This window comes from Cohnella sp. GbtcB17, assembly GCF_019091135.1.
Taxonomy (GTDB): domain Bacteria; phylum Bacillota; class Bacilli; order Paenibacillales; family Paenibacillaceae; genus Cohnella.
Genome location: NZ_JAGXJW010000004.1, coordinates 57,672 through 115,342 on the forward strand (window position 1 = coordinate 57,672; position 57,671 = coordinate 115,342).

The 57,671-nt window shown below is 57.4% G+C and carries 41 protein-coding genes (2 of these 41 cut by a window edge); 32 read left to right on the top strand and 9 right to left on the bottom strand.

The window, feature by feature from the left end:
* Positions 1 to 590 carry the 3' end of a sensor domain-containing diguanylate cyclase gene (locus KVT38_RS02845; protein ID WP_217592180.1) on the top strand. It extends 958 nt beyond the left edge of the window, so the window shows 590 of its 1,548 coding nt (coding positions 959-1,548); its start codon lies off the left edge, out of view; its stop codon occupies positions 588 to 590.
* Positions 591 to 700: 110 nt separating this feature from the next.
* Here KVT38_RS02845 and KVT38_RS02850 read toward each other — a convergent pair whose 3' ends face one another.
* The gene (locus tag KVT38_RS02850) at positions 701 to 2,014 is read right to left on the bottom strand and encodes an aminotransferase class I/II-fold pyridoxal phosphate-dependent enzyme (protein WP_217592181.1); all 1,314 of its coding nucleotides are present in this window, start codon (positions 2,012 to 2,014) and stop codon (positions 701 to 703) included.
* Positions 2,015 to 2,164: 150 nt separating this feature from the next.
* Complete coding sequence (locus KVT38_RS02855) at positions 2,165 to 2,779, bottom strand: pyridoxamine 5'-phosphate oxidase family protein (RefSeq protein ID WP_217592182.1); 615 nt, start codon at positions 2,777 to 2,779, stop codon at positions 2,165 to 2,167.
* 114 nt (positions 2,780 to 2,893) lie between these two features.
* Here KVT38_RS02855 and KVT38_RS02860 point away from each other — a divergent pair, with 114 nt between their 5' ends.
* From KVT38_RS02860 to KVT38_RS02870, 3 genes are all read left to right on the top strand, one after another.
* A complete protein-coding gene (locus KVT38_RS02860; RefSeq protein ID WP_217592183.1) occupies positions 2,894 to 4,534 on the top strand; it encodes an aminotransferase-like domain-containing protein in 1,641 nt (546 codons plus the stop codon).
* Positions 4,527 to 5,312: a helix-turn-helix domain-containing protein gene (locus KVT38_RS02865; RefSeq protein ID WP_217592184.1), complete on the top strand. Its 786-nt coding sequence runs from the start codon at positions 4,527 to 4,529 to the stop codon at positions 5,310 to 5,312. The genes KVT38_RS02860 and KVT38_RS02865 overlap by 8 nt, the downstream gene beginning before the upstream one ends.
* Before the next feature lie 519 nt (positions 5,313 to 5,831).
* Entirely contained in the window at positions 5,832 to 6,770 is a 939-nt protein-coding gene (locus KVT38_RS02870) for a transposase (RefSeq protein ID WP_217592185.1), read from the top strand.
* A gap of 274 nt (positions 6,771 to 7,044) precedes the next feature.
* Here KVT38_RS02870 and asd read toward each other — a convergent pair whose 3' ends face one another.
* Entirely contained in the window at positions 7,045 to 7,845 is an 801-nt protein-coding gene (gene asd / locus KVT38_RS02875; protein ID WP_217592186.1) for an archaetidylserine decarboxylase, read from the bottom strand.
* A gap of 240 nt (positions 7,846 to 8,085) precedes the next feature.
* On the opposite strand from asd, the gene KVT38_RS02880 reads away from it, so the two are divergent.
* On the top strand, positions 8,086 to 9,261 hold the full coding sequence (locus KVT38_RS02880; protein ID WP_217592187.1) for a glycosyltransferase family 4 protein: 1,176 nt from the start codon (positions 8,086 to 8,088) through the stop codon (positions 9,259 to 9,261).
* A gap of 62 nt (positions 9,262 to 9,323) precedes the next feature.
* On the opposite strand, the gene KVT38_RS02885 is transcribed toward KVT38_RS02880, so the two are convergent.
* On the bottom strand, positions 9,324 to 10,676 hold the full coding sequence (locus KVT38_RS02885) for an Nramp family divalent metal transporter (protein WP_217592188.1): 1,353 nt from the start codon (positions 10,674 to 10,676) through the stop codon (positions 9,324 to 9,326).
* Positions 10,677 to 10,896: 220 nt separating this feature from the next.
* On the opposite strand from KVT38_RS02885, the gene KVT38_RS02890 reads away from it, so the two are divergent.
* The 19 genes from KVT38_RS02890 (at position 10,897) to KVT38_RS02985 (ending at position 40,530) form a co-directional block, all read left to right on the top strand.
* Entirely contained in the window at positions 10,897 to 16,896 is a 6,000-nt protein-coding gene (locus tag KVT38_RS02890; RefSeq protein ID WP_217592189.1) for a WIAG-tail domain, read from the top strand.
* Positions 16,897 to 17,082: 186 nt separating this feature from the next.
* On the top strand, positions 17,083 to 18,009 hold the full coding sequence (locus tag KVT38_RS02895; RefSeq protein WP_217592190.1) for a glycosyltransferase family 2 protein: 927 nt from the start codon (positions 17,083 to 17,085) through the stop codon (positions 18,007 to 18,009).
* Between the two features lie 161 nt (positions 18,010 to 18,170).
* The gene (locus KVT38_RS02900) at positions 18,171 to 19,100 is read left to right on the top strand and encodes a hypothetical protein (protein WP_217592191.1); all 930 of its coding nucleotides are present in this window, start codon (positions 18,171 to 18,173) and stop codon (positions 19,098 to 19,100) included.
* Positions 19,101 to 19,255: 155 nt separating this feature from the next.
* Positions 19,256 to 19,981: a sugar phosphate nucleotidyltransferase gene (locus tag KVT38_RS02905; RefSeq protein ID WP_217592192.1), complete on the top strand. Its 726-nt coding sequence runs from the start codon at positions 19,256 to 19,258 to the stop codon at positions 19,979 to 19,981.
* Between the two features lie 32 nt (positions 19,982 to 20,013).
* Positions 20,014 to 20,982: a GT-D fold domain-containing protein gene (locus KVT38_RS02910; protein ID WP_217592193.1), complete on the top strand. Its 969-nt coding sequence runs from the start codon at positions 20,014 to 20,016 to the stop codon at positions 20,980 to 20,982.
* A gap of 36 nt (positions 20,983 to 21,018) precedes the next feature.
* The gene (locus KVT38_RS02915; RefSeq protein ID WP_217592194.1) at positions 21,019 to 22,383 is read left to right on the top strand and encodes a glycosyltransferase family 2 protein; all 1,365 of its coding nucleotides are present in this window, start codon (positions 21,019 to 21,021) and stop codon (positions 22,381 to 22,383) included.
* Between the two features lie 222 nt (positions 22,384 to 22,605).
* Entirely contained in the window at positions 22,606 to 22,893 is a 288-nt protein-coding gene (locus tag KVT38_RS02920) for a nucleoside-diphosphate sugar epimerase (protein ID WP_217592195.1), read from the top strand.
* A gap of 30 nt (positions 22,894 to 22,923) precedes the next feature.
* Positions 22,924 to 23,268 carry an alpha-helical endospore appendage domain-containing protein gene (locus tag KVT38_RS02925; RefSeq protein ID WP_217592196.1) on the top strand — a complete coding sequence of 115 codons (345 nt, stop codon included), beginning with the start codon at positions 22,924 to 22,926 and terminating at the stop codon, positions 23,266 to 23,268.
* Positions 23,265 to 23,570 (top strand): hypothetical protein, encoded by a 306-nt coding sequence (locus KVT38_RS02930; protein WP_217592197.1) that lies wholly within the window; start codon positions 23,265 to 23,267, stop codon positions 23,568 to 23,570. Before KVT38_RS02925 ends, KVT38_RS02930 begins: the two co-directional genes overlap by 4 nt.
* Before the next feature lie 892 nt (positions 23,571 to 24,462).
* A complete protein-coding gene (locus KVT38_RS02940) occupies positions 24,463 to 25,650 on the top strand; it encodes an S-layer homology domain-containing protein (protein WP_217592199.1) in 1,188 nt (395 codons plus the stop codon).
* A gap of 1,278 nt (positions 25,651 to 26,928) precedes the next feature.
* Positions 26,929 to 31,698, top strand: a complete 4,770-nt coding sequence (locus tag KVT38_RS02945; protein WP_217592200.1) for a glycoside hydrolase family 78 protein — start codon at positions 26,929 to 26,931, stop codon at positions 31,696 to 31,698.
* Positions 31,699 to 31,884: 186 nt separating this feature from the next.
* Complete coding sequence (locus KVT38_RS02950) at positions 31,885 to 33,048, top strand: CgeB family protein (RefSeq protein ID WP_217592201.1); 1,164 nt, start codon at positions 31,885 to 31,887, stop codon at positions 33,046 to 33,048.
* The gene (locus KVT38_RS02955; protein ID WP_254638932.1) at positions 33,041 to 34,186 is read left to right on the top strand and encodes a CgeB family protein; all 1,146 of its coding nucleotides are present in this window, start codon (positions 33,041 to 33,043) and stop codon (positions 34,184 to 34,186) included. Before KVT38_RS02950 ends, KVT38_RS02955 begins: the two co-directional genes overlap by 8 nt.
* 26 nt (positions 34,187 to 34,212) lie before the next feature.
* On the top strand, positions 34,213 to 35,802 hold the full coding sequence (locus KVT38_RS02960; protein ID WP_217592202.1) for a glycosyltransferase family 4 protein: 1,590 nt from the start codon (positions 34,213 to 34,215) through the stop codon (positions 35,800 to 35,802).
* Positions 35,803 to 35,806: 4 nt separating this feature from the next.
* On the top strand, positions 35,807 to 36,898 hold the full coding sequence (gene wecB / locus KVT38_RS02965) for a non-hydrolyzing UDP-N-acetylglucosamine 2-epimerase (protein ID WP_217592203.1): 1,092 nt from the start codon (positions 35,807 to 35,809) through the stop codon (positions 36,896 to 36,898).
* On the top strand, positions 36,891 to 37,874 hold the full coding sequence (locus KVT38_RS02970; protein ID WP_217592204.1) for an SDR family NAD(P)-dependent oxidoreductase: 984 nt from the start codon (positions 36,891 to 36,893) through the stop codon (positions 37,872 to 37,874). The genes wecB and KVT38_RS02970 overlap by 8 nt, the downstream gene beginning before the upstream one ends.
* A complete protein-coding gene (locus KVT38_RS02975) occupies positions 37,871 to 38,782 on the top strand; it encodes a dTDP-4-dehydrorhamnose reductase family protein (protein ID WP_217592205.1) in 912 nt (303 codons plus the stop codon). The genes KVT38_RS02970 and KVT38_RS02975 overlap by 4 nt, the downstream gene beginning before the upstream one ends.
* Positions 38,782 to 39,708 carry an NAD-dependent epimerase/dehydratase family protein gene (locus KVT38_RS02980; RefSeq protein WP_254638946.1) on the top strand — a complete coding sequence of 309 codons (927 nt, stop codon included), beginning with the start codon at positions 38,782 to 38,784 and terminating at the stop codon, positions 39,706 to 39,708. Before KVT38_RS02975 ends, KVT38_RS02980 begins: the two co-directional genes overlap by 1 nt.
* Positions 39,709 to 39,741: 33 nt before the next feature.
* A complete protein-coding gene (locus tag KVT38_RS02985; RefSeq protein WP_217592207.1) occupies positions 39,742 to 40,530 on the top strand; it encodes a glycosyltransferase family 2 protein in 789 nt (262 codons plus the stop codon).
* Positions 40,531 to 40,628: 98 nt separating this feature from the next.
* Here KVT38_RS02985 and KVT38_RS02990 read toward each other — a convergent pair whose 3' ends face one another.
* From KVT38_RS02990 to KVT38_RS03000, 3 genes are all read right to left on the bottom strand, one after another.
* On the bottom strand, positions 40,629 to 41,633 hold the full coding sequence (locus KVT38_RS02990) for a ketoacyl-ACP synthase III (protein ID WP_217592208.1): 1,005 nt from the start codon (positions 41,631 to 41,633) through the stop codon (positions 40,629 to 40,631).
* Positions 41,634 to 41,792: 159 nt separating this feature from the next.
* A complete protein-coding gene (locus KVT38_RS02995) occupies positions 41,793 to 42,992 on the bottom strand; it encodes an enolase C-terminal domain-like protein (RefSeq protein ID WP_217592209.1) in 1,200 nt (399 codons plus the stop codon).
* Positions 42,989 to 43,705, bottom strand: a complete 717-nt coding sequence (locus KVT38_RS03000; protein WP_217592286.1) for an SDR family NAD(P)-dependent oxidoreductase — start codon at positions 43,703 to 43,705, stop codon at positions 42,989 to 42,991. The genes KVT38_RS02995 and KVT38_RS03000 overlap by 4 nt, the downstream gene beginning before the upstream one ends.
* On the opposite strand from KVT38_RS03000, the gene KVT38_RS35510 reads away from it, so the two are divergent.
* Positions 43,671 to 43,892, top strand: a complete 222-nt coding sequence (locus KVT38_RS35510) for an RICIN domain-containing protein (protein WP_368859047.1) — start codon at positions 43,671 to 43,673, stop codon at positions 43,890 to 43,892. The genes KVT38_RS03000 and KVT38_RS35510 overlap by 35 nt on opposite strands.
* Positions 43,893 to 43,999: 107 nt before the next feature.
* Here KVT38_RS35510 and KVT38_RS03010 read toward each other — a convergent pair whose 3' ends face one another.
* Both KVT38_RS03010 and KVT38_RS03015 read right to left on the bottom strand, forming a co-directional pair.
* Positions 44,000 to 45,589 carry a response regulator gene (locus tag KVT38_RS03010; protein ID WP_217592211.1) on the bottom strand — a complete coding sequence of 530 codons (1,590 nt, stop codon included), beginning with the start codon at positions 45,587 to 45,589 and terminating at the stop codon, positions 44,000 to 44,002.
* Positions 45,567 to 47,396 carry a sensor histidine kinase gene (locus KVT38_RS03015; protein ID WP_217592212.1) on the bottom strand — a complete coding sequence of 610 codons (1,830 nt, stop codon included), beginning with the start codon at positions 47,394 to 47,396 and terminating at the stop codon, positions 45,567 to 45,569. The genes KVT38_RS03010 and KVT38_RS03015 overlap by 23 nt, the downstream gene beginning before the upstream one ends.
* 144 nt (positions 47,397 to 47,540) lie before the next feature.
* Here KVT38_RS03015 and KVT38_RS03020 point away from each other — a divergent pair, with 144 nt between their 5' ends.
* From KVT38_RS03020 to ald, 7 genes are all read left to right on the top strand, one after another.
* The gene (locus tag KVT38_RS03020; protein WP_254638933.1) at positions 47,541 to 48,494 is read left to right on the top strand and encodes an ABC transporter permease subunit; all 954 of its coding nucleotides are present in this window, start codon (positions 47,541 to 47,543) and stop codon (positions 48,492 to 48,494) included.
* Positions 48,495 to 48,514: 20 nt separating this feature from the next.
* On the top strand, positions 48,515 to 49,405 hold the full coding sequence (locus tag KVT38_RS03025) for a carbohydrate ABC transporter permease (protein ID WP_217592213.1): 891 nt from the start codon (positions 48,515 to 48,517) through the stop codon (positions 49,403 to 49,405).
* A 77-nt stretch (positions 49,406 to 49,482) separates the two neighbouring features.
* Positions 49,483 to 51,231 (top strand): type 2 periplasmic-binding domain-containing protein, encoded by a 1,749-nt coding sequence (locus KVT38_RS03030; RefSeq protein ID WP_217592214.1) that lies wholly within the window; start codon positions 49,483 to 49,485, stop codon positions 51,229 to 51,231.
* A gap of 52 nt (positions 51,232 to 51,283) precedes the next feature.
* Positions 51,284 to 53,008: a hypothetical protein gene (locus tag KVT38_RS03035; RefSeq protein WP_217592215.1), complete on the top strand. Its 1,725-nt coding sequence runs from the start codon at positions 51,284 to 51,286 to the stop codon at positions 53,006 to 53,008.
* A gap of 44 nt (positions 53,009 to 53,052) precedes the next feature.
* Positions 53,053 to 55,470, top strand: coding sequence for an alpha-L-rhamnosidase-related protein (locus KVT38_RS03040; protein WP_217592216.1), 2,418 nt, complete (start codon positions 53,053 to 53,055; stop codon positions 55,468 to 55,470).
* A 92-nt stretch (positions 55,471 to 55,562) separates the two neighbouring features.
* Complete coding sequence (locus KVT38_RS03045; protein WP_254638934.1) at positions 55,563 to 57,065, top strand: aminotransferase class III-fold pyridoxal phosphate-dependent enzyme; 1,503 nt, start codon at positions 55,563 to 55,565, stop codon at positions 57,063 to 57,065.
* Between the two features lie 54 nt (positions 57,066 to 57,119).
* A protein-coding gene (ald, locus tag KVT38_RS03050; protein ID WP_217592218.1) for an alanine dehydrogenase crosses the window boundary here: on the top strand, positions 57,120 to 57,671 show its 5' portion. Its footprint extends 585 nt past the window's final position; only the first 552 of its 1,137 coding nucleotides appear in the window; its start codon is at positions 57,120 to 57,122; the stop codon falls past the right edge of the window.

A 57,671-nucleotide genomic window follows, 5' to 3' on the forward strand; every position in this document is an offset into this window, starting at 1 on the left:
TGACGGCGGAGGGAGAGCGAATGTACTGCGTCGTGCTTCAAGATGAGACGGGGCGCAAAAAAGCGGAAGAGGAAATCTGGTATCTGGCCTATCACGATGCGTTGACGGGCGTCGGCAATCGGCTTTATTTCCAGGAGACCTTGTCCTCGCTGCTCCAGAACGGATCGGAAGGCGCGCTGCTACTGCTCGATCTGGATCGCTTCAAGGCCGTGAACGACCGTCATGGCCATCAAGCGGGAGACAAGCTGTTGCGCGAGATTGCGTCTAAATTAAGGGAGTGCACGCCAAGCAACGGGATGCTGTTCAGGTTGGGCGGCGACGAATTTGCCGTGGTCCTTCCCGATGTCGGCGACACTAGGCAGCCTGCGGCGACGGCGGAACAATTGCTGGCCGGATTGACGGGGCATCGCGGGGCGATCTCTCCCGACTCCCCCGTGACGGTGAGCATCGGCATCGCGCACTGGCCGGCTCACGGAAGCGATACGACCGCGCTGCTCCACGCGGCGGACGTCGCCATGTACAAGTCCAAGGACCAGGGGCGCAACCGATACAGCGTTTATGTGCAGGCGTTTGCCGGCACCGGCGCCTAAAACAGCGACAAAGGCAAAGGCCTTGCCGCCGTCATCCAATGATGAACGGAAGCAAGGCCTTTCCATTTCTTCGGGAAGCATTTGCGAGGATTGCGCGGGAAAACAACCGGCTACGCTTGACCGGCCGCCTCGGCTTTGATCTCGGACACGGCGGCGTAGATGCGGTCGAACAGATCCTCCAGGTAAGGCTCTTCGATGCAGGAAAACGCGACGCGCAGGTCATGCTGGCCGAGCGCGATCGTGCCGACTTCGTAACGGTCGAGCAAGCGCTGGCGGACCTCCTCCGCACTGATGCCGTCGAGCTTCAGGCACATGAAGTAACCGGAATTGAACGGGTAATAGCCCCACACGCCTTCGTACTTGCCGCTGTCGAGCAGGCTCTTCACCTTGTTGGCGCGGCCTTTCATGATGGCGTATTTTTCGGCTTTTTGAGCTTCGAATTCAGGCGACTTGAGCGCGTCCAGCACGAAGGTCTGCGAAGGGTGCGGCCCGCTCGAGATCGTCGCGCGGATGATGCCGAGCGTCTTCTGCTCCAGGGCAGCGAGCGCCGACTCCGACGTTCCGCCGAACGTAATGAAGCCTACACGGAAGCCCCAAACGTATTCTTCCTTGGTGGCGCCGTCGATCTTGACCGGCAGCACGCGTTCGTGCAGGCCGCACAAAGCGCCGAAGAGCGATTCGTGCATCGAGTCTTCGAAGAAAAGCGCGAAGTACGCGTCGTCGGTCACCGCGACGACATTGATGCCGGCTTCTGCGGCGTCTTTAATCGCGGCGACTATCGAGGCGCCTTCCTCGCGGCTCGGCGTATAGCCGGTCGGGTTGTTCGGGAAGTTGAGCAGCACGATCGCTTTGCCCTGTTCCTTGCGGGAGAACAGCGCCTCGCGCAGGCCTTGGGCGTTGAACAGACCGTCTGCGCCATAAAGCGGGTATTCCACGATCTCCGCGCCACGGCGAATGCCAAAGGTTAACTCATAGTTTTCCCAGTTCTTGTCAGGTATAATAACGGCGTCACCGACATCGGCGAACAGATCGGCGACGATGCTGAGGCCGTGGGTCAGCGCGTTCGTGACGACTGGCATGCTGAACGTCTTGCCTTCGAGCGAAGGGTTCTCCTTCAGCATCTTTTCGCGCCAAGCGGTGCGCAGCTCAGGCTTGCCGGCCGGGGGCGCATATTCGTAAATATCTTTCGGATTATAGGCGGACAATTTGTCTTGGATCATTTTCAGGTGCATCGGCTGCCCGTTCTCCGTCGCGATACCGATCGTCGCGTTATACGTTTTCGCTTTTTGCTTCGCTTCGGCGGATTGGCTCAGGATGCCGATCTTGGGAAAATAAATGGCCTTGCCGAGTCCGGATAACATCTCCGCGAATCGAGGCTGTTCCTTGGCGATGGTGTCGTTGAGCTGTTGGGCGAGGGGGTTCATTGCCGTCATCCTTCCACATGATCGAGTTCCCTTGTGAGAAATTTTCTCAAGCAGGGCATCAGTTGCTATTATACACGATCGTTCCATACGCGTCACCCGCGCATCGGTTCGGAAGGTGAACAATCCATGAGCGTTTTCGTTATAGCTGGTTTAATCGCGCTTCGGCGCCCATTCCTTCATGAACGAGACGGTTTGCGGATCTCCGTGTCGGCCCCTGCCGTCTAATCCGTTGATCACCTCGTCACGTTTTTTGTCGGACAGATTTTGCCCGAATTTGAATTTGCCCGTCATTTCCTCCACGCCAAGACGCAGCACGGCCACGCCTTTGAGCTGGGCGGCATACTTCGGATGCGCAGCATCAATAGGCAGATGACCGCCCTCAGGCTGAAGCTTGGCCATGAGCGCCGTGAGCGCGATCGCCTTTTCCTCGGCGTCTTCCACCTGTTCGACCCGGCCGCGGATCCGCACGGAGCGGAAGTAGAGCGTCGCCGGACAGGCCATCAGCGGATCGCTATAATAGGAAGGGATAAACGCATGCGCTTCATAGACGACGAATTCCGCCCGGTCGTCTTTCGCGAGACCGTTCATTTTTTCTCCCTTTTTGCTTCCGTGAAAATAGACGTTCCCCGTCGCGTATGCGTAATTCAGCGGCACCGCCTTCGGCCAGCCGTCGCTGCTGATAAAAGTCAGCACGCCGTCGTCCCGTTCGTTCAGAAACGCTTCGCAAACTTCCCGATCTTCCACTTCAAACTCTTTTCTGCGCATTGCAGCCGCCTCCCTTGTTTGCTGTGGTCTTATTCTAAGCCTGACATTGACAAGTCAAAAGATCCAATTTACATTAAAAACATTGGTCCATTGCAAGAAGAAAGCGGGGCGGCGATGAGCATTCAAGTACCCTATGACAGGCGATTGTCGGCCTGCGGCGTCAAACATCTCGCCTTGTATCAGGCTATTCGCGACAGCATCGTCGCAGGCAAGCTCCCGCCCGGCGCCAAGCTGCCCTCGACGCGGACATTGGCCGACGCTTACGGCTTGTCCCGAGGCAGCGTCAGCATCGCATACGAGATGCTCGCCGCGGAAGGCTACGTACGCGCATCGGTCGGACGAGGCACTTATGTCGCAGGAGCGGAAGCGCGATTCTTAGATTCCCGCCAGAGGCAGAGCAGCAGCGGTGAAGGAGCGGAGCTGTCCTCGAACGCTGAAGCGCTTGGCGGGGACAATGGGCTGCCTGCGACTCGCTTCCCGACCTCGCCGGCGGCATTGGGACTGTCGGGATGGGGTTTGAGACTGATTGGCGAGGCACGCCTGGGCGAGTCTGCATGTGATAAAACGCAAGGTGAACGACCACCGCTTCAACAATCGATCTCCTTCAAACCGCGCGGCATGGGCGAGCAGTGGTTCCCATGGATGTCCTGGAAAGCCGCGGTATCGGCGGAATGGAGGCGGCGCGGTCCCGCTCCGGCGGAGGACGGTACAGCCGCGGCGGGCAGCGAGGAGCTGCGTCGGGCGATCGCGGGAAGGCTGCGACGCGAACGCGGCATCCTATGCGAGGCGGAAGACATCGTCGTGACGGGCGGCTCGATGCAAGCGATCGCGCTGCTGGCGCAGCTGCTGCTTGAGCCGGGCAAGTCGGCCGTCTCGGAGGATCCCTGCTACAGCGGCATACAACGGGCGATTCGGGCGAGCGGCGCAGCGTTGATTCCGGCGCCGGTCGACCGCCAAGGCATCGTGCCGGACGATTGGCCGGCCGAGCTGCTGTTCGTTACGCCCACCCGTCAGTTCCCCACCGGCGCCGTGCTCACCTACGAACGTCGGATGGCGTTGCTGGATTGGGCTGTCAAACGGAGCGCTTGGATCGTCGAAGACGACTACGACAGCGAATTCCGTTGGTCGGGAAGACCGCTCGAGCCGCTCAAGGCGCTCGATCGCCAGGAGCGGGTCGTATACGTCGGCTCGTTTTCGCGAGCGATGCGTCAGGAAGTGCGGATCGGTTACGCGGTGCTGCCGTCCGCGCTTCGCGAACCGTTTTTGCTGGCCAAACAGCTTTACGATCCCTATCCCGCAGGCTTGACCGAACAGCGCGCTTTGGCGGACTGGATGAACCAGGGGGAATACGACCGCCATTTAAGACGCAGCCGCCGCATCTTTAATCGGCTGCAGGGGCTGCTCCGGGAGGAGCTGTCGAAGCTCGAGCCTCTGTTCGACGTACATCCTGCGGACGCCGGATTGCTGTTGTTCGCGACTTGGAAGGATTCGCCGGAACGTTACGACCAATTCGCTTCGGCATGCAGGGAAGCGGGTGTAAGCTGGGGCGACGGCTCGATTTACGTTGCCGAGCGGCGGCCGGATGAGCGTACCGCCTTATTCGGTTTTGCGCACCTGGACGAAGAAGGCATTGCCGCGGGAATGCACCGGATTCGCGAGACGGCCGTACGGCTGGGGCGCTTGAACGCACGTGCGGAAGTCGCGAACGCAGCGCAAAAGTACGCAGCAAGAAATGGAGGAGCGGAAGATGCTTGATGCATCGCCGGATGCCTACGAGCTCAAGCTGTACCTCGCCAAGATCGTATGCGAGCCCGGCTGGAAGTGGCAAAAGCGAGAAAAACCGCTCGCGAACTACGACTTGTTTTACGTATGGAGCGGAGAGGGCGAGGTCGTCCTGAATGGCCGGGCTTACCCCGTAGAAAAAGGCAGTTGCTTCCTTTTCAGGCCGGGAGACCATACGAGCGCGACGCACAATCCGCAGAAGCCGCTCGTATTAACCTACATTCACTTCGACGTGAACGTGCCGGTGAAGCTCGTGCCGGAGCCTTACCGGATTTTGCGGGATACATTCGAATTCGAGCATCTGCTGGCGCGGTATGTTCGGCTCTTCCTCGTCAAGACATTCGCGGCGGAGGAAGAAGCGAGGCTCGTGCTCAAGCAGCTCATCATTCATCTGTTGCGAAACGACCTGGAGGAGCCCGTCGAGCGCAAGGCTAGCAATCAGCTGACAGAGAGCATCCACGAGATCGCCAACTATATCCGGCAGCATCCGGGGGAGTCCCACAGGGTGGACGATCTGGCTGCGCGAGCTGGTTTGTCGCCCCGATATTTTTCAGTCAAGTTCAAAGAGCTGATCGGATCCTCGGTGCAAACATACATGATACGCACCAGGATCGAGCGGGCGCAGCATCTGCTGCTGCACGCGGGCATGAACGTGACCGAAGTCGCCGACGCGCTCGGTTACCGTGACATCTTCTTTTTCAGCCGTCAGTTCAAACAATATACAGGCAAGAGCCCATCGGAGATCCGATAGGGCTCCTTTTTTTGGAAACGGCTGCGGCGATTTTGATCAGTGGACCTATTTTCGCCATGGCAACGGTATCCCCTTCGCACAGGGGGAGCTTCGTCTAATAGCCATGGCAACGGTATCCCCTTCGCACAGGGGGAGCTTCGCCATGGCAACGGTATCCCCTTCGCACAGGAATCTTCGTCTCATTGCCATTGTAACGGTATCCCCTTCGCGCAGGGAGTCCTGGCAATTCGTCATTGCGACGATATCCCCCTCAAGCAGGGCGTATGCAGAGGACAGCTAAATAGATAATAGCAGGATAATTCTGGGACAAAAAGTTTCCCGGGCTCATAGGAGACTCATCGGCACTTACATAAGGCACTGAGATAGACGATGGATTACGCTTATTTCCGTGGGTTTGAAGAGCAGAGATGCGCCTTTTTTACTTGCTATCCCGCTCGTACAGGGAGATATTTGTCCTTGCTTTAAATGGGATAAATAGGTACAATGAGAACAGAAGTTCTTATTTTTGGAGGGGATGTCATGAGTGCTTCGAACCGGATGTACGAACAGGCGCCGACTTTTTGCGAAGAAGATTGTGAGATCGCCCTTTTTCGTGCGAAGTGGCCTGACGGCTTTCGTTGTCCGCGATGCGGGGGACCCGACTTTTATCGAATCGGTTCCCGCGGTCGGCGGCTGTTCGAGTGCCGCTCGTGCGCTCGCCAGACTTCGCTCACGGCCGGTACGATTCTAGAGGGCACCCGTACGCCGCTTGTGAAGTGGTTTCACGCGCTGCACCTGATGCAGACCGGCATAACGGCCAAGCTGTTGGCAGAGCTTATTCAGGTGACGTACAAGACGGCCTGGCTTATCAATCACAAGCTTCGCTATGCGATCCAGGTGCACGACGAGGGCCAGCCGCTCGTCGGCGATTTGCAGTTGTTAGGGGACTTCTATGCGCGCCCGGCGACGAACCGTCCCTCGGACCCGTTGACGTTCCGGGAGGAGCCCGCCGTAGCCGGTGCGTCGATCGATCCGGAGAGCGGAGAGCTGGCAGTGGTTAAAATTAAACGCATGTCCGCCGCTTCGTTCAGCCGCCGTACGTTTGCCGCCGATTCGTTCGGCGGATTTTTGTGGCGGCATGCGGCAGAGGACCGGACAGGCGGTCGGCGCATCGAGGTCGTCAAGGCGTCGGAGCGCGAAGGCGTGACGGCGTTGGGCGCCGTGTGGCGCGGCGCGATCGGTTGGCTGGCGCGGACGTTCGGCGGTATCGGACCTAAGCATTTGCAGGCTTACCTGGACGAATACTGCTTCCGCCTGAACGCGCGTTTGAACGTGTTAGGAACGCTACTATCGTTATGCGGCCGTATTCGCACGATTACGCAGCCCGAGCTCGTATGCAAGCGCTACGGCGTCCGCTCGATTCGTTGGACCGGTCAAACGAATCTGGCGAAGCTTTCCCGCTCGATATACGTTTCTTGAGCATGCTGTGGCCAGCACAGTTGCAAGCGAATGCTTGCGTTATATGCTATCTGTAAACTTTTTATAGCGGTTGCTGTTTGAAGATTTGTCGATTTGATCCCATGGGACTGCTACCTGTGCGAAGGGGATATCGTGTCAATGAGTAAAATGATGCTTCTGGTACAGGCGAGGGAGGAGGATTTGCGCGCAATGGCGACAAGATGTGACCCATGCAGGCGTTCTGACGGCGAATAATAATTCGCCGCCTTTAGCGCAGCCGGCATTGGCACTGAATTTAGCGTATCGCTGGGTCAGCGACCAATGTGCCAAGCAGTTGTCCTACGCGGACCTGATCGCCGGCCTGGAATCCGGGCAACGGCAGGAAGGTGTCGTCTTCCGTCAACAGCACGACTGTGGAGCCGAATTCGAAGTAGGCGAGCTCCTGGCCGCGTTCGAGCGCACGAGGGAGCTTTTCTACATATTTAATGCTGCTGACGTTAAGCGCGCCGACCTTGACGACTGCCAGCTCGCCGCTGCCGTGACGCATATAAGTGATGAGCCTTTCGTTGCGGGAGAGCACGCGTCGCATCAATGTCAATCCTCGTTCATTGACGGGATAAACCCGGCCGGGGATGTGCTCGGTCTCGACGATCTCGCCTGCACAGGGAGCGTGAATCCGGTGATAATCGGTTGGGCTTAGGTAGAGCACCCAGTAATAGCCGCTGCGGTATTGACCGGTGCGAGGAGAGCGATTCAGCAGCTCTTCCAGCGAATAATCCTGACCTTTGACCCGCATGAGCAGTCCGTTTTCGATCGGCCCGCAGGCAGCGATTCGTGCATCCACCGGACTTACTAGCGCATCGGGCGAAGCATCGATATTTCGGCTGCCCGGCGCGAGCCGGCGGGTGAAAAATTCGTTCAGCGTCGCGTATTCGGCAAGCGGCTTTTCCGCTTCGCCGACCGGGATCCTGTATAGTGCGGCGAATTTGGGGATCAGGCGCCGACTTAGCGGCGATTTGGCGAAGCTCCCGGTCAGTCGGGATATGAATTTGCGCGAAGACAGCTCCGTCATGGCGCGCAGCAGCCAACGGTTCATCGTGCGGCCACTCCTTTGCCTCATAAATAGAATTCGGGACCGCGAGCGCGAATCGCGCGCAGTCGTCCCTTAGTGTGACATATCGCTGCCCAAACTTCAACCTGCGCGAAACGGAGCCTTCCAACAGGCAGCCGCAAGCACCTATTTGCATATCGTTCGCTAAACTGCGGGTACCTGCCGTGTCCGACAAATGCCTCCGAGTGTATGCTGTCTGAAGTAGAGGACGAGGGGTGTGATCCCATGAGAGCCGCATTCATAACGCCGGGCGCATATCCGGTCCCCGCGCCGCGCGGGGGCTCCGTGGAACGCGTCGTGGAAAATTTCGTTCCATTGCTCGCGGATCGTCTGGAGGTGTGCATTTACGGGAGAACCGCAAAAGGGCTGCCCCGAAGAGGAATGCTTCACGGTGCCCGCTGTGAACGTTTGCGCGCGCCGGGTAAACGCGCCTACCTGTCCGGCGTGCTCGCGGGACTGCGCGCATACCGGCCGCAGCTCATCGAAGTGGAGAACCGGCCGCGGCTGGTGCCGCTGCTGAAACGGAGGTTTCCGGGAGCGCGCGTGTGGCTTCATTTGCATTCGAATACGTTCATATCGAGTAAAGCGATCTCGCCTAAAGAGCTTCGGACATGTCTGGGGGCGGCCGATCGGATACTTGTGAACAGCAGCTTCTTGAAGGCGGACGTGGAGAGAAGATCGCCTCGTCTCGCTTCCAAGCTCGGCGTCGTCTATCCGGGCGTCGACCCGGTTTGGTTCGGCGCTCCGGAATTGCGCGAGAACCTGCGAATCGCTCATGGTTGGCAGCACCGTCGAATCGTGTTGTTCGCGGGGCGGCTTATTCCACTAAAAGGGGTGCACCACCTGCTTGCAGCGCTGCCCGCGCTCGTTCGCCGCCACCCGGACGTGCTGCTTGTTATCGTAGGCTCTCCTTTTTACGGTTCAAACCGCACTTCCGCCTATTCGCGCAAGCTGCTGCGCATGGCCAGGCCATGGCGCCGTCACGTGCATTTCGAACCTTATGTATCGCACGAGCGAATGCCTGCCTGGTTCGGCATGGCCGACGTGGCCGTCGTTCCTTCGGTGCGCCGGGAGGCCTTCGGACTCGTTAACGTGGAGGCGATGGCTTCCGGATTGCCCGTCGTGGCCTGTCGGGTCGGCGGCATCGCGGAGATCGTCGAGGACGGCGTTACCGGCTTTCTGGTAGACCCGCGCCGCTTGACTGCGGAGCTGCCCGATCGGATCTCGCTGCTGCTTGAAAATGAAGCGCTCCGCTCGACGATGGGAGAGATGGGACGACAGCGAGTCCTCGAACGGTTTACTTGGCGACACACGGCGGATCGATGGCTTTCAGAGCTTGAGCGGGACTTCGAGAGGCAAAGGCAGCAAGCGATACAGGGGCAGGCGATACAGGTTAGGTAAGACACGGCATGCAATAAGAAACCCGCTCGGCCTAGCCGAGCGGGTTTCTTGCTTAACGGGAATTAACCGAAAAACGTGCGGAACAACAAGTAGGCGTTGAGTACCATAATGACGGCTGCGATCGTCCAAGCGAGCCATTTCAGCCAGGCTTTGTTGACGAATTCGCCCATCTTGGCGCGGTCGGACGTGAACTTGACGAGCGGAACGACGGCGAAGGATAACTGCAAGGAGAGGATAACCTGACTTAGGATAAGCAGGTCCATCGTTCCTTTTTCTCCATACATAGCTGTTACGATGACCGCCGGCACAATCGCGATAAGCCTCGTAATAAGGCGTCTAAGCCATGGCTTCATTCGAATGTTTAGGAAGCCCTCCATGACGATCTGGCCCGCGAGGGTGCCGGTCAGCGTGGAGTTCTGACCTGAAGCGAGCAGCGCGACGCCGAAAAGAACGGATGCTGCGGCCGTGCCAAGCAGCGGCGCGAGCAGATGGTACGCTTCGTCGATGTCCGCCACTTCGGAATGGCCGCTTGTGTGGAATGCCGCAGCCGCGATGATCAGAATCGCAGCGTTGATGAACAGTGCGAAAAACAGGGCGATCGAGGAATCCCAGGTCGCATACTTGATCGCTTGGCGCTTGCCGGAGGCCGTGCGGTCGTAATCGCGCGTCTGAACGATCGACGAGTGCAGGTACAAATTGTGCGGCATGACCGTCGCGCCGAGAATGCCGATTCCGATGTAGAGCATGGTCGGATTAGAAATGATCTCCGCGCTCGGCACGAAGCCTTTGGCGATGCCGGCGATGGACGGCTGCGACAGGAACAGCTCGATACCGAAGCATACGCCGATGAGCACGATCAGCGCGATGACGAATGCTTCAATGTAACGAAACCCTTTATTTTGAAGGAACAAAATGATAAGGACGTCAAAGGCGGTTAAAATAACGCCGTATAGCAGCGGGATGCCGAACAGCAAATTCAGCGCGATCGCGGCCCCGATCACCTCCGCCAAATCGCAGGCCGCAATGGCAAGCTCGCAGAGCGCCCATAGTCCGACCGCTACCGGCTTGCTGTAGTGATCGCGGCACGCCTGGGCGAGATCTCTGCCTGTAACGATGCCGAGCTTGCCTGACAAAGCCTGAAGTACCATCGCCATCAGGTTGGACAGCAGGATCACCGAGAGCAGCGCGTAGCCAAATTGGGAGCCGCCGGCCAAGTCGGTTGCCCAGTTGCCCGGATCCATGTAGCCGACGGCGACAAGATAACCGGGACCGGCAAAGGCCAAAAATTTGCGGATTAGTGAGCCCTTGTGGGGCACTTTCAGACTCCTGTGAGCTTCGGGCAGCGACGGCATGTCTTCCTTGCGGCGCCAGCCGCCGGACGACGGCGGCGTGCTGAGTGCGGCTTCTTCTTTCATGTCGGATCACCTCTTGTTGAGATCAATATAATCTGCATAAGGCAATAATTTTGGCATATGGGACATAAAGTTGCGCTGGGGCAAAACCTCTGATAGGTTTTAATATACGCCCGAACGTTGAAAAAGTAAACTGCATTTTTGCAGCGGCTCGAAGCTGTCGTGACACCCGCCCGGATGCCTGCATAGTATGAGGCAGATCATAATCGGGAAGGAGCCTCACATGAAGACATCAAAATCCGGGAAAAAGAAGCGGCCGGCACGAAAACCGCTTTACTTTGTAGATAATCCCAATCAACAGGAATTGACTTGGGTCGAGGAGCTGCGCTTGGAGGAAAAAAATAAGGTGGGACTTCACAGCGCGGCGGTGGCGGAGGCGCCCCAGCCCCCCGCTGCGGCGGAGGAGCAGCCGACGGTAGAAAAGGATTCGGGTATGACGGCTGCGGCACCTTTCATTTCGAAAGAAGCCGCACAATCTTTTTTAAAGAAAAGTATCGATGAAAGCCAGGCAAGGCGCAACGTTAAACATCGGCCGAGAGTCGACGGCGTTCACGCCGACTTTTTGACGACCGACGGGGTTAACGATTTCGTGGCGGCCGACGATCTGGAAGGTGCAGACAAGGCCGGCGTTGATGGCGACAACAAGGTACACGCCGACGAATTCGTGTCTGTGACCGAAGTGGCGCCTTCCCTTACCGGCGGCTCGAAAAAGGAAAACGTCGAACCTGTCGCGGTATCGTCAGAAAACGTCGCTTCTCCAATTGAAGACACCCGTACGAACGATGCGCCGTCCGCCTATTTCGACCGGGAGGCCCGCTACGACAGGCTGCTTGAGCAGCGGCTGCCGGGTAAACCGAAGCCACTCGTATACACGGACGACTTGGCGGACGCTTCGGTCGCCGAGAGCAAGCTCGCTCCTCGCGCGGTGCGTACGTCGCATATCGACAGCGAAGCAGTGACGACCGCGCAATTGGCCGACTATGCCGTCTCTCAGATCAAACTGGCCGATCGATCGGTCAGCGGGCAGAAGATTGCGCAGGAGACGATCACAGGCGAGCATTTGGCTAAAAACGCCGTATCGGGGCAAAAGCTGCGCGACAAGTCCGTCACGGGCGACAAGCTGAAGGACGGCAGCATCACATCCGAGAAGCTGGCGGATCGGATCATCAGCGGCGACAAGCTGGCCGAGCGCTCGATCGAAGCGAAGCATCTGTCGCTGTCGATCATCACGTCCGAGCTGCTGCAGGAACAGTCGATCACGTCCGATAAGATCAAGCGCGGCTCGGTAACGACCGAAAATTTGGCGCATGAAAGCGTGGATACCGCCAAGCTGGCCGACGGCGCCGTGACAGGCACGAAAATTCGCGACGGGGCGGTAGGATCGGCGAAAATTGCTGCAGGCGCCATCAATCCGGAGCATCTGACGCCGGGTCTCATTTTGGCAGATCATGTCGCGAACGGAACGCTGCAGGGCAAGCATATCGCAGCCGGCGCGATCGGCGGCGACCGTCTGGCGCTTGGCTCCGTAGGCGCCGATCAATTGGCGGACGGTGCCGTGAACGGCGCCAAACTCGCCGCGCAAGCCGTCGGACCGGCTCATCTCGCGGCAGGCTCCGTATTGGCCGACCAACTCGCAGACGGGGCTGTAGGCACGACACACCTTGCCGATGGGGCGATCCGGGCTTCCAAGATCGCAGACGCTGCCATACGCGGTTCGCATATTGCGTCAGGCACGATCGAAGCGGGGCACCTCGTTAAAAGGAGTATAGGAAGCGAACAGTTGGCGCCGGGCGCCGTCGACACGGCGGCGATTCAATCGAATGCGGTGACAGCGGATCAGCTGGCGGAAGGCGTTGTCGGCGGTCGGCAGCTGGCGATTCGTTCGGTATCCGCCCACCATTTGAACGATCATGTCGTCACTTCGTTGAAGCTGGCGCCGGAGTCGGTCACGACAGAAAAGCTCGCCGATCTATCCGTCGCGGGCGCGAAGCTTGCGGATGGAAGCGTGACGGCGGCGAAGCTCGGGCCGGGCGCCGTAGGCAGATCGGCCGTTGCCAAAGGCGCGATTGGCGGAAACGAGCTTGCGGAATACGCGGTACGAGACGTGCATCTGACGGCTAATAGCGTGCGCAGGGATGCGATCCAGTCTGGCGCTGTCGGTCCGGAGCAGTTGGCGGAAGGCGCCGTTGGGCATTCGAAGCTGGCGCAAGATGCCGTCGGTTCCGAGCAACTGCGTTATGGCGCGGTCACCGGCGACGCGATCGCCGAAGGAGCGGTGTTGGGTCACCATCTGACGACCGACAGCGTGAGCGCGGATGCGATCGCGGCCGGATCGGTCTCGACGGAAAAGCTCGCCGAATTGAGCGTGACGGCCGGCAAGCTGGCGAACGGCGCCGTGGAAGCCCGCCATTTGACTGTAGGCAGCGTGAACGAAAGCGCGATTGCTTCAGGCGCCGTTACGTCCGATAAATTGAGCGAAGGCAGCGTAACGCGCGAAGCGTTGGCCGAGCGCGCAGTAGGCTGGGCGCAGCTGGACGTGATGAGCGTGGGCGAAGCCCAACTGCAGACTGAAGCCGTGAAGGGCATTCATCTCGGCCGAGGCGCGGTGTCTCTGCGTCATTTATCGTCCGACATGCTTAAGATCGCCGCGCTTGCGGAAAGTCGGATCGACGCGGAAAGAATAGAGGAAGCGGCGGTTACGGCCTATCATCTTCGTTCCAATGCCGTGACGGCTGAGAAGCTGGCTGCAGGCTCGGTTACGTCCGAGAAGCTTGCCGATGGCATCGTGAACGAGGATAAACTGGCGGACGGCGCGGTTACGAGCGATAAGCTGGCTGACGCGAGCGTCACGTCGTCGAGCATCGCGGACAATGCAGTCGGCCGCGGTCATCTGGCGTCCGGCGCCGTCGGTCCGAGTCAGCTGGACCCGGTCTTGCTGGCCGCAATCGCGGAAGCCGGCGCTCCGATCGGTACGGACAGATTGCAGACGAACGCGGTCGGGACTGCGCAATTGCAAGAAGGCTCGGTCACATCGAGCAAGCTCGCGAATGGCAGCGTGGGAACGTCGGCGTTGGCCGAGGGCAGCGTGACGGCCGACAAGCTGGCCGTTGGCAGCATCGAATCGACGGCATTGGCCGAGAACAGCGTAACTTCCGTCAAGCTGGCACCCGGGAGTGTCGGGTCTTCTGCGATCGCCAAGGGAAGCGTAACGTTCGGCAAGCTGGCAGCGGACAGCGTGGATTCGGTGGCATTGGCAGACGGAAGCGTCACTGCAAGCAAACTTGCTGCAGGCAGCGTGAGCGAATCCGCACTGGCCGAAGGCAGCGTCACTTCGGGAAAACTCGCCGCGGGCAGCGTAAGCGCCGGAAATCTGGCGGCGGGCAGCGTCACCGCGGGTAAGCTGGCTGCTTGGAGCGTGGATTCCGCTTCCTTGGCGGACGGCAGCGTAATCGGCAGCAAACTGGCAGCAGGCAGCGTAAATGCTGCGAAGCTGCTCGACGGCAGCGTAAGCGAGGCGAAGCTGGCGGATGGAAGTGTGAGCGAAGGGAAGCTGGCAGAGGGCAGTGTAAGTGAGACGAAGCTGGCAGACGGCAGTGTAAGCGAGGAGAAGCTGACCGATGGCGCGGTGACGACGAGAAAGCTTGCCAAAGGCAGTGTGGACTCGGAGATCCTGGCGGATGGCAGCGTAAGCGAGACGAAGCTGGTGGACGGCAGTGTATGCGAGGCGAAGCTCGCCGAAGGCAGCGTGACGACGAGCAAGCTGGCTGAAGGCAGCGTGGACTCGGAGATCCTGGCGGATGGTAGCGTAAGCCGGTCGAAGCTGGCGGACGGTAGCGTAAGCGAGAAGAAGCTGGCGGACGGAAGTGTAAGCGAGGCGAAGCTCGCCGAAGGCAGCGTGACGACGAGCAAACTGGCTGAAGGCAGTGTGGACTCGGAGATCCTGGCGGATGGTAGCGTAAGCGAGAAGAAGCTGGCGGATGGAAGTGTAAGCGAGGCGAAGCTGGCCGACGGCGCGGTGACGACGAGCAAGCTGGCTAAAGGCAGCGTGACGATGAGCAAGTTGGCTGAAGGCAGCGTGGACTCGGAGAAGCTGGCCGATGGAAGTGTAAGCGAGGCGAAGCTGGCTGACGGCAGTGTGACGACGAGCAAACTGGCGGATGGCAGCGTAATTGAGGAGAAGCTGGCCGACGGCGCGGTGACGACGAGCAAGCTGGCCAAAGGCAGCGTGGACTCGGAGATCCTGGCGGATGGCAGTGTATGCGAGGCGAAGCTCGCCGAAGGCAGCGTGACGACGAGCAAACTGGCTAAAGGCAGCGTAGATGCTGCGATTCTGGCGGATGGCAGCGTAATTGAGGAGAAGCTGGCCGACGGCGTGGTGACGACAAGCAAGCTGGCTAAAGGCAGCGTAGACTCGGCGATTCTGGCGGATGGCAGCGTAAGCGAGAAGAAGCTGGCAGATGGCAGTGTAAGCGAGGCGAAGCTCACCGAAGGCAGCGTGACGACGAGCAAGCTGGCTAAAGGCAGCGTGGATGCTGCGATCCTGGCGGATGGCAGCGTAATTGAGGCGAAGCTGGCCGACGGCGCGGTGACGACAAGCAAGCTGGCTGAAGGCAGCGTGGAGTCGGCGATTCTGGCGGATGGCAGCGTAAGCGAGAAGAAGCTGGCAGATGGCAGTGTAAGCGAGGCGAAGCTCGCCGAAGGCAGCGTGACGACGAGCAAACTGGCTGAAGGTAGCGTAGACTCGGAGATCCTGGCGGATGGCAGTGTAAGCGAGACGAAGCTCGCCGAAGGCAGCGTGACGACGAGCAAACTGGCTAAAGGCAGCGTAGATGCTGCGATCCTGGCGGATGGCAGCGTAATAGAGGCGAAGCTGGCGGACGGCGCGGTGACGACAAGCAAGCTGGCTGAAGGCAGCGTGGAGTCGGCGATTCTGGCGGATGGCAGCGTAAGCGATGCGAAGCTCGCCGAAGGCAGCGTGACGACGAGCAAACTGGCTGAAGGTAGCGTGGATGCTGCGAAGCTGGCAGACGGCGCGGTGACGACAAGCAAGCTGGCTGAAGGAAGCGTAGGCACCGTCGCTTTAGCCGACGGCAGCATCACGCCGACGAAACTTGCCGTAGGATGTTTGGATGCATTTGCGTTGGCCGAAGGCGGAGTAACGGCCGACAAGCTGGCCGAAGGCAGTGTAACGGCCAACAAGCTTGCCGACGGCAGCGTAACAGCCGACAAGCTTGCCGAAGGCAGCGTAACAGCCGACAAGCTTGCCGAAGGCAGCGTAACAGCCGACAAGCTGGCGAACGGCAGCGTAACGGCCGACAAGTTGGCCGAAGGCAGCGTAACAGCCGACAAGTTGGCCGAAGGCAGCGTAACAGCCGACAAGCTGGCGAACGGCAGCGTAACGGCCGACAAGTTGGCCGAAGGCAGCGTAACAGCCGACAAGTTGGCCGAAGGCAGCGTCAAGACGTCTGCGCTTGCGTTTTTCGCGGTCGGTACGAATCAATTGGAAAACAGCGCCGTCACCTTCGACAAGCTGGCAGCCGCGAGCGTCGGGTCGATTCATATCGAGGAGCGGTCCGTAGACGGCGGCAAACTGGCCGAAGGCAGCGTTGATGCGGGACACATCTGTCAAGGTGCGATTTTGGCATACCACCTCGGCGAAGGAAGCGTCGAACGGGAGGCGCTGGGCGAATGGAGCGTGACCGCTAGCAAGCTGGAGCCGGGAGCGGTCGGCTACGAGCATCTGGCCGACGCCGCTGTCGGCGCACAAAAATTGCAAAGCGAGAGCGTGCAAAACGCTCATCTCGCGGCAGGCGCTGTTACGTTCGACAAGCTCTCGCCAGAGGTGGGCGGCCTGCTGACGGATTTGAACGGCGTGCTTCAGGCTCAGAAGCTTCAGCTCTCGCAACCGGAGAATCGGGTAGAGCAGCCTGCGCTGCCCATGCTTGCAGTTGCGGCATCGGTTCCCGGTGTATCGCTTGCATTTGGTCATGTCGACTATTCGTTCGCAGGCCTCGAGGACCGGGTTGAGGTGTCTGTCTCGTTTGACGCTCCGTATGCGGACGATGCTTATGTCGTCTTTGCGATGGCCGACCACCCGGGCTGCATCTGTTCCCTGAAGGAGAAGTCGGCAGCGAAGTCGACGTTCGACGTCTGCCGCACGCGGCTTTCGCCGGTCTCGAAGGGCCGAATTCAATGGATGGCGGTCGGCAACAAGCAGAACTAATGCGAAAAGGTTGTAAAGCCCTCGTCCCGCTTCCGGGCGGCGAGGGCTTTTTCGGCGTTATTCCCGTTCTCTCTTTTTGCAGAAACGCGGTGCTCAGGCTACTGTCTCTCGTACAAGTGCCGTTGCGTAGGGACACGTTGCACATATGATGTCCTGTACACTGCTGCCTGACAGGGGGGGGATTCGATGAAACGCCGAACCGGCAGCGACAGATTCGCAAGTGTCAAGCGCGTCAAGCCGCCCGTCCGCCGAAAGCGGGCTCGATCCGCTCGCCGGGGTTGGGCGCCAGGCAGGGTTGAAGGAGACGCGGCGAAGCGTCCTCCGACGGTTGTTCGCGAGCATCCGAGCCGGACAGGCGCGGACGGAGAAGGCGCTCGGTGCTCGCCCGCAGTGTCGGTGATCATCCCGGTGATGAATGAGAGGCGGACGCTCGGGCGCGTCATTCGCGAGGCGTCTCGGGTTCATCCGAACACCGAAGTCATTTGCGTGCTGAACGGCTCCACCGACGGCTCTCTGGCCATCGCCAAGGCAAGCGGAGCGCGCGTTCTTGTGTACGACCGCCCCCTCGGTCATGACGTCGGCCGGGCTGTCGGCGCGCGGGAGGCGTCGGGCGATACGCTATTGTTCATTGACGCCGATATGGTCATCCCGGCTGTCCTGTTGAGAGAATTCACGAGCGCGATCGAGCGGGGCACGGATATTGCCTTAAACGACTATTCGGGTCCGCGCATGCGGCCGGTCGTCCACAATGTCATTCTGGCGAAGCATGCGCTGAACGCGCTGCTGGGCAGGCCGGATCTTGAAGGTGCGTCGATGACCGCGGTGCCGCACGCGATCAGCCGGCGCGCATTGGCAGCCATTGGTGCGGAAGCGCTGGCGGTGCCGCCGCTCGCGATGACGAAGGCGCTGCATGCAGGATTGAGTGTCCGGCGGGTGCGTCATATCGATGTGGGTACGCTTAATCGGCCGAGGACGAAGCGCGAGCGATCAGGCTCGCTGGAGCCGCTCATCATCGGCGATCATCTTGAGGCGATCGGCTGGTGGCTGAAGCGGGACGGCGCCGCCGGGCAGCCTCCGCAAGGCAACGACGGGCGCGAGGGTGACGGCCTATGAAAAGGAAAACGGCCCGGAGGGGCATTCATTCCGTTCGCAATGGTGTACCGCGTCGGCGTCATGCCGCACGCGGAAGAAGGAATCGAAAAGTCGTCGGAAAAGCAGCAGCCTCTGTACGAACGGAGGGCAATGCCGCCGCGCGCTGGCGGCGCGAAGGCGAGATGGACGGCGCAGCGTGGCGTTCGGCGCATCCGACAGGAACGGTCGAGGCGCTAGGAAGCTATGCGCAGCGTGCCTGGACGGAAAAGACAAGTCGGCAAGCGGCGGCAAGCGTCGCGGCTGCTCAGCGGCTGTACCGTTACGGGGCGGACTATGCGGAAGGAATTCGACGGGGCAGCGGCCTGGAGATGCACGATGAGCTGCTCCCGCTTCGCGGCTCAACTGCGGCCGTTCTGTACGCGGAAGGGCGCGCATCGCTGCTCCCGGCGGTGCTGTCCGAGCTCGAGCGTCTGCCGCTTCAGGAGATCGTCGTCGTGCTTGGCGCAGGCACTGAACGGGCGCTCGAGACGCTGCTGTCTCATCCCCGAGTCGTGGCGGTCCATCATCCAGCGGGGTACGAGAATCCGCACGAGGCGCGCGCCGCAGGCGCCAGACTGACCGGCGCGGACACGGTGCTGTTCGTCGACGGCGCCAAGCCTTGCTCCGCAAGGCTGCTCGGCGAGCTGCTCATACTGGCGGATGCCGGTACGGATGTCGTGCTGAGCGACAGAACGACGCATGAGGGGGCGTTCGTTCGCAGAGGGTCCGCCTCCTGGCTGCGTGAGTTTCTCAACGTCTCCCTCGGCAGGCCCGATCTGCGCGCCGATGCGATCGGCGGCGTGCCCTTCGCCTTGTCGCGCCGGGCGATCCACGCAATCGGCGTCGAAGCGCTCGGGACGCCTGCAAGGGCGCAGGCTGCCGCGCTCGCAATGGGTTTGCGAATAAAGGTTTGCGACGCCGTACCCTTCTCGGGCGAGCGGGATGTGCCGGGATCGGCAGGAAGCGGCCATATCGCGGCTTGGCGGGATTGCTTGTCGGCGCGCGGGGAGAGACTGGACTTCCCGGACAGCAAGCGCAATCGTCAGGCGATCGGAGGAGGGGGCTACGCATAGGACGGCGGTCGTCATGCTCGGCTTTTAACGGTCCGGCAAGGCTAGGCGCTCGCGTTTAAGCGGTCAGTAGGGCTGGGCCGCTTCTCACGGCGTGTCGAAGGCGGTCTTCAACCGGACGAGCGCTCACATGGCGATATTTTAAAGGAGGGGTGGCCTTGAAAGCCGTAATATTGGCAGGCGGCTCGGGAACGCGGCTGAAGCCGCTCACGTACTGGACGAACAAGCATTTGCTGCCCGTCGGCAGGTATCCGATGATCTGCTACGGTATCGCGAGGCTTCGCGAGGCAGGTGTCAGAGATATCGTGCTCGTGACGGGACGCGGCTCGGTCGGAGACTTCGTCGAAGTGCTGGGCAGCGGTCGGGATTGGGGCGTATCGATCGTATACCGGGTCCAGGAGGAAGCGGGCGGCATCGCGCAAGCGCTGGAGCTGGCACGCCCGATCTTGCACCCCGGCGAGAAGTTCGCGGTGCTGCTTGGAGACAATTTGTTTTCGGAGTCGGTTGCAGCTTACTTCGATGATTTTCAGCGTCAGCCGGACGGCGCGATGGTGCTTCTTTACCCGGTGGACGATCCGCGCAGGTTCGGCGTTCCCGAGATGGATGTGGCCGGGGGTAAAATCCTGCACATCGAAGAGAAGCCTGAGCACCCCGCTTCTTCATACTGCGTAACGGGCCTTTACATGTATCATACCGATGTGTTCGATATCATCGACGGGATCAAGCCCTCGCAGCGTGGCGAGCTGGAGATCACCGACGTGAACAATGCATACGCCCACGCGGGCAAGCTGACGTTCCGCGAGCTGTCGGGCTGGTGGAACGACGCGGGAACCTTTGAGTCGCTCGAGGAAGCGAGCGGGAAGCTGAAGGGCGTCTTGCCGTGAAAAGCCTCGTCCGCGGGCGAGGCGGAACGGCCTTGAAGCGGTCCAGGACGGTTGCCCGCAGAGTCAGGCGGGGCGGCAAGCGCGGCGTCGGCACGCCCGGGAGCAAGGAACGGATGCGGCGAAAAAAGCCAAGGAAAGCGGCCCGCCTCGCAAACCCTGCTCCGCAACGGGATGATCAGGGTTACGCCCAAGGCTATCACGAGGGTCTGTACGACGGCGGCGAGCGCTTGCTTGAAGCCGCGCTGCCCGGTGATCGGATCGTGCCGGACATCTCGGTGGCCGAAGCGATCGCAGCCGGAATACCTCACGTGCTGACGCGAAGCATCCGGTTGATGGGGCCGGATGAGCTATGCGCGGAGATGGAGGCCGCGCTGGCGGCAGGCCGTCCCTGCAGCATCGTTCGCCTGGGCGACGGCGAGCTTCTTACGCTCGCTCAGGATACGCTGAAGCCGGCCGGGGAGATCGCTCGGGACAGCCCGTTTCTGTCCTACGCAGGCGTCGACGCGCCAGACGGCGAGGCCAGGGATACGCTCGCGGCCGCCGTCCGCAAGGCGACGATCGTCGGCGTGCCGCTGTCGCGCAGGCCGAACTACCAGCCGCTGTTGTTCGAAGGGCTCAGGCGCAACGGCGTATCTCTAGCGTCGCTGCGCCTCACGAGCTCGACGATCAATTACGCGCTGTACGAGTCGGGGCAACTGATGCGGATCGCCGCCGGCAAACGAATCGCGGTCGTGGGCAACAGCGCCGAGGCGCTGGCTCGTGCGCTGCTTGCGGCCGGTCTCGATGTCGTTCATATCGTCGCGCCGGTGAACGGCATCGGAGATGCTGCGGGCGCCGTGGAGAGGGCGGCGGCAGTGCCATTTGATCTCGCGCTCGTATCCGCGGGCGTCGCGGCGGTTCCGATCTGCGTCTGGCTTGCCGAGCGGACGGGCAAGGTCGCGTTCGACTTCGGCCATATGGCAGACCGGCTGGGCGGGACGTCAACGCCGGCGAACGCGTAGCGTGCGGATGGCTCTCTTAGGAAGGAGTAGACGCGGATGGTTAAAAATCGAGCATCCCGCGGGGGCAGGCGGGTCGTCCAGCAGCGACCCAGGCGGCGCATTGCGGTCGCCAGGGCGGGCCCGGGCTTTCAGGACGGCTACGACAACGGATATCGCGAAGGCGTACAGGCTGGACTTGCGAGCTACGACACGATTTTCGACGGCACAAGCATCATCATCCCTACCTACAACCAGCGGGTGCTGCTCGCCAAGTGCATCGACAGCATCGTCAGGCATACGGAGCCTGCCTACGAGATTATCGTCATCGACAACGGCTCGACCGACGGAACTGCCGAATACTTGGCAAGTCTCGGGGCGACCGTGAGGCATCGGGTGCTTGAACGGAATCTGGGTTTTGCGGGAGCCTGCAATACCGGGCTCATGATGGCGAAAGGCCGGACGTTGATGCTGCTGAACAACGATACGCTCGTCACCGACAATTGGCTGGAGAACCTGCTTGCCTGTCTGAATAGCGATCCGGACATCGGAATGGTAGGACCGGTGACGAACTTTATCAGCGGAGAACAGCAGATCCCCGTACCTTACACCGACATTCACGACATGCAGTCGTTTGCTTCGCAATTTAACCGGCACGACCCCAGTCGCTGGCGGAATACCGATCGTCTCGTCGGCTTTTGCGTGCTGATGCAGCGCGACACCTTTCTCCGAATAGGCTATCTGGACGAAGGTTTCGAGCTCGGCAACTTCGAGGACGACGACTGGAACATTCGCGTACGGCTGCTCGGCAAGCGTCTTGCGATTGCGGGCGACACGTTTATCCATCACTTCGGAAGCGTCAGCATTCGGGCGCTCGGCGACGGCTTCCAGCGCGTGCATTCGGCAAACGAACGGTACTATCTGGATAAATGGCGGGGCTGGCAGCGGTGGACCGGCATCGTCGCTTCTGCTTCAGGCAAGGACGGGAATGCCGGTTCGCTGGGACTAAGCGAGCTGTTCCCGAGCGGGGTAGCTGTGCAGGTAGGCGAGCCCGACGTCTATTGGGTGGAAGGCGGCAAGCGCAGGCTCGTGACCGGCGTTCTGCCGATCGAAGCTGTCAAGCTCTCGCGCGTCGATCTGCGCCGATGGCCGATCGGAGATCCGATCGAAGCGCAGGAGGCGACCCGGCGGTGGCATGCAGGCATCGTGCCGGTCGAAGGAAAAGCGTGCGCGGTCGCGCTGCTTCCGGACGGTGCGGCTTATCATCTGGAGGGAGATACCGCCAGACCCTTGCTCGGTGCCGCCGCTCTGAAGAGCTGGAATCTTCATCTCAAGCCGATGGCGGAGGTGTCGGAGGCCGCTTTGACCGGATGGCGCCGGGGCGCTCCGATCATCGCGCTTCCGAAGCTGCTTCAAGCTTTGTGATACGTATAAAACACCCGAAGCGAGCCGATCCGGCTCGCTTTTTGCACGGGCACAAAGCTCACAAGGGCGTCTTTTACCGCGCTGCGGAGGCTCGGATTTTATCGGCGGCATTCGATCTATGAGTGGCAAACGGGCAAGCGCCGCATAAGATGTTGGAGGCATGAAGTCGCGCCGAAACGGCACTTACACGATCGCCACAAGCGGAGGCGGGGAGGCGGAACCTTGCAAAAATTGCTGACTGAGGTGGCGGTCCACCTGTCCCACTCCCACCAGCATATGTCGCGTATTTTGGACGCGAAGCGTCAGATCGCGGTGCGGATGTCGCAGATGGTCACGGCTATACCGGATATGCATCCCGATCTAAGCGGGCTGGACGGATTGCTGGAAAGCTCCGCGGACGTCACCAAAAATATCATTGCCTATGTGGACGGACTGGCCAATATGCACGACGCGCTGGCGGACAGCCTCGAGCAGATCGTGAAGGCGGCGAACATTCCCGACGAAGAGTGACGGGCGGACCTCGCAGGGAGGAGATCGTTGATGACAAGAGAGGAAGCCTATTACAATACATTAAATGCGATCGCCAAAATGCAGTGGAATATGGCGATGATTCTGGAAGCGAAGGCCTTCGAGGCGGAGAAGGTTCGCAACTGGCTGTGCATGCACGTCACGACGGACTCGATCCCGGACCATGCGTCGAACCTGTCTACCTCCCTGAAAATCCACGAGCAAAACGTTGAGCTGATCGAGAGTCTGACCAAGCTGTGCCAGGGCATGAACCGCAGCATGAAAACGATACTCTCGCCAGGCGGCGACGAAGAAGAAGGAGGCGGCGGTCTGTCCGGGCTGCTGGACGGCTTCGGAGGCGGCGACTCGGACGGATGAGCCGGCTGAACGCGGAGTGGGAAGCGAAGCTCGCCATGCTGAAGGCGATCGCGAGGAGCCAGGAAGCGATGGCGCGGATGCTCGAAAGCGCGGCCGACGTCGGCGCGTCGGGCGCGCCGTCCGCTTCTGCGCTGCGCGAGCATGTGCGGGTGCTGACGGGGCTGCAGGCCGAGATGGCGAGGAGCGTCACGGGCGTATCCTGGAAGCGGCCGAAGCAGGGCAGACCGGTTCGTCCATGGCTGCATAAGGCGGCGGCTTTGCGCCGGACAGTCGCGGGGAAGCGCGAAGCCGAAGAGCGATGAGGCTGTTCGCATAGCGGGGGAACGGCGGTGGGGCGAGGCGTGTGACAAGTCGGGTCGAGGGGCAGAGGTACGACAGTTGGCAAGGCTTGGATAGGGCGGAAGAGGTGTAACGGCTGTCGGAAAAGATGTCGGAAAAGCTAAGGCTAATCGTTGAGTGGAGGAGAAGCGGCTATGGAGAGCCTGGCTGTACATGCGCTGCGTAAAACGAAACGGGCGAGGCCCAGGCGGAGAACGCGTTCGCTGCGTAGAAAAATCGTGGCGCCCAGGCGAAAGCCCGGCCTCAAAAAACGCCCGATATCCGGAGGCAAGAGACGGATCGGCCGCGTCAGAAGCCGCAGGCAGAGGAGAGTGCAGCCGAGAGCGAGCTTCAACCAGGCGTACAACGAAGGCTACAATGCAGGCTTTGCCAAAGGCTTCGAAGACGGTCACCAGCTCGCCTACGATCAGCAGGTTTGATTGGCGGAGACGAGCCGGAGAACCTCATTCGCAAAATGAACTATTGACGAAATTTGCCGATTGATTATATACTATCCAAAAATAGGATAATCAAATGCGAGGAAGCACCCGCAGACGAAGTCAGACGTCTCTCGTGCTTCCTTTTTTATGCCTATTTGTGTTTACCGGTACTTGCATCCTGCGTGCTTTAACGCGGAAAGCGGCGATAAGTGTTAAAAGGCAACTAATATGCTCGACGGCAGCTCAAATGCTCGGATAATGGCTAAAAGACATCTATTTCATTAGAAATGGGGGCCGGGCGCATGAATGTGGATGAAATAAATGCCATTTAACAACTATCGCAGTAGTTAGATAGGTTTCATGTTGAATTAAATGTTTTCTGACAACTATTTGTTTTGCTGCGGAGTACATATCAATTAGAATCGGGGGATTTGTGATGATCGGGCAATTAGCGTGGATGAAGAAGAAGGGGCGCGTTTTGCGGCTCGTAATAATTTCCGTCATGTTGACCGCAATGCTGCTGCATACAGCGGATGTCTATGGCGCTTCGCCGTCGAATCAGCAGTCAGGAGGCAGTGCGGCTGGCGGCGCAACCCCGCTGAACGATATCGCCACCCACTGGGCCAGACAAGCGATCGAGACCGCAGTTGCAAAGGGCTATGTCAAAGGCTACCCGGACGGCACATTTAAGCCGAACAAAGAAGTCTCGCGGGCCGAATTCGTGAAAATGGCAGCAGACTCGCTGCATTTGCCAGTGACTTCGGGAACCCCCGACACTAAGTGGTACATGCCCTATGTATCTGCGCTGAAGGCCGCTGCGCTCCTGCAAGATAGCGATCTGGGAGTAGGCTGGGACGCCAAAATGAATCGCACGGAAATGTCCAAGCTGCTCGTTCGCGGCACGGATGACACAGTCCGAGGCAAGAAGCTGACGGACGGCGAGGCGCTGTACAAATCCGCCTCGGTGGGACTGATTGGCGGGATTGCGGACGGTACTTTGAACGAAAAGGGCACAACGACGCGGGCAGAAGCTGTAGCGGTTATTGAGAGGTTTTCGACGGTTCGTGCTGGAGGGAAGTTGACGGCTGACAAAAATGCGGTGCAAAATGCGGCTATTATCTATAAAGGGACGAATTTGGAGGAAGCTTGGGGTACGAAACCAGTCTCACTGCCACAAAAAGTCGATATTGACGACAAAGCAGAATCTACACTCGATAAATTAATTATTGTTGATCTTGATGACCCTAAATCTCCGTTGCGAAATAAGTTTGTTCAATTAAAACGAATGCCTGACGGGAAAATCATGACAAGGGATGCATATGTCATTGCAATGCATTTCGTCATTAAAAACACAAAGATTCAAAACGGATCTTGGGCACTTTTTGCTGATAAAGTTGGACCCTTTGTTAGTTGGGGCTATATGGATGTTGCCGATTACGGAAATCAAGAAAATTTTCCTGTAGTACCTGTTCTTTCTCTAAGTAAGATTTCTTCTGCAAGCGGTTGGCTCATGGTGGTTGTAGAGAAGATTGAACTAAAAAAACATCCAGAAGGTAAACTCCCTAGATTAATTTCCTACAAAGGTAAAGTACTTGATTTTGGTCAACTTAGTTCGGAGGAGTAATTGATGAGGAAGATACTATCCATCCTTCTTATTCTAACCTGTTTATTAGGACAATACTCGTCAATTCCCGATGCTAGCGCTGCTTCATCAAATTCGCAAACTATAGCTTTAAATTTTGGTGCACTGGCTAATCAAAAAATTGTGAAGAACAATACTACTACGATTTATCTACCAACTCCTACTGTCGATGCAAAAGTTCCTCTCTCTTCGTCGCGTAAAGTGATTAGTTATATAGTGACAGTCAATGGAGTATCGAAGACAGTTAATAGTCCCAGCACTTCAATCCAAGCTTCTTATATCGATTTAAAGGGCCTAGCTGGTAAGGAAACAACCTTATATGGACTCAACCAGTCTAATCCAGGCTTCGTTGTAGACCGCACTTCAGATGGTAAACGCTGGCGGGTGGGAGCGCTTGATCCCGATAGTCCAACAGGGGAAATGACTCGAATTGAATTTTCTCCATTACCAGGAACTGGTTGCCAATCAGGAAGTATTTCGAAGTGCCCGGGACTAATACCTGCTACTGTAACCAACCTAGATGGAGGAACACTAACAGCTTCCCAAATCGATCATATTCGATATTCTAACGGTGAAGCTATTAGCTACTCTGAAAAAGTTCCTGCCGTAGAAAATATGTACCTTACAGAATCAATGTTGGACGATGAACGTATTCCTTGGAATTCTATTCAATCTTGTTCTCTAACTATCACAAAAGCTACTCCCAGATCTACCGGGGCAACTTTAATGTCGATTGGAAAAGGGAAAGAATGTGGAACCGGGAAACTCGTTGCTCGCAGAAGCTTAAGCATAACACCAGAAGGTGGAATTGACGGGCAGGACTACGAAAGAACCAGAGAATCGGGATTAGTTCTTCAAAGGAAATACTTTCTTTCCTTTAACACTTTTTGGCAGGCCAAGACTTTTGCATACCAGGGCAGCATCACGATCAACTACGAGCCGCCGGCTCCTAATACCAACGGCTTTACCGGCGACTTCGACATCCTCCCGGACAGCACACTTACATACGGCGACACTTTCAAGCTGCACCCCAAGGATATTGAGACGACCGGTGTCTGTACGTTTCAGTCCGTAAAATTCCGGATCGAACGCAATAGCCAAGTTTATACGGGGAGCGTCATTAACAGCAAGACGACGGACGACATATACACACCCGCCAAATACCCCTACGTCATGCTCGCCGGCGCTTCGCATGACGTATACATGCAAATCAACACGAGCTGCGGCAGCGATTGGATAGGTCCTAAGGAGCTTTATATGATGGACCCAAGTTCGGGAGGGGGAGGTTCGACGCCTACGCCAACATCGACGCCGCCGCCTGGCGAGAATCGTCCGCCGACTGCGAAGATTGCTTGGGTGAAGGCGGGGATGACGACACCTACCGGTATTATTCCCGTAGGAACGAAGGTCGATCTTGTTATTACGGACTTTAACGACCCAGATTATCCAGATGATTGGGTAGACGTCGATCACTGGGACTTTACTGCAAGTACGGATTGGCTGAAGTCCGTCCCGGATAGCTTTGGGGGCAGCATCACCCAGAACAGCTACACGAATATCACGGCAGCGGGGATCGGTTCGCACAAGGTGGCGCTCACCGTTAAGGACTCGAAGGGCGCGACATACACGGCCTACGCGACGCTGAACGTCGTCGATTCTAAACCTGTCGCCGTCATCCGCGGTCCGTCATCCGTTAAGGCAGGACGGCCGCTGCCAAAGGAATTCGACGGTCTGATGTCTTACAGCCCTGTCGGCCTCAAAATCGTCGATTATGTCTGGACCAACGTGCAGACCAAATACATGACGCCCGGCACGGAGACGATCACGCTGAAGGTAAAGGATGAAGAAAACCGTTGGTCGGACGTGACGTCGCATAAGCTAAACGTCATTGTTGACGAACCGCCGATCGACACGCTGGCCGTTCCCGAGCAGGGCACCCGTCTAGGCACCGTCACGATTCAAAGCCAAGCGTACAGCCCGGACTACGATAACCTCGTTTCACACAAGATTGAAATGAAGTACGACGCGAATAACGACGGTTTCTCCAATGATACTTGGCAGACGGTGGTGAACGGAAACGGCGACGTCGACAGCTTCACGTTCACGCCTAGCCGCGTCGGCAAGTATCTGTTCCAGGAGACGGTGTGCGAGGACTACGGTCTGTGCGGCAATACGAACGGGCAGCCGGAAGCAGAGCGCACGCTGAACGTGACGAACATCGCTCCGATCGCAGACGTAAAAACGGAGTCCGACGTCTCCGATCCGCCCGAATCATCCGCCATGCCGATGACGGACCTGTACAACAACGCACGCTTCTACAACATCAATAGCGGCGCTGTAGGCGACAAGTCGAATTGGAAGATCGACACGGGCGGGATCCTGACCTCCAAGGCTCGAATGCCATTGACCAACAATTCCAGACCTTACTATGGAACGTACAATCATTGGTTGTTATCGACTTCGTTCGGGATTGATGGCGTTCCCCGTATGTCTCCATATACAGGCATTCAGGGCTCGCCAACGCTGACTCAGATTTCTTATCCCGGCAATCCGGCTGTCATGCCGCTCGTGGATGATAAATATACGTATATCGCTTCGTTGGGAACCGTCTCGGCTTATAATAAATCGATGCAGCTCATTTGGCAGCGAGACGTTTTTAACGGGTATGCTCAACAATTTTTGTCGTATGGCAATACAGTTGTAGCCATTGGCGAGAATGGTCCGGGCTCTAACCTGGTCGTCGGTTTTAACCGGGATACCGGGCAAGAATTGTTTAGAAACACAACGCTCCCGTCGTATGTCAACGGCTATGTGACGATGCTGCAAATCCCGAATGGTTTTCTTTATGGCCAGTATATCTTCAACGCCTCCGAAGGAAGCGCAGGGCAGCTTCAATATCCACTTGTTGACGGCGTGTCTCAAAAGTACGGGGTTATGATGGCCACGGATGGTAGTAGCGGCTATACACACATCATTAGAACGTCAGACCAGGCCATTATCGGATCCCACAACCCCAACGTTTGGTATCCGGGCTATCGTTATTACTTGGGTGCCGATAATGCGAACAATTTGTATATGCTGCTGCAGGCGCAAGAAGGTTGGACGAATACGGTCAAGATCGCCAAGTTCAACTTGGGGAGCTCGTCTTTTACGTACTCGCCGGCATTAAATACAAATAATATCAACACTTTCTTGGGCATGGATAATAAGCAGCGGATTTATACGTCTTCAGCAACGGGGTGGCCAGATACCAAAGTCGTTGCCGACGCGTTCGACGCTTCGGGTAATCTCATAAAAGAAATAGAGCTCTTCCCATGGAATTCCCCTAGCGGCGGCGCGTATCAAAGTTATTATACGCAGATGATCGTCGGCGCGGACGGCACGCTTAACTTCTTTGGCTATCATTTGGATACGACACAGTACCTTGATAACGAAGCAACCGTTTCGTATGCCTCTTTCGACACCGATTTTAACCTCATCACACGCGGCACGCTCGGTAAAATCAAGGTCGGCAAGGATCGTTATGTTCACTTCGTACCGAGGGCGGACCAAAGCTTTCTCATCGTATCGAGAGGCGGCGGGGAATATGATCCACTTTACTTTTATACGCTGACTTCAAACGGTTCGGCAACGAAGCCTAAAATCATCGACGTCGGCGAAGCCACGCCCGATCTGATTACAGGCCAGCAGGTAGCTGCCGACAAAACGATTAAAGCGAGCCTTAAGGCAGCTGCTCCAGACGGCAAGGGCTCCGGCATCGCCTACCGAATTCGCGACGATCGGAACTATTATAGCGTCGAATTCGAAGCAAACGAGCTGCGCGTCAAGAAGACGGTGAACGGCAATGCGACCGTCGTCTGGAACAAGTGGTATCCGATGGTCGCGAACCAGGTGTACGACATCAAGATCGTGCCGGGCGTCAACGCTTTCGATGTTTACGTGAATCGGGTTTACCAAGCGACGATAAACGAATCCGGCTGGTTGGACGGCAAGTTCGGGCTTATCAATCGCGGACAGGCCAACGTTTCGTTCCTGGCTTCATCGGTCGAGACGACGCCCGCCGGGTACGGCAAAATTGAAGGCATCGCGCTTGTCGGCCAGCAGGTAAACTACACGCTGTCCTATAGCGACGAGGAAAGCGATCCGCAGCTCGCGGCAGGCAGCACGTGGCTGTATACGCATAATCCATACACGCTGCTGCAGGCGCAAGGAACGGCGGCGTTCAACGGGCAGACGCTGAGCTCGCCGGTGACGAGCTTTCCGTTCACCGGGGATTACACGTTCACGTACAAAACCAAGGACGATCCGCATCCGTCGCATCGCTATCCGGATAATGCATTTAATGCGTATCGCCAACAATCGAATGCCGTGACGGGCAAGATCCGGGTGCATCGCCGGCCAATCGCAGACTTTACGGCAACCTGGAATTCTAACGGTACAATCAGCTATGCCGACGCCTCCTACGATCCGGATCGCTACAACCCGGCGAACGGCTCGTATTCCACGGAGAATACCGGCCTCAACTACCAGGCGACGCGCGGCGTGCTTGAGTATCGATACCGGTATCGTGCGGTCGGCAGCTCCACGTACATCGATTTGAAGCCGGCCAAGCTTTTCGGCGGCACGTACATTATTGAATTATCCGTTCGCGACGAGTACAACGCCTGGTCGGAATGGGCCACGCAGACGATCGTCGCCGGCGGATCCACGCCGCTGCCGCCGAATCCGGGCTTTACGATCGCCCCGACGACGCAGTATCGCTTCACAAATGTGACGATCAATTCGACGGCCAGCGATCCGCAGGACGGCGCGCGCGAGAACATCGAGCATGCCTACTACATCAAAAATCTGACGACGGGCGGACCGGAGTCGCTGCATAGCGACGCAAGGACGAGCTGGACGAAACAGTTTACCTCGCTCGGGGTTTTCCAGCTGCGCCAGGTCGTCATTAATAGCTACGGTCTGTACGCGGAAGTCTCGCATAACGTATCGATCGTGAATCGCAAGCCTGTCGCCGACATCACGGAGCCGGCCAGCACGAACGCTGCGGCACCGACGATGTACGACACGCTGAGGCCCACGATCAAGTGGACGTACAGCGATGGGGATGGCGATCCGCAAACGCAGTACCAGCTGCACTTCTACAAGGCGGACGGTTCGTTTTACAGAGATTCGGGCGCAATCGGCGGATCTAGCCTTGCATGGACGCCGTCGGCAGACTTCGCGGACAACACGTCGTACTATGCATACGTACGCGTCATGGACGGCACGGACTGGTCGGATTGGAGCGCGCCGCATTACTTCCGGATCGTAACGAACAAGCCGCCGACGGCGGACTTGACCTGGTCGCCCAATCCGGTCTGGGAAGGCGATACGGTCAAGCTGACGCCGACGATGTCGGATCCGGACGGAGACAGGCTGGACGCCGTCTACGAGATCGAATCGCCGACGGGCGCGAAGCGAACCGTGAGCGAGCAGCGTGTGCCGCCCTACGGCGGAGCGGGTCCGACGTTCGTCGCCGGTACGCCGGGCGACTGGAAAGTGCGGCTGACGGTCAGCGACGGCAAGGCGCCGGCCGTCACCGTCGTCAAGACGATCGCTGTCGCGCCGCTCGGCGTGACCGGACAGGTGCTCCATACGGCGGCGTGGGAGGACAACCGTCTGCGCTACAACGCGGCGCATCCGGGCAAGGAACGGCCGGCCCATTGGTTCTGGGCGGGAGAGCTGTTCGTCCTGGAAGCGGCGACGACGGACACCGGCGCTTCGTCTACGAAGGCCGCGACCGTCGTCGCCGAGGCGGGCCCCAAGCTGAAGGCAACGCTGCAAGCCGTCCAGCCGGGCAAGCCTGCGGCGTGGAAGGGCGAGCTCGGCAGCGAGCAGTACGGTGCGCCGCTCAAGGAGCTTCCCGAAGGCGACTACACTTTTGTGTTCACGGCGACATACACGAACGGCGTCGTCAAGAAGTCGGCGGTCGTCGTCCGCGTAGCCGACACGGTGGACGGATTCGCGAACGTGCATCGCGTTCAATAAAAACAGTGAAAAACAGCTTCGGAAAGAGACGACGTCTTTCCGGGGCTGTTTTGCTTGCGCGCGGTCGTTCGTCCCGCGAACCGGGCGACTTGTCCAGGGCCGATCGCCCCGAATTGGCGCTTGCGGATGGATATGCGTCCACGTCCTGTCCGAGAAAGGCGCATATATTGTATCCGGGTGATGAACATGCCGTACAAGCGCGGACACAGAGGAAGACGCATTCGCAGACGTCTGCGGTCCGGTTCGCACCTCGCGTCCGGACGCAGGCAAGGTTGGCTGGAGGGCTGGAGACTGGGCGCATGCCGGCGAATCGAGGAGGAAACGCCGCCGCCTGCCGCCGGTCGCCGGCCCTGGCGCGTCATGTACGTGCCTCAAGGCTTCGACGCGATCGACCAGGGCGTCGTCGCCGCGCTCGGCGCTACGACGCACCTTGTCGTAGCGCCGCAGGCGGAAATGCTGTCGTACGCGGAGATGTACCGCCCCGACGCGGTGCTGGTGATGAACGGCCTGCATACCTTTCCCCCGAATCAGCGAGAGCAGATCGAGGGCATCCGGCGGCTGGGCATCAAGACGGCGATCTGGTTCGTGGACGATCCGTACGTATCGGAGGACTCTGCTGCGATCGCGCCGAGCTACGACTATGTGTTCACGCACGAGCGGAGCTGCGTGCCGCAATATGAGCAGCTTGGTTGCGCGAGGGCCTATCACTTGCCTCTCGCCGCCGATCAAACGCTGTTCAAGCCGATGGCCGTCGAGGAAGCGTACAGGACGGATATTTGTTTTATCGGCGTCGCTTTCTGGAACCGAGTCGAGCTGTTCGACAGCATCGCGGACTATCTGAAAGACAAGAGGGTGCTCATCGCGGGCAGCCATTGGGATCGGATGCGCCATTACGACCGACTCTCGAAGTTCGTCCGCAGCGGCTGGATCGAGGTGCCGGAGACCGTCAAGTACTACAACGGCGCCAAGATCGTCATCAATATGCATCGAACGACGGAGCCGCTCAGCGACAACAAAAACTCGCGCCGCTGGGAGGGCCATTCCGTTAATCCCCGCACGTTCGAGATCGCCTCCTGCGGCACGCTGCAGCTGACGGACCTGCGTCCCGAACTACCGGAGTACTACCGGATCGGAGAAGAGATGGCGTCCTTCTCGAACCCGCGCGAGCTGACGGAGATCGTCGATTATTATTTGCGCAACGAAGAAGAGCGGCTGAAGGTGGCGGCCCGCGGCTATCGGCGGACGCGCGCCGAGCACACGTTCGTCGGCCGGGTGACGCGGCTGCTCGATACGATGGGACTTGCCGATCCCGCAAATCCGCCGGCAGGGGAGGGAAGGACGATTGGCTAAAATCGTCGGAGTGCGCACAAAAAAAGCAGGCGCGGCGCCGGTGAAGAAACGGCGAAGCCGCGAGACCGTCGGCGACGGCTTCGTCCTGGGCTGGCAGCACGGATATTGGCAGGGCCAATGCGAGTCGATCGTCCAACGTACAGTTGTGCCTTCTTATATCCGGGATCTGCACGTGCTCTTCATTACCTCGGGCAAAGGCTTCCCGTACAGTCCGCTCGACAATGCGGTCGGTCAAACGCTGGCGCAGCTCGTGTCCAGGCTGTCCGTCATGTCGCCGAAGGACGACATCGTCGGCTTCGCTTCCCGCGAGATGCCGGCGCTGGCCATCGTGCTGGACGGTCTTGATTTTCCGGTATCCACGACCGACGCGCTCCGTTCCATGGGCATCCGGACCGCGATCTGGTTCACGGACGATCCGTACTACACCGAGGTGACGGCGGATCTGGCGCCGCACTACGACTTTGTGTTCACGCTCGAGCGCAATTGCGTGCCGTTCTATGAACAGCGCGGCTGCGCCCGCGTCCACTACCTGCCGCTCGGCGTGCATACGCCCGACTTCAGACCGCGCAATCCCCGTCACGAGATACGGGGCGATATCTGCTTCATCGGCAGCGCCTACTGGAACCGGATCCGATTGTTCGAGGAGCTGCTCCCGCGTATGGCCCGGCGCAGCTTCAGGCTGTCGGGACTGTGGTGGGATCGCCTGTCCGACTATGAGAGATGGCGGGACCGGATCGATCTGGGCAAATGGATGGGGCCGCTCGAGACAGCGGAGCAGTACAATGCGCACAAGATCGTTATCAACGTCCACCGGGCGCACGACGACAGCACGTTTAACCGCAATATTTACAATATCCCGGCCGTCTCCCCGAATCCCCGCACGTTCGAGATCGCCGCTTGCGGCACGCTGCTGATGAGCGACAACCGGGAGGATCTGGCGCAGTTTTATACGCCGGGCATCGAGATCGTCACCTACGATTCGGCGCAGGACATGGCCGACAAGATGGACTACTATCTCGCGCACGAAGAAGAGCGCCGGCAGATCGCGCTTCGCGGACTGTACCGGACGCTGCGCGACCATACGTACGTGTCCCGGCTGTCGCAGCTGCTGGATCTGGCCACGATTCCGCTGGCCTAACTTTCTACTAAAGGAGATGAGGCGCCGTGGGCGGAAAGCCGAAGCTGCTTCTATTCTCCCATCTCAGCGGCGTCGACGTGATGACCGGAGCGGAAAAGCTGTTCCTTCTCTTCATCCGCGAGCTCTCGGCGCACTTCGACTGCAAGCTCGTCGTGCCGCAGGAGGGCGTGCTGGCCGCGCAGGCGCGCGCCGCCGGGATCGGGACTCTTGAAATGGAGCTGCCGCTCAGCCTCGCGCTGTTCAGCGCGCTGCCCCAGGTCGACGCCGAGATCGGCGCGCTGCCGTCGCATCCGGCGTGGGAGCCGCTCGTCTTCCTGATGCTCCGCGAATCGCCGGATTACGTGTGGACCAACACGACCGTGCATCCAATGCCTGCGATGGCCGCGACTTCCCTGGGCATCCCGACGATCTGGTCGGTCATGGAGACGATGCGAAATACGCCGCACCGACCGCAGGCTGCCGCCGTCGTGAGCCTCTACAGCCAACTGATCGTCGGCATCTCCGACAGCGTGCTGGAGCCTTACCGGGAACTGGGTGCGGCAGGCAAGACCGCCGTGCTGCGGCCCTACGTCGAGCCTTCCGCCCACGCCCCGGAGCGTTGGCCGGACGTGCGCGCGCGGCAGCGAAGCCGTCTTGGCTTCCGTGAGGAAGACTTCGTGGCCGGCTTCGTCGCCGCCACGATCTATCCGAACAAGGGACTGCTCGAGTTCGTGCATGCGATGGTCCCTCTCATGAAGCAGCACCCGGGCGTACGCGCGATGATCGTCGGCAAGTCGGTCGACGATGCGTATGTCCATGCCTGCCGCGACTTCATCTGGCGCCAGGACCTGAGCGGCCGCTTCGCCTGGATGGAGTTCCGCGAGCGGATCGAAGAGATCTACGCGCCGATGGACGCGGTCGTCGTCCCGAGCCTGGTGCCGGAGGGCTTCGGCATGACCGCGCTCGAGGGGATGATGTTCGGCAAGCCGGTCGTCGCCTTTGCGGCGGGCGGGCTGCGCGAGATTCTCGAGCAGGCGGAGTCCGGCGCCTGGCTCGTGCCGGCGGGGCATACGCAGGGGCTGACCGAGCGGCTGCACATGCTGCTGATCAACCCCGCGCTGCGCCAGTCGCTGGGTGCGCACAACGCCAGGATCGCGGCGGAGCGCTTTGGCGTAGAGCCATTTCGCGAGGCGCTCGGCGCTTGGCTGCACCGTCTGCCGCCGCCGGCCTCTTCGCAGCCGGAGGCGCCGCCGCCCGAGATCCCGCAGCACGGCCTTCTGCGCGGCGCGGGCAGAGGCACGGTGTACCTGATTCAGCACGGGCGCAAGCGTCCGTTCGCTTCGCCGAAGGCGCTGCGGGATCACGGCTTCCGCATGGAGGACATCCGGGACGTTCCGGAGCTTGTACTCGATTTTATTCCGGACGGAGAGCCGCTGTTCGAAGCGCCCGCGGGCAGGCGCCGGCCGCGTCGGGGGCGGGGACGACGCCGGCTAAGCAAGCGCGGCCGATCGCGGCTTCGCGGGACGCGTGTCCGTCTGTCCAGGCGCCGGGGACGCAGCCGCAGACGCGTCGCCGCGCGAAGGTCCGGGCGCAGGAGAAGAAGATCCGCATCAGCGAGGAAAAGGAAAGGAAGATGATGACATGCGAGTCGTCACGATCCTGGGCACGCGGCCGGAGGTCATCCGGCTCAGCCTGCTCACGCGCCTTCTGGACGATCTCTCCGGTCGTCACGTCATTGTGCATACCGGGCAAAATTTCTCGCCGAGGCTGAACGACATCTTTTACGAGGAAATGGAGCTTAGGCGGCCCGACGTTCAAATCGACGCGCGCAAGGAAACCGTCGGCGCGCAGTTGTCCGCCACGTTCGCGGCGGTCGAAGAGGTGCTGCTGCGCGAACGGCCGGACCGCGTGCTGCTGCTCGGCGACACGAACAGCGCGCTGTGCGCCGTGCTCGCGGAGCGGCTCGGCTTCCCGGTGGTGCATATGGAAGCGGGCAACCGCTGCTTCGACCTGGCCGTGCCCGAGGAGAAAAACCGCCGCATCATCGACGCCGTATCGACCGCGAATCTCCCTTATACGGAAAACAGCAAGCAAAACTTGCTGCGCGAGGGCTTTCCCGTCGCGCGGATTTTCAAGACGGGCAACCCGATCTTCGAGGTGCTCGAGTATTACAAGCCTAAAATCGACGCCAGCGACGTGCTCGAACGGCTGAAGCTTCAGCCCGGCGGCTACTTGCTCGCCACGATTCACCGCGCGGAAAACGTCGACGATCCGGCACGGCTGCGGGAGATTGTGACCGGCCTCGGCCTGGTGGCGGAGCAGCAGGGGACGCGGCTCATTTGCAGCCTGCACCCGCGGACGCGCTCGCGCCTGACGACCGACATGGCCGAGCTGATCCACCCGCTGCTCGAGTTTCACGAGCCGTTCGGCTTCTTCGATTTCGTCCAGCTGGAGCGCAGCGCGCGCTGCGCGCTGACCGACAGCGGCACGGTGCAGGAGGAATGCTGTATCTTCCAGGTGCCTGCCGTGACGGTGCGGCGGACGACGGAGCGTCCGGAGACAGTCGATTGCGGGAGCAACGTCGTGTCCGGCGTCGAGGCGCGCGCGATCGCAAGGTCCGCGGACGCGATGATCCGTCTTGGTACGGGCTGGCAGCTGCCGGAGGGCTATGGGGACCGTCAAGTATCTGCAAAGGTGGCCAAATACGTGCTTGGAGGGATTATGGATGTATGAAGGCAAACGCATCCTCGTAACCGGGGGCACCGGCTCGTGGGGACATGAACTGGTTCGTCAGCTCTTGACGCTCGGACCGAAGGAGATCATCGTCTATTCGCGCAGCGAGTCCAGCCAGGTAGCGATGAGCCGCGAGTTCGAGGACGCGAGGCTGACGTTTTTCATCGGGGACGTGAGGGACCGCGAGGCACTCTCCAAAGCTTGCCAGGGCGTGGATATTTTGTTCCACCTGGCGGCGCTGAAGCACGTGCCGGTATGCGAGATCCAACCCTACGAGGCGCTCAAGACGAACGTGCTCGGGACGCAGAACGTCATCGAGGCGGCAATCGAAAATAAAGTGGACCGCGTCATCAACATCTCGACCGACAAGGCGGCGAACCCGTCCAATTTTTACGGCATGACGAAAGCGATCGGCGAAAAGCTCATCGTGTACGCCAACCTGCTTAAGTCCGACACGAAGTTTGTCTGCGTCCGCGGCGGCAACGTGCTCGGCACGAACGGCAGCGTCATTCACCTGTTCATGGACCATATCAAAAACCGCGGCCAGGTCAACCTGACGCATCGGGACATGACGCGCTTTTTCCTCACGCTGCAGGACGCGATCAAGCTGCTGTTCAAAGCGGTGGAGGTGAGCGTGGGCGGAGAGATATTCGTCATGAAAATGCCGACCTGCCGGATCATCGATCTCGCGGTGGTGCTGATGGACGCGTTGGGCAAAACCGCCGAGATCGTCGAGACGGGCGTGCGTCCGGGCGAGAAGCTCGACGAGATCCTGCTCACCGAATATGAGAGCCAGAGTACCGTCGAATACGACGACGAATACCTGGTCATTCTGCCGACGCTTGAGCTCGAAGGGCTTCAGGCGCACTACAGCGCCTATCCGCGGGCGGAGCTGCACAGCTACAGCTCGGGGACGGGTCTCATGAACCATGAGGAAATCCGGAGCATGCTGGTGAGAGGGGGATTCCTCCAATGAAGGTGCTGGTGCTCGGCGGAAGCGGGATGGCAGGGCATGTGATCGCGGCATATCTGCAGTCGCGAAGCGGGTACGAAGTGACGGCAACGGTCCGTTCGGCGGCGGACATCCCGGTCGTTCAAAGCGCGTGCGACAGAGCCGGGACGAAGACGCCGGCGGACGGCGAAGGCGGACGGAAGGCCCTTGGCATCCGTCTGCTCGACGTTCGACGTTTCGAGCAGGTGGCCGATACGGTCGCCGAGGTGCGGCCGGACGTCATCGTCAACGCGGTCGGCGTGCTGAACCGGCAGGCCGAGGAGCATGCGCTGGACGCCTATCTCGTGAACGGTCTGCTGCCGCACTGGCTGCGGCATCTGTGCAAGCGCAAGGGCGGCAGGCTGATACACATCAGCTCGGATTGCGTATTTCTCGGCGATCGGGGCGATTATTCCGAGACGGAGCCGACGGACGGAGTGACGGTGTACGCGCGCAGCAAGGCGCTGGGCGAGATCGCGGATCCCGCTTGTCTGACGCTGCGCACCTCTATTGTCGGACCGGAGCTGCGCGATCAAGGCGTCGGCCTGCTCAAGTGGTTCCTGGGCAGCTCGGGCAGCGTGCCGGGTTATGTCAACGTCCGGTGGAACGGCGTGACGACGCTGGAGCTCGCCAAAGCGGTGGAATGGGGGATCGCGAATCCGAGTGTCGGCGGCCTGGTGCATTTGACGGCGCCCGAGGCGGTGAGCAAGCATGATCTGCTCGGTCTGTTCGCCGATACCTTCATGAAGACGGACGTCCGCATCGTGCCGGCGACGGAGCCGGCGATCGACCGCACGCTGGCGCCGACGACGAGCGGCTTCGGCTACCGGCCGCCTGGCTATGCGCATATGCTGGCAGAGCTGCGGCAGTGGATGGAGGGCGGCGCGGTTTGATGCGGGTGCTGGTCACCGGCGCCGCAGGCTTCAGCGGCCGGCACGCGAGCGAACGGCTGGCGCAGGAGGGGATGGAGATTACGGCCGTCGTCTCTTCGCGCGTCCCCGCCGCCGGCCGTCGGCCCGTCTCCGGCGCCGCCGTCGAGCTCGCCTGCGACCTGACGGACCGCGAATCCGTCCGGTCGCTGCTCGATCGGGTTCGCCCCGACGCCGTGCTCCATCTGGCCGGCCGCAATGCGGTCGACGAATCGTGGCGCACGCCCGATCTCGCGCTGACATCCAACCTGCTGTCGACCGTCTACGTGCTTGAAGCCGCCCGCGCGCTGCCGGACTGCCGGACGCTGGTCATCGGTTCGATGCTGAGTCCGCGCCAGAACGAAGATCTGGCGCGCTCGCTGCACCCGTACGGCTTCAGCAAGGCGCTGCAGGTGACGGCCGCATTGGCCTGGCATCATTGGTACGGTCAGCAGGTGATCGTCGCCGAGCCGTGCAATCTGATCGGGCCCGGCGGCAGCGCCGGCATCTGCGGCAAGATCGCGCGCTGGGCGGCGGCCTGCGAACGGGACGCAGAGTCGGGGCGTGAGCCGGCGTCGTTCCGCTTGTCCTCGCTGGAGGAGCGTCGGGATTTCCTCGACGTGCGCGATGCCGCCGCCGCGTACGCGAAGCTGTTGCGGACGGGCGAACCGGGTGTTCGCTACGCGCTGGAGTCCGGGACGCTGCGCAGCCTCGGCGAGGTGAAGGCGGCGTTCGACCGGGCGAGCCGCGTGCCGCTGCGCTGGGAGATCGGGACGGCCGGCGGCCCGTCGCCGCAGGCGCGGCACGCGGATGCGATCCGCGCGCTCGGCTGGCAGCCTTCGGTCCCATTCGGGCGTTCGATCGGCGATACGCTGCAGTTCGAGCGGGAGCGAGCGGAGGAATCGGCTTAAGCTTCTTCAACTAACGGAAGGGAGGGACCCGGCATGAACAGCGCAGACGCGGGGAAGTCGGGCAGCCGGGAGGCCGGCCTGGGCGCCGCCGGGCCGAAGGTGACCGCCGTCATTCCTTTTTATAACGATCCTTATATCGGAGAAGCGGTCGAGAGCGTGCTGGCCCAGCGCTTCGAGGGGCTGGAGGTCATCGTCGTTGACGACGGCTCTACACGGGAAGCGTGGCGGCTCCAGCGTTACCGGGACCGCATACACATACTCGGCAAGGCGAACGGCGGTACGGCAAGCGCGCTGAATCACGGTTTTCGCATGGCGCGCGGCGAATACGTCGCCTGGCTCAGCTCGGACGACCGGTGGCTGCCGGGCAAGCTCGCGCGCCAGATAGAACATATGGAACGGACGGGGTCCGCGATCAGCCATACCGCCTTCCGTACGATCGATGCCGCCGGCGTGCCCAGTCCGAAGCCGGTTCGGCTCGCCTTTGAGAGCCGGTACGATTTCTACCGGTCGCTGCTGAGCGCGAACGCGATCAACGGCTGCACGGTCATGATGCGCAAGGCGTTGTTCGTACAGCTCGGGGGCTTTGACGAGAGCGCGGTGTTTACGCATGATTACGATCTGTGGATTCGTGCGATCTTGGCCGGCTACCCGCCGACCTATCTGAACGAGCCGTTGACCGAATACCGCAAGCATGCCGGGATGGGGACGATTGTCAACCAAGGAAAAGCGGAGGCGGAATTCATGTCGACAGCAGCCAAGTATAGAGGCAGCCTGAGCCGGCTGCTCGGCGCGCTGCGGCCGATCGTCGGCAGCAGAAGATAACCATAGACGAACAAAAAGACGCCCGGCGTTTATTTCGCCGCGGCGTCTTTCGCGCAAAAGCGCATGATTTTTCCCGAGAACCCCCCGCCTGCGCCGGATCAAATGGTCCAGCGCAGCAGCAATCCCGCCTGCGTCAGACCGCTGCCGAATCCGTAAAGCGCGACCTTCTGTCCCGCGGCGAGCCGGCCGTCCTTCACGGCGAGGTCGAGCGCCAGCGGGATCGATGCGGCCGACGTATTGCCGAACTCGGCGGCGCTCGTCAGCGCGCGCTCGTACGGCATGCCGAGCCGCTCGCAGATCGCCTCGATCATGCGCAGGTTCGCGCTGTGCGGCACGACCCAGTCGAGCTCCCCGGCGTCGAGTCCGCTGTCCCGCAGCAGACTGCGCACGCCGTCGGGCACGGTGGAGAGCGCCCACTTGTACACCTCGCGGCCGTTCTGCACGATGCGACCGCCGCCTTCGAGCGGCTGACCGTTCCAATCGCTCGACAGGCCCGAAGCGTACACGTGGATGCCGCCGCTGCCGTCCGTCACGGCATGCGAAGCCAGGAACTGCCCTTCGTCCGCACGCTCGACGAGCACGGCGCCGGCGCCGTCGCCGAACAAAATACAGGTCGAACGGTCCGTATAATCCGTAATCTTGCTCAGCGTCTCGCAGCCGATCACAATTATTTTGCGGTACATGCCGGTCAGGATCAAACCGTTCGCCGTCTGAAGCGCGGAGACGAAGCCCGCGCACGCGGCGTTCAGGTCGAACGCCAGCGCGGCCTTGAAGCCGAACGCCGCCTGCACGCGCGAGGCGACCGACGGAAACGGATTGTCCGGCGTCGTCGTAGCGACGAGAATGCCGTCAACGTCGTCGGTCGAGGTCGGATATCTGTGCAGCAGATCGCGCACGGCCGCGATGGCAAGATGGCTCGCGAACTCGTCTTCGGCGGCGATGCGGCGCTCGCTGATCCCCGTGCGGCGGACGATCCATTCGTCGTTCGTATCGACCATGGCGGACAGCTCTTCATTGTTCAGGATGCGCTGCGGCACATGGCTGCCGATCGCGGTGATGGCGGAGCGGGAGAGCAGGGACGGGCGTGCGCGTTCGTCGGTCATCGAGGTTCGCCTCCGTTATAGTATCTGGTACTAATACTTGGTGTTATTATCTTATTCCGAATCGAGGTGCATGTCAATCATTTGGGTATTATTGCTCCGTAAAAGTAAAAGGACCGCTTACCTATGGAATATCAGGCAAGCGGTCGTTGCGTATTCCGATTAAGGGCGTCCCGGAGAACCGTCCGGCAGTCTTGCCAGCGTCCAATCCGGCAAGTCGTTGCGGCACGGATACTTCGCCGCAAGCGCCTCGTTCAGCTCGATGCCCAGACCCGGTTTGTCGTTCGCGTAGGCATAACCTTGGCGAAGCTGCGGCGTACCGACGAACACTTCTTGCGCGCGCTCGGAAAATTGGTTCCATTCCTGGATGCCGAAGTTCGGCGTCGCCAAGTTGAGATGCAGGTTCGCGGCGTGGCCGATCGGCGATACGTCGCCCGGTCCATGCCAAGCGGTGCGCACGCCGAACGCTTCGGACAGCGCCGCGAGCTTCCGCGCCGGCGTGATGCCTCCGATGGCGCTGACGTGGCATCGGATGAAGTCGATCAGCCCTTGCGAAATAAGAGGCACCCACTCCATCGGATGCACGAACAGCTCTCCCATCGCGATCGGCGTCGCGCATTGCGCGCGGATTCGCTTGAATCCATCCAATTGCTCCGGCGCTAACGCATCTTCTAAATAAAACAATCGATAGGGCTCGACGTTCTTCGCGAGACGTACGGCTTCGCTGATGGACAGCCGTTCATGAATATCGTGAATCAATTCGAGTTCTTCCCCGACGTTCACACGGATGTGCTCGAACATCTTCGGCACGCTGCGTGCATAGGCGTCCGGATCGAAATACGCGCCAGGCAGCGAACCTTCCGGCGGCTTTATGTCATGACGGCCGCCGTAGCCGCCGAACTGGCAACGAACGTGACGAATGCCGTCCGCCATGAATTTTCGGACGTTGTCTTCCAGCTCGCTGAAGTCGCGTCCGTCCGCGTGACGGTATACCGCGGCCGCTTCGCGCACCTTGCCCCCGAGCAGCTCGTACACCGGCATGTTCGCCAGTTTTCCTTTGATATCCCAGAGCGCCATGTCGACGCCGGATATGGCGTTGTTCAGTACCGGCCCGTTGCGCCAATAGGAGCTGACCATGGCGGTTTGCCAAATATCTTCGATTCGGCGCGGATCTTTGCCGATGAGGAACGGCTTCATGTAATCCTCGATCGCGCTGGCAACGGATAAATAGCGTTGCGTAAAAGTCGCGCAGCCTAATCCATACAGGCCCGGCTCGGACGTTTCGATCTTCACGATGACCAGATTGATGTTGTCCGGCGCAGTCAAAATTGTCTTTACGTTCGTGATGCTCAATTTGTTCATTTACGATTCCCCTCCTGATTGTCCTTCGACGAAGACGCCGACGCAGGCTTGAATGGCGCGCCCCAGTTGTTCATTCCGTCTTCCGGCATGCCTGGAAGAATTAATCCGCCGTCCACGCGCAGCGTTATGCCCGTAATATAAGAAGCTTGCTCGGATGCCAGCCACATCACGGCTTGAGCGACATCGTCCGGCTCGCCCATACGGCCGAGCGGAATGCATTCGCCGAGCGACCCCGGTTTATGAAAAGCGTTAACGTGGATCGCGCCGGGAGCGACGCAATTTACGCGAATGCCATAAGGCGCGAGCGCCAGCGCGATCGATTCGGTCGATCGCTGCAAGCCGGCTTTCAACCCGCCGTATATGGCATCCCCAGGATAAGCGCGGGTCCCGCGGGACGAACTGATATTGATCATCGCCCCCTTGATGCCATTATCTATCATTAGATTGGAAAACTCACGCATCAAAATGACCGGCGCACGATAATTGATCGCGATCATCCGATCCATCATGTCGATCGGTTCGTTCACGAAATCCGCAAATCCGCAAATGCCCGCGTTATTGACCAGCAAATCGACATGGCCCAGCGCGTCGATCGCTTGCTTCGCCAATTCGAGCGCGCCGTCTTGCGAGCCGAGATCGATCGGAAAAACAGGGCAGGGCTCTCCCGAGATCGCTTCGATCTCCGCTGCCGTTCGTGCTGCGGACGACGGCAGCGACGCGTTTTTGTGGAAATTGAAACTAACGCAAGACGGGTATTACCAACTGTCGCCGAAAAATGCGGCAGGTCTGGCATTGCATGTTAGCGGTGCCGGTACCGCGAACGGTACTCCCGTACAAGTCTGTACGATCAACGGATCGAGTGCGCAAAAATGGAAATTCAACTTTTATTCCCTTTCCTGAGATCGCGCATGGAGCTGTAAGACGGTAGATGAGCCGATAACAGGGGACTGCCATGCGGCAGTCCCTTGTTACATGCCGACAGGCGGTCTTGTTATCGATCGATCCCCTTACTTAGAGCTTTCTGCATTTTCAAGACGATACTTGGTTGGGTAGACGCCAACTATTTTCTTGAAGAGCGTATTAAAGTAGGTTTGATTGACGTAACCCACATTCTCGGCGACCTCTTGCAAACTGAGTGACGTGCTGCTTAACAGCTTCTTGGACTCTTCTATTCTTCTCATATTGAGCAGATTGGAAAATGTATCTTTTCGATCGTTAATGATGAGTTGACCTAAATAGGCGGCATTCACATTGAAGGCGGCGGCGATCGTTTTCAGTGAAATATTGTCCTTGTAATGTTTCTCCAAATAAGCCAGCACGCGCTTTGTAATGGGGTTTAATCCGTCTTCTTCATGACGAATGATATAAAATGCTTTCAAGACGATGGACTTGAGCCAGTCCTTCATTTCATTGAGATTTTTAGCTTTAACCAGGGGGGTTAACCCGTCTTCCTTATCGCCGAGCAGCATGGATGCATTCATTTTGATTTGATTGAGAGCGCTTAGTATCCGGTACAAGATCTCTACGCAGATGGTTTGCACATTTTGCGGGGTTATGCCTTCGGTCTGGCCTATGATTTGGAACGCTTCCTCCAACCATGCGATAGCTTTATTCTCATCTTGCAAGGCGACGCTGCTTTGAAACGAGTCGAAGTCGATATGAATGCTGATGTCGTTCATCATGGGGCGCTGTTCGACCTGCTCGTAGCTTGCAATTGAATCTGCCGGCATAATCATGCGATATTCCATTAATTGATTTGCATTGGAATAGCTCTTGCTTACCTCATAGTAGTCTGTTTCGCGGCTCCCAATCGTGGCGAATACGCTGCACTTCAGGAATTTGCCGCATGCGGCGATACACCTGGCGACCAGCCCATGCAAGACAACCTCGTCGCATTCCTCATGCTGGCCGTGAAATAGGACGGCTACATAGCCATTGGCATCCGTAAGTGTTATAACCCCGGAATGCGTGGCGCTCAGCAGCTCGTTGCATATATTTTCAAAGGCGTAGTTCGTCAATTCCCGGAAAGTGTAATCGTGCTGATCTTCAAATAAAATCTTGAAGAGACAGACAACATAAAATGGACTCATTAAATCAATCTGAAGCAGCTCGGCACGTTCGGTCAGATTAATTCGACTGATGGCGCCGGTCATCCAGCGATTCAGAATATTGTTTCTCAATATCATGGCCGAGCTTCTTAATTCAGATTGCAGGTTGAGTTCTTGTTCGATTTTGTGATTGATTTCGAACAGGGTAGAGGCGAGTTCATCCTGAACGACCGGTTTCAGCAAGTAGTTTTCGATTCCTAATTTTGAAGCTTCCTTCACATAATTAAAATCGTCATAACCGCTTAAAACAATGATCTTGATTGTGCTTTTCCGATGTCTGAGCTGTCTGATGAGCGCCAAGCCATCCATTTCCGGCATATGGATATCCGTGATCAGAATCGAAATGCCGCCCTGCTCAATCATTCTTAGCGCATCCTGGCCGTTGCTGGCCTGTCCGGCAATTTCGATCCCGTAATCCTCCCACTTTACGATCTCCATTAATCCCTTCAAAATCCGCGGTTCATCGTCAACCAAAATCGCCCTGTACATGTTCGGACATCTCCTCTAAAGTCTTAGCTGGCATTCTAATTACGATAGCAGTACCTTCACCGTGAGGAGCTGTCAGCTGCAGGCCATACTGAGGCCCGAATGAGAGCTGGATGCGATGATGAACGTTCGCAATGCCAATGCTGGCTCTTGGTTGAAGCGGCATTACGTTAAGCTGCGCTCGAATGCGCGCTAGAAGATTGGGATCTATTCCGCATCCGTTATCGGTAATTTCAATCAGGATGTCACCGTCCAAGTAGCTTCCGCGCAACGTAATTTGACTTGGAGCCGTGTCTTCGCCACGGATGCCATGAAGCACACAATTCTCAACGATAGGTTGAAGGAGGTGCTTGGGAATACAGTAACCATTAATCGTCGGATCGATATGAAAATCGACGGTGAGCCGATCTTCGTACCTGATGCTGTGCAGCTCCAAATATAAACCGCAATAATGAATTTCATCCCGGATCGGAACGAACATACCCTCCTTGACGCTTCTTCTAAAGAGCTGTGCCAAAATTTCGATCATGCGGCTTACCCGATCCACATTATTGGACAAAGCTTCCATCCTGATGATTTCGAGCGTGTTATACAAGAAATGCGGGTCTACTTGCGTTTGTAATGCGACCAGTTCAGCTTCCTTCTGCTTCAGCTCCGAGAGATAAACCTTATTAATATAGTTCACGATCTGAGCGCACATTTGATTAAAGTTTTCGGCGATTGTTCCGATTTCGTCGGTCATTTTACCGATGGGTATCCGGTAAGTGAAATCGCCTGTCCGGACTTTACGAATGGCTTTATTGATGGAATGAATGCGATTGGAGAAGAAGCGGACGCTGATCATGCCAACCGCAATGGCAATGAGTGCGCTAAAGGTGGCGATTGCGATGACAGTTTGTTTGGTCGTCTGGTTTTTGGCCATGACCTCGGCGTAAGGCATGATGCCAACGACGTAATAACCAAGATCTTCGCTGATAGTGGTCATCACCATGCTTCGCCGATCGAGCGTAGCCTCCTGCTTTCCGTTCTGTATCTCGTCGAAATAGGGATAACGGGAGCCATAATACCGGCCTGTCGTATCGCATATGACTTGTCCGTCAGCCGTAAGAACCAGAATATCGATCGGATATCCCGAGCCCAGCTGCTCCTTGAAGTAAGCAGTCAAACGATCCGTATTGAAATTGACAGATAGAATGGCAATGCTCTTGTTGTAGGTCGTCTCCCCCAGCAAATTGGCGGAAATGGTGAATATGCGCTTTTTATTATTCATGTTATAGGACTGCAGATAGGTGGGCGTAAGCTTGAGTCCGCGGAACTTGTCATTCATCTCCGCATATAATCCGGCATTCGCGTTTAAATATTCACCGTTGCTTAAGGTGTAGTCGTTGGAGTGGACGTACAAATTGCCGCCATTCTTCTTATAAATAACGACATCCATCATATCCCTATCCTGGAAGGATGAAGCGTTGAGGAAATATTTAATCAGGTCGGCTTTTGACAAATCATCGCTTGTATAGGAAGCAATATCCTGAGATAAAAACGCCATCATGTCCCTGCTCTGATAAGGATTCAAGTACAGCTGTTGGACGAGCTGCTTCATTGTAATTTCTTTCTGGCCGAAATAACTGCTAATTCGCTGCACGGCTTGCTTGGCGCTGTCTGCCGCGTCCTGCTTGGCGGAATGTTCAATACTGCTTATGATCGTAACGCCAAGGAAACAAATGGTGACGGAAATAATCATCGTATACGCCAAAAGAAGCCGATTAAAGAACTTCTGCTTAAATAATCGACTGTACACAGCCTTCAGCATGACAAGCACTCCATTTCGCGAAGGAAACCATAATTATCGAAAAAACCTATAGTTTTGTGTATCGATTCAATAAACCCCCGGAATTATGATGAATACAGAAAAGCGCTCTCAAAGCACCCTCATCATAAACTGGAGGAATTTACATTGTCAAACTTGGAAAACGGGCACGCGGTATACCGATCATTCGTCACCAAAGAACGCAGCAAGCTGCCTTCTGGTCGGTTGACGTTAATTGCGATGGCCATTCCATGTGTAATTGCATTGATTCTATTCTGTTATTTGCCGCTGCTGGGATGGTCGATTGCATTCTTCCATTACAAACCTGGCTTGAACTTGTTTAAGTCAGGATTTGCCGGCCTGGATTACTTTAGAATGGCGCTGGATGATCGTGAACTGCTGCCGGTATTGCGGAATACACTCGCGATGAGCTTCCTTGGGTTGCTGGTGTCGCCAATGTCCGTCATTTTTGCAATCTTTCTGCTGGAGCTAAGAAGCAAGAAGCTGCAAAAGTTTATCCAGACCACGACAACGCTGCCCAATTTCATTAGCTGGGTATTGGTGTACGCAATTTGCTATTTTATGCTCTCGTCGGGAGACGGCATGCTTAACAAGCTGCTTCTCAGCCTGAATCTGATCGGGCAGCCGTTAAATCCGCTTGCCGATCCTGATATGGTGTGGGTGCTGCAAACGGCGATCACGGCATGGAAGAGTCTTGGATTTTCGGCGGTTGTATATATTGCCGCCATAGTTGGAATCGACCAGGAACAATATGATGCCGCATCGGTCGACGGCGCCGGAAGGTGGTCTAGAATATGGAACATTACCCTTCCGGGGCTGATGCCGACCTTCATCACGCTATTGCTGCTAAGCATCGGGTCATTGCTCGGCAACGGCTTCGAACAGTACTACCTGTTCAACAACGGTCTCGTGCAGAGCCATATTCAGGTACTCGATCTTTATGTTTATCGAATCGGTATCTCTCAGAACAATTTCCCGATGTCGACGGCGATCGGCATGGCTAAAACATTGGTTAGCATCTTGTTGCTGATGACGGCGAACCAGATTTCGAAAAAGCTTCGCGATCAATCGATTTTCTAGAATAGGAGACCAATAGGCCGATGAGCATACGGAAAGACTTGCTGTTTCAAGTAACATGCGCAGCGATTTATCTTGCTTTTGCGGTGATGTGCATTTATCCGTTTTACTACCTCATTCTCGTGTCAATCAGCAGCGCGGATGCGGTGTCGAGAGGTGAAGTGCTGCTATATCCGATCGGGCTGCACTGGAACAATTTCGCACAAGTGCTTCAGATAAAAGGGATATTGACTGCTTTCGGGATTTCTGTGGCGCGAACCGTGATCGGAACCGTGATCATGCTGTTCTTTTCTACGATGCTTGCTTATTTGTGCACGAAAAAGGAATTGCCTGGACGAAAGTGGTTATATCGAGCGACGGTGTTTACAATGTTTTTCCAGGCAGGGCTTATCCCTTGGTTCATCAGTATGAAGATGCTGGGACTGCAAAACAATTTTTTGCTATATGTACTGCCCGGGATGATCTCGCCTTTTGCCGTTATTTTGATCAAGACCTATATAGAGTCCATTCCGCCCTCGCTTGAGGAATCGGCCGTTGTGGACGGCGCGGGGCATTTTAAAATACTTACGAGAATTATTGCTCCCGTATCCGTTCCGATTATTGCGGCGGTAGCCGTATTTAATGCAGTCGGGCAGTGGAACTCATGGCAGGACAATTTCTTTCTTGTCAGCAATCCTCATTTACAGACGCTGCAGCTCATTCTCAAAAACTTTCTTAGCCAAGCCGAAATGCTGGCGAATATGTTGAGGGATGGCAACAAGGATCTTAGCTCGATTAGCAGAAATCAACAGCTTGATCCATTTGCAGTGAAAACGACGATTACCGTTGTAACCGTTCTCCCGATTCTCCTTGTGTATCCCTTCCTGCAAAGATATTTTGTCAAGGGCATCATGCTTGGCGCTGTGAAAGGTTAATAACGCTGTTTGTTAGCCTGTCCTTACCGGCAGGATTAATAAAACCATAAACGATATACAGGAGGAGTCATGCGCAAATGAAAAAGAGTGTGAAAAAGGCAGCCGGCAGTCTGCTGGCACTAAGCCTAGTTCTAGGTCTGGCTGCATGCTCGGGAGGAAAGGAAAAACCGTCAGCGCAAGCGAGCGAAAGCAGTGGAGAAAACGGAAGCAATAACGACGCTTCCAAAGAGCCGGTAACGCTTACTTTTTGGAGCGCAATTATGGGCCAGAATTCACCATCTGGCATCCAGGAAGATCCTGTGGCGAAGCAAATCGAAAAAGAACTTGGAATCAAGATTGACATGGAAACCAAGCCATCGGATGAAAAGCTGGCGGCGCTGCTAGCTACCAATGATCTCAAAGACATCATGGTGATCGATAAGAAATTTGTCCCTCAAATCAAGGACATGGTTCTTGATCTCGAGCCGCTGATCGAGAAATACGGGCCGGACATCAAGAAAAACGTACCGGAGGAAGTGCTGAAAGCGGATCGAAAACTGGCAGACGGCACGCAAAAGTTTATCAGCGGATTAATCATGGAAGAAGCCGCGACGCCTGAACCGCTTTGGGCGGGGGTAAGCCTGCGGTGGGACTACTATAAGGAATTAGGATATCCGCCAATTAATACGACCGACGATTATTTGAATGTCGTCGCCGAAATGCTCAAGAAGCATCCGGTCAATGAGGATGGAAAAAAATATTATGGATTCTCGACCTGGTATGACTGGGGTTATAACTACAATACTCATATCTGGGGCCCCTATCGTCAGGGAGGCACGAATCAGTACGGCGGATCCGCCAACGTTATGCAAATGGATGTCACTACGTTCGAAACGGCCAATATTTATACCAAAGAAGATTCCGGGTTCTGGGAGGACGTACAATTCTGGAATAAAGCAAACCGAATGGGACTGCTCGATCCGGACAGCTTCACGCAAAAGTACGATCAGGCTACACAAAAATACAATAGCGGCCAGGTATTGGCGAGCTATATCGCATGGATGATCGGAGGCAGCAATGCCTACTTGCAGAGTAAAAACATTTACGACAAGGGCTGGTTCAGTCCGATTCCGATGCCATCCAAGGGCTACAATTATTTCAATAAGAAATATGGTCAAAACAATCAGGTATTTGCCATTTCCAAAAAGGCAAAGCATCCTGAACGGGCGATGGAATTGATCAACTGGCTCTATTCCGTGCATGGAGCGATGACAGTATCGAACGGTATCGAAGGTATCGACTGGGTGATGGAAGACGGCAAATACAAATACACCGAAACCCATGAGAAAAACAAATTGGATCCGGATGCCATTAATAAGTATGGCTATAACAAATTCCTGAACAATTTGGGATTGAATAAAGACGGGATGATTCCCGGCACGAAGGATCCGGTCGATATTTCCTTAGGAAGAGAGTACCGGAAGGCCGAGTACCAGAAACCGGAGAATGCGCTAACCAAAGAAGTGCTCGATTATTATAAGGCTGAGCTGCCTAGCGATATTTTGCCTCCCGGTCAGTCCTATAATCGGTCGGATGCCTTCGATCTGGCCGGGTTTATACCAGCTAGCGAGCCAGACGATATCAAGCTGATCGCCGATAAAATCAACAACTACCTGAATCAGGCGATCCCGAAGATCATATTGACCAAGGATGACGCCTCCTTTGCTGCCGGAAAAGCCAAGATGATTCAGGATCTCAAGGACATGGGAGAAGAAAAAGTATTTGCCTATTGGGATGAAGCTGTCAAAGCCGGCGTTGCGGAGTGGAAGGCGACAAAAGGGAAGTAATCACTTCAGGTTTGAATGGAGTAAAGGCTTTTCACAATGAGGAGGGCTTGTATTGAAATCAACCATCAAACGCTATGGTATTTCATTTATGCTTTTCGCTTCTCTTTTGCCGATTCATTCCTATGCTTCTGCTTATTCGCCTCCGATCGCTCCTTTTCCGATCGGCATCCACTGGCCACCGCCGCCATCGCAGACCAGCAATGCCGCCTATAAGGATATCAAGGATATGAATGCCAACTTCATAGTCGGCGGGAACGGGCTCGATACGTTCGCGAAAAACGATGCAGCTCTTGCCAGCGCTGCAGCCAATGGGCTAAAGGTGCTTGTTCAAGACTTGCGTACATCGCCACCGAGCGTCTTCGCGAACGGCAACAAACCAACCGATTCGGAAATCGACGATGTCGTCCAGCATTACAAGACAAATTCCGCTCTGCAGGGCTACGTGTTGGTAGATGAACCGCCGGCTACCTCAATGCCGGGTCTGGGCTATGCGATGGAGCGGATGCGTCAACAGGATCCGGCTCATATGACATTCGTGAATCTGTACCCAAACACGGCAGAGCCGGCTGGAGCCAATCTTGGCTTGTATGACTTTACGGGCGAACTCGTCAGCTCATCCCACCGGGTTGGCCAGACCTTCAAGACGAAGCCGGGGCAAACTACCATCTCTACCATTCAAATGTGGATAGATCGCAGCAGTTGGTCAATCGGTGAGGAATTGACGCTCAAGCTGTGGGATTCACCCGCCAAGGCAACGCTAATTGCCCAGAACACGCTGACTGGCGCTACCACAAACTCACCGCGATTCGCTCTTAACGCCACAGTAACAGGGAATACGAGCTATTACATGGAACTGACCCATAACGGCGTTGGAGATAATTCAATTGGATGGGTCGTTCACTCCAAGAGCGGAATCAATTGGTTTCGCGATGGGGAAGCCTACGTGAACGGAACGGCAATCGATGCCGACTTTTGGTATACCGTGAACCAGAATGTAAAAGAAGGCTCTTATGAGGATTATGTTTACCGCTGGGTAAGCCAACGTCCGGATGTGCTTGCCTTTGATCATTATCCGTTTCTGCAGAGCGGGTTCTCCGACCTTTACTATGAAAACCTGGAGATCATTCGCAGACAAAGCCAGATTGGCGGAATCGACTTCTGGTCCTATATCCAAGCGGTAGGCTATACGCCTGCGAATATCAAAGCGCCTACGCAAAATGAGATGCGCTATCAGATTTACACCAATCTGGCCTATGGGGCGAAAGGAATTATCTATTTTACGTATATGACGCCAGGCAGCTACGGCGAAACGGGTTTTCATGATGGGTTGGTTGCCTTGGATGGAACGAAGAATGCCTCTTACAATTGGGCCGCCAATCTGAATGCAGAGGTACTCAAACTGGGGCCGACGCTCATGAAGCTGAAGTCGAACGCAGTGTATCATACCGGATCATTACCGAACGCTACGCAAGCGCTGCCTGACGATATGTTCTGGCAAGTGACAGATGCCAGTAAACCGACGATTGTCAGTACGTTTACAGGCGACAACGGTGTGAAATACGTCATGGTCGTCAATCGGGATACAAGCAATGCCCGCACCTTGACCTTCTCGCTGCCGTTTAAACCCGGGTCCGTAAAGGAAGTATCCAAATCGACCGGCGCAGAAGTCTCGACGAACTACAATCCGTCAACGGGCATTCTGTCTTCCAGCTTTGCGCCGGGCGAGGGCAGACTGTACGCCATTCATTCCGATTGTATTTGTCCGAATCGGCCTTAGATGCAAGGTAGTCGCTAATGGATTAGAGTTGACCGGAGGATGGAATGAGCACTCATCAACAATGGCAAGCAAGCTGGATCTGGCATGATCATTCGCCGATTGCGATTAAAGAAGGAGAGCATGAGAAGGTCTACTTTCGGAGGAAGTTTCAGGTTCCGGACGTGTCTCCTGTCAAACTTGTAATCCATGTATCGGCTGACAGCCGCTATCGATTGTATGTGAACGGCAAATCGGTGGCGGTCGGGCCATGCAAAGGCGACAGGCATACCCATTATTATGAAACTGTCGATGCGACGAAGTTTTTGGTGAAGGGCACGAACCTGTTGTCCGTCATGGTGCTTCACTTCACGACATCGGAGCCGTTCAAGGTAGGAGCGGGCGGACCGACTTCGATATGGAGAGCCAATACGGGTGCGTTCTTCTTTGAGGGAGTTCTGGAGAATCAGGTCGATCGTACGACTGCCAGAATGGTTAGCGATGAGGAGTGGCTTTGTCTAAAAGACGAGTCATTGTCCTTCTATCCGGGGCGGAAGGTGTCGTATGTCGGGGGCGTTGAACGGGTGGATGGTTCGTTGATTCCACATGGCTGGCTAGAGGCCGGGTATGATGATAGCCACTGGAAACCGGCCGTAATCGTCTCCGACGCTTATGATCCGACTTACGGTCAGCTTACGCCCTGGCCTCTTACCCCAAGGCCGATTCCGATGCTGTTCGAAGAGGAACGGACATTTCGGGCAATCGTGTGGCAGGAGGGCGAGGGAGAAGGAGAAACCGCGGTTTTTTTGGCGCAAAATAGACAAATCGATGATGGGAGTGAAGGCTACAAGCTGATGCCGGGTCAAGCCATGATGCTGGAGCTCGATGCCGGCGAGCTGACGACAGGATACTTGCAGGTTGCCTTCTCGGGCGGGAGGGGCGGTACGGCTCGAATCTTGCCATCGGAGTGCTATGAGGACGAGCCGGAGTCAGGGGGAGAACGCAATAAGGGGATTCGCGACGACAGCTCGAAGCGTATCCTGTTTGGAGAAGAGGATATCTATCGAGTGGCAGGAACCGGGAATGTAGCGGAACATAAATTGGAGATCTATGAACCGTTCTGGTTTCGTACGTTCCGCTTTGTCCGTCTGCGGTTCGAAGCCGGTGACGTACCGCTGGTCGTACACCGGCTTCATTACCGCGAGACAGGATATCCGCTTGAAGTGAAGGCGAGATTTCAATGCTCGGACGAATCGCTCCAACCGCTGTGGGAGATCAGTATTAACACGCTAAGACGCTGTATGCACGAGACGTATGAGGACTGTCCCTATTATGAGCAATTGCAGTACGCCATGGATACTTTTTTGCAAATCGTATTTACGTATCATTTAAGTGCAGACGATAGGCTTGCCCGCAAGGCGATTTTTGATTTTCACAGTTCCCAATTGCCTAACGGCATGCTCCAAAGCCGTTACCCGTCCGTTTTACCCCAGATCATACCCGGATTTTCGCTTTATTGGATCATGATGGTATACGACCACTATAGGTACTACGGGGACAAGCAGCTGGTCCGTTCTTACTTGGCGACGATGGATGCGCTTCTGGACTGGTTTGCTTGCCGGTTGGACCACTTGGGATTAGTAGGCGCCATGCCGCCCATGTACTGGTCTTTCGTGGATTGGGTCGAGCAATGGCATGATCATGCCGGAGTGCCGCCCGCAAGCCAACAAGGGCCGTTGACGGTTTACAGTCTTATGTACGCTGCTGCCTTGCAATATGCGGCTACGCTCAATGAATCCGCAGGTCGTGTTTCCACCGCCGAAGAGTACACCAGCAGGGCGGAAGCAGTAAAAGAAGCTGTACGCTTGCATTGCTGGTCGGCCGAGAGACAGCTATTCCGCGACGGGCCTGCGACGGAAGATTACAGCGAGCATGTACAAATCTGGAGCGTAATCTCCGGGACGGTTAAGGAGCAGCAAGCCCGTGCGCTTATCGTTACTATGCTGCAAGACGACGCTCTTGCGAAAGTATCGTATGCCATGTCCTACTTTTGGTTTCGGGCATTATCGATGGCAGGACTTTATGAGCGCGCATTTGAGAAATGGGAGACTTGGCGACGGCTTGTGCGGCTGAATTTGACAACTTGGGTGGAGGACCCGATATCGCAGCGCAGCGATTGTCATGCCTGGGGAGCTGTCCCGCTTTATGAATTCACTGCCGAGATCTTGGGCGTGAAGCCCTCCGCTCCCGGTTTTCAACGAATCCGTGTCGCTCCGCAACCCGGCTATTTGAAATGGGCAAAGGGCGAAGTCGCGACGCCTCACGGCAACGTAAAGGTGGAATGGCAAATGGACCATTCGGATACGTTCATTTTGGCAGTAGACGGACCTCCGCGTATTCCCGTGGAAATCGTTCTGCCGAATGGCGAAAAGATGGAACTTCCAGAAGCCACGTCCTTTAAGACGATCGTAAAGCTATCGAAATAAAGACGGACATTCGAAGAAACTAACTTTAAAAGCGAGATGATCGTATGAATTCCGTGAAGCGTTCGTTACTTCAATTACTTGGCGAAAAGTATATGGAATCTGTCGTAACGGGCGGCGTCCTATTGTCCGAGCTGCCTGAAGCGGAGTTAGAGCATATAGCGAACGAAGAAATCGATTTTTTGCCTGAATCGTTCGTGGACAAGATGGACGGCCTGCTGGAGAAGGTGGGTACCCAAGTTGCGCCCGCTATGGAAAACGAAATGCAAGGCGCGCCGACGAATGCATTCCGCCTGGCTTCCAATTTGCAGGCAAGCCCGCTCGGCGGCTTGGGGTACTTGCGTCTGGGCGAGGACGGCAGGCTGTATCTCGCCGCCAAAAGCGAGCACTATCATACGCCGTACGGTCATAACTTTCCGGGATACCGACTGATCGACAACGCAAGGAAACTCGGCATTACGAACGCGACGCACAATAATACGCGAGGCTTCATAACGCGATTGCTGGAGAGAGAGCTCGTTCGTACGGTGAATGGTTTGACTCGAGAGGAATCCGAGCCGCTGGAAGAAGTGTTGGATTCTCGGCAGCCTCACGTGTTGAATCGCGTCATCAATCTGGAAACGGGCACGCTGGCTTGCGAAGCCGCTATGAAGATGATGCTCTCCCGGTTCTACAAGCTCGAAGATACTTTTCCCGAACCTCGTTATAAAGGCCGGATTCCAGTGTTTTTCGTCATGGCCGATTACGACGGCGGCACAAAGGCGAATTATCATGGCACGACCGTCCTCGCTCAAACCTTACGCGGCATGTGGCCTGAGATGTACGGGAAGATGAGAGAGGCAGGCATTTTCGAGTCATGCCCGATCCGTATTAACGACATTGAAGACTTTAAGGCCAAATTCGAGAAGTACAATAAACCTCCTTATAAGGTTGCGGGCTTCCTGCACGAGATCGTGCTGATGAATTACGGCGGTATACGCCTTGCGCAGTCGTTCTTGGAAAAGGCCTATGAGCTTTGTCACCGCAACGATACGCCGGTCATGTGCGATGAAATTCAATCCTGCATGTGGTATCCGGGCATGTATTTGTTCCGGGCGTACGGACTGAACCCGGACTTCGTCGTAATCGGCAAAGGCTTTCCGGGCGGGCAATATCCGGCATCGCGAATCATTACGACGGCCGAGATGGATACGCTCAATCAATTCGGCGCGCTCGTCACGAACGGACAGCAAGAATTGGCGTCGCTCGCCTATCTCATCACGATGAAATTTGCCGAAGAGAATGGCCCTTACATTCAGGAGATGGGCCGTTATTATGAAGAGCGGTTGGCGGCTCTAGCGGAAACCCATCCTTCCTTTATAGCGGCCATAGAGGGCAAGGGACATCTCTCGACGCTCTTTTTCCGAGAGGCGGACCAGGTCAAGGCTTTTACGGAATCGCTCGGCCGGCAATGCATCGATATAAGCGCGCAAACCTACAAAGCCAAATGCCCGCCGGCAGCGTTGACCAAACCGCCGATTATCGCGACGAAGCGGATGATCGACTTTCTCGTCGCCAAGATGGACGAGACGTTAATAAATCTGTCGGCAGCCGATTAATCCGGCGTAGAGATCCGGCTTGTCTAGCAAATTTACGGAAACCAGGTGAAGGCCATGATCATTGGACTCGTTAAGGAAATCAAAAACAACGAAAATCGCGTGGCGCTTACCCCCGGCGGCGTCAAACAGCTCGTCGGACAGGGGCATGCGGTACTTGTGGAAGAAGCGGCGGGCGCAGGCAGCGGGTTCGACGACGGGCAATACGCGCAAGCCGGTGCAGTCCTTTGCGCCGACAAGAAAGCATTGTTCGATCAAACGGACCTTATCGTCAAAGTGAAAGAGCCTGTTGCCGAGGAGTACGATTACTTCAGGCAGGAGCAAGCGTTGTTCGCCTACCTGCATCTGTCCGCAGACAAGTTGTTGACCCAGACGATGCTGAATCGCGAAGTGTCAAGTATCGCCTTCGAAACCGTTCAGCTTCCGAACGGTCAGCTTCCGCTGCTCGCGCCAATGAGCGAAGTCGCAGGCAGAATGTCGGTACAAATCGGGGCGTCGTTGCTGCAAAAATACAACGGCGGCATGGGAATTCTGCTTGGGGGCGTGCCGGGCGTCCATTCAGCCGAGGTCGTCATTATAGGCGGCGGCGTTGTCGGCACGAATGCGGCC

What these genes read in the sequence shown, in the direction of transcription:
- KVT38_RS02925 (WP_217592196.1), top strand. Translation starts at nt 22,924, where the DNA reads ATGACAAGAGAGGAAGCCTATTACAATACATTAAATGCGATCGCCAAA.
- KVT38_RS02860 (WP_217592183.1), top strand. Translation starts at nt 2,894, where the DNA reads ATGAGCATTCAAGTACCCTATGACAGGCGATTGTCGGCCTGCGGCGTC.
- KVT38_RS02890 (WP_217592189.1), top strand. Translation starts at nt 10,897, where the DNA reads ATGAAGACATCAAAATCCGGGAAAAAGAAGCGGCCGGCACGAAAACCG.
- wecB (WP_217592203.1), top strand. Translation starts at nt 35,807, where the DNA reads ATGCGAGTCGTCACGATCCTGGGCACGCGGCCGGAGGTCATCCGGCTC.
- KVT38_RS02855 (WP_217592182.1), bottom strand. Translation starts at nt 2,779, where the DNA reads ATGCGCAGAAAAGAGTTTGAAGTGGAAGATCGGGAAGTTTGCGAAGCG.
- KVT38_RS02850 (WP_217592181.1), bottom strand. Translation starts at nt 2,014, where the DNA reads ATGAACCCCCTCGCCCAACAGCTCAACGACACCATCGCCAAGGAACAG.
- KVT38_RS02930 (WP_217592197.1), top strand. Translation starts at nt 23,265, where the DNA reads ATGAGCCGGCTGAACGCGGAGTGGGAAGCGAAGCTCGCCATGCTGAAG.
- KVT38_RS03030 (WP_217592214.1), top strand. Translation starts at nt 49,483, where the DNA reads ATGAAAAAGAGTGTGAAAAAGGCAGCCGGCAGTCTGCTGGCACTAAGC.
- KVT38_RS02880 (WP_217592187.1), top strand. Translation starts at nt 8,086, where the DNA reads ATGAGAGCCGCATTCATAACGCCGGGCGCATATCCGGTCCCCGCGCCG.
- KVT38_RS02885 (WP_217592188.1), bottom strand. Translation starts at nt 10,676, where the DNA reads ATGAAAGAAGAAGCCGCACTCAGCACGCCGCCGTCGTCCGGCGGCTGG.
- KVT38_RS02870 (WP_217592185.1), top strand. Translation starts at nt 5,832, where the DNA reads ATGAGTGCTTCGAACCGGATGTACGAACAGGCGCCGACTTTTTGCGAA.
- KVT38_RS02970 (WP_217592204.1), top strand. Translation starts at nt 36,891, where the DNA reads ATGTATGAAGGCAAACGCATCCTCGTAACCGGGGGCACCGGCTCGTGG.
- KVT38_RS03010 (WP_217592211.1), bottom strand. Translation starts at nt 45,589, where the DNA reads ATGTACAGGGCGATTTTGGTTGACGATGAACCGCGGATTTTGAAGGGA.
- KVT38_RS02900 (WP_217592191.1), top strand. Translation starts at nt 18,171, where the DNA reads ATGGACGGCGCAGCGTGGCGTTCGGCGCATCCGACAGGAACGGTCGAG.
- KVT38_RS03015 (WP_217592212.1), bottom strand. Translation starts at nt 47,396, where the DNA reads ATGCTGAAGGCTGTGTACAGTCGATTATTTAAGCAGAAGTTCTTTAAT.
- KVT38_RS02980 (WP_254638946.1), top strand. Translation starts at nt 38,782, where the DNA reads ATGCGGGTGCTGGTCACCGGCGCCGCAGGCTTCAGCGGCCGGCACGCG.
- KVT38_RS02985 (WP_217592207.1), top strand. Translation starts at nt 39,742, where the DNA reads ATGAACAGCGCAGACGCGGGGAAGTCGGGCAGCCGGGAGGCCGGCCTG.
- KVT38_RS02945 (WP_217592200.1), top strand. Translation starts at nt 26,929, where the DNA reads ATGGACCCAAGTTCGGGAGGGGGAGGTTCGACGCCTACGCCAACATCG.
- KVT38_RS03025 (WP_217592213.1), top strand. Translation starts at nt 48,515, where the DNA reads ATGAGCATACGGAAAGACTTGCTGTTTCAAGTAACATGCGCAGCGATT.
- asd (WP_217592186.1), bottom strand. Translation starts at nt 7,845, where the DNA reads ATGAACCGTTGGCTGCTGCGCGCCATGACGGAGCTGTCTTCGCGCAAA.
- KVT38_RS02990 (WP_217592208.1), bottom strand. Translation starts at nt 41,633, where the DNA reads ATGACCGACGAACGCGCACGCCCGTCCCTGCTCTCCCGCTCCGCCATC.
- KVT38_RS03045 (WP_254638934.1), top strand. Translation starts at nt 55,563, where the DNA reads ATGGAATCTGTCGTAACGGGCGGCGTCCTATTGTCCGAGCTGCCTGAA.
- KVT38_RS02895 (WP_217592190.1), top strand. Translation starts at nt 17,083, where the DNA reads ATGAAACGCCGAACCGGCAGCGACAGATTCGCAAGTGTCAAGCGCGTC.
- KVT38_RS03040 (WP_217592216.1), top strand. Translation starts at nt 53,053, where the DNA reads ATGAGCACTCATCAACAATGGCAAGCAAGCTGGATCTGGCATGATCAT.
- KVT38_RS02975 (WP_217592205.1), top strand. Translation starts at nt 37,871, where the DNA reads ATGAAGGTGCTGGTGCTCGGCGGAAGCGGGATGGCAGGGCATGTGATC.
- KVT38_RS02950 (WP_217592201.1), top strand. Translation starts at nt 31,885, where the DNA reads ATGCCGTACAAGCGCGGACACAGAGGAAGACGCATTCGCAGACGTCTG.
- KVT38_RS02995 (WP_217592209.1), bottom strand. Translation starts at nt 42,992, where the DNA reads ATGAACAAATTGAGCATCACGAACGTAAAGACAATTTTGACTGCGCCG.
- KVT38_RS02865 (WP_217592184.1), top strand. Translation starts at nt 4,527, where the DNA reads ATGCTTGATGCATCGCCGGATGCCTACGAGCTCAAGCTGTACCTCGCC.
- KVT38_RS02915 (WP_217592194.1), top strand. Translation starts at nt 21,019, where the DNA reads ATGGTTAAAAATCGAGCATCCCGCGGGGGCAGGCGGGTCGTCCAGCAG.
- KVT38_RS02940 (WP_217592199.1), top strand. Translation starts at nt 24,463, where the DNA reads ATGATCGGGCAATTAGCGTGGATGAAGAAGAAGGGGCGCGTTTTGCGG.